This is a genomic window from Actinophytocola sp. (assembly GCF_049647105.1).
Taxonomy (GTDB): domain Bacteria; phylum Actinomycetota; class Actinomycetes; order Mycobacteriales; family Pseudonocardiaceae; genus Actinophytocola.
Map to the genome: position 1 here is coordinate 1 of NZ_JBARWZ010000098.1, position 57671 is coordinate 57671.

The following is a 57671-nucleotide window of genomic DNA, read 5'->3' on the forward strand; positions in this document are numbered from 1 at the left end:
CCAAGAAATCCAACGGGGGCAGGGAAACCAGCGACGGCTACCCGGTCATCCCCCGTGACTGGCTTCCGGAACATGCGGACCGTCGCCCACACCACCATGCGAAGGACGAACTTCCAGTGCAGAAAGAAACTCGCCCGCAACGGAGCACTCACCGGCGAAGGAAAGCCTGTGTCCTGATGCTCGCCGCACTGACAGTGGCCGTCACGGCGGCCTGCGCGGCGCGCACTGGCGATCAGGAGCGTCAGGACGATCAGCGGACTGACGTCGCAGCTTACGACTCGCGTTTCGCGGACATTCTGCCGCCGCGGCCCGGGGAGCTGGACCTGACCGGTGTGGATCCCTGCGCGGACCTGCTCACCGAGCCACAGCTCCGAGAGCTGCGCTACGACCTCGGCTACGCCCGCCCGCCGCTGCCCGACCACAGCGACATCCACGGTGGCGACGACTGCACGTTCTCCTCCACCGGCGGCGCGGGCGGCGTTGACCGCAACTTCGGCACCCTGGTCGGTATCTCCACCACCGAAGGCGCACTGACCTGGGTCACCGACCCGCACCGGGCACCAGACACCCGGCCCGACGTCGTCACCGTCGAAAAGTACTCCGCGATCGTCCTGCCGCACCCCAAGTTGCCCGACGACTGTCTCGTCGTGGTCGACACCGCCGAAGGCCAGTACCTCGAAGTAGCCGTCAGCCCAGCCGTGGGTGAGGACGACAGTGCCGACCCGTACTGCCAGGAAGCCGCCCGGGTCGCAGGTATGGCGATCCAGACCATCTCAGCAGCCCGCCGAGCAGACCCGCCAGGCAATCACCCCCACGACTCGGGGTTCGCGGACACCCTGCCGCCACGGCCCGGCCAGTACAAGCCCGCGACCAAGACGCTCAGCGAACGACACACACCGACCGCAGAACACTGCGCGACCGGCACCGTCGACGCAGGGAGGTCCGAGTGAACATCCGCCACCTCCTGGCCGTCGTCTGCACACTGGCCGTGCTCACCGGCTGCGCTGTCCGCAGCAACATCGGTCCCGCCGCCACCGACACCCGCAAGCCGGACCCATCCGCCGCCGACACATCCGAGCCGCTGCTCCCCCCACGCTCCCGCGAGTTGGACCTGTCCGGGGTGGATCCCTGCACCGACCTGCTCACCGACAAACAGCTCCGCGGACTGGACTACGACCTCGGCTACGCACGTCCGCCGATGCCCGGCCGCAGCTTGGTTCACGGTGGCCCGACGTGCACGTTCTCGTCCAGCGAGCTGGCCGGCGGCCAGGGCACCGACCGGAACATGCTCACCCTCGTCGGGATCTCCACCACCGCCAGCGCGTCATCCGCCGCAGCCGGTACCGAGAACCCCGACGTCGTGACCATTCACGGATTCTCCGCACTAGTGCTTACGAATCCCATGCTTCATTACGCCTGCCTGGTTGTGGTTGACACGGCCGACGGCCAGTACCTCGACGTGTCCTCCAGCCCGGTCAAACCGGCAGGAACAGAAAAGGCGGAACCGTACTGTCACGAAGCCAGGGTTGTCGCTCGCATGGCCCTCGAGACGATCGCGTCATGACGATCTCGGTAGCCCGCCCAGCACGACTCCCGGTACGCGGACACGGTAGATCCCGAGTGAGCATCCGCCACCTCCTAGTCGTCTGCGCGCTGGTTGTGCTCACCGGCTGCGCAGTCAGCAACACGGGTGATCCCGCCACCGACGGACCCCACTCGTCCGACTCGTCCGACTCGCGGTTCGCGGATCTGCTCCCCCCACGCACCCGCGAGCTGGACCTGTCCGGTGTCGATCCCTGCACCGACCTGCTCACCATCCAGCAGCTCCGGGAACTGCGCTACGACCTCGGCTACGCCCGCCCGCCGCTAGCCGACCACAGCGACATCCACGGGGGCGTCGACTGCACGTTCTCCTCCACCGGCAGCGCGGGCGGCGTCGGCCGCAACCTCCGCGTCCTGGTCGGTATCTCCACCACCGAAGGCGCACTGACCTGGGTCACCGACCCCAACCGGACACCGGAGACCCGGCCCGACGTCGTCACCGTCGACCGGTACTCCGCGCTCGTCCTGCCACACCCGCTGCTGCCCGACAACTGTCTCATCGTGGTCGACACCGCCGAAGGCCAATACCTCGAAGTGTGGGTCAGCCCTGCCTTGGGTGAGGACGAAAGTGTCGACCCGTACTGCGCGGAAGCCGCCCGTGTCGCAGGTATGGCGATCCAGACCATCTCGACAACCCTCCCAGCAGACCCGACAAGAGGACCGGCCGGATGACCGCCCAGAACATGGTGACCGACAAAGCCTTCGCGGACATCCTGGGGCAGGAACTGAAGCAGGCCCGCGAATCCAGAGGACTCACCAAGGCGCAAGTCTTCGAGCATATGCCCTCCGGCATTGGCATCTGGGCATTGATGGCCCATGAAAACGGCAGGCGCTATCCGACCGTGGTGCGGTTCGTCGAGATCTGCCACGTTCTCGACGTCGCCGCCGAGTAACGTCGTACCGGCACAGGTTGTGGCACGAGACGGCCCCGCAGATGCACGGCGCCGCGCATTCGACGGCCACTTCTCGCCGGGTGCTGGCCGCCCCCGGAGCAGCGCCTCGCCAGAGGCGGTGGGGCAGCGGGTCCGGTCGTGACAAGCTCGTCGGGTGTTCGATGACATGACCGCCGAGGAGCAGGCGTTGGTCGACGCCACATCTGCTGGGCGGGTGCTGACCTGCGGTGACGGCACGAAGATCCGTGCGGAGTTGATCCGGGAGCTGCTGCTCGGCCGGCGCGGTGAGCCGGATCCCCGCGGTGTCCGCCTCGCGGGCGCCCACGTGGTTGGCACACTGGACCTGGCGCACGTCACCGCGGTGGTGGGTTTGAGCCTGGTCGATTGCGTGGTGACGAACCGGGTGGTGCTCACTGCGGCCACGCTGCCCTGGCTGGTGTTGCAAGGGAGCCGGCTCGATGGTGGTGTTCGCGCGTCCGTTCTCCGTGTCAGCGGCGACGTCGACCTCAGCCGATCGACCATCACCTGCTCGGTCGACGAGGGCGCGGTACGGCTGCGCGACGCGCACCTGGGCGGCATCGTCCTGGATGACGCGGACGTGCGCGGTGGTCCCGGCCCGGCGCTCTCCGCCGATCGGCTGACGGTGAACAGCATCATGCGCCTGTCCAGGACCCGGCTGACCGGCCGTGGTGAGCAGGGTGCGATCCGCATGCACGGTGCGCACATCGCCGGCGAGCTGGACCTGCGGCACGCGACGGTCCACAACGACACCGGCCCGGCCATCAACACCACGAACGTCACCGTCGACACCAACCTGCTGCTGTCCGGGGCCGAGGTGTCGGGCCGCGGCGCCCGAGGCGCTGTCCGCTTGTCCGGCCTGCGCGCCGGTGGGCTGCTCGTTCTCGACGGCGCGGACCTGCGCAACCCGTCCGGTCCCGGTGTCCGCGCCGACGGCGCGCACGTTGGCGGCGAGCTGACCATGCGCAACACGCGGGTATCGGGAGAAGGGGCACTCGGCGCGGTCTTTCTCCGTGTCGCCCGCGTCGCCTACGACCTCCAGCTGGTCGACGCGGTCGTGCGCAATGACTCCGGCCCCGCCCTGTACGCCAACGGCCTCCACGTCGAGGACACCGTCGTCCTGGAGCGGAGCCAGGTGTCCGGTGGCGGTGACGGCGGCGCGATCCGCCTGCGCGGCGCGCAGGCCGGCGGGCTGCGCTGCGTCGACAGCAGAGTCCGTGCCGCGCGGGGGCCCGCGGTGGTCGCCGATCAACTCCAGGCCAGGGGGTCGGTGTCGGTCGAACGCACGCGACTGATCTGCGCCAGCGCGTACGCCGCGGTCACCCTGGCCTCGGCGCGGGTCGGCCAGCAGCTCTCCGTGCTCGACACGACGATCGTCAACCCGTCCGGGTCGCTGCTCGACGTCACGGACTTCGCCTACGGCACCCTCACCGGCATGGACTGGCGGGGCTGGCTGCACCTGATCCGCGACCACACCCCGGCGTACCGGCCGTCGCCGTACCAGCAGCTCGCCGCCGTCGAACGGGCCGCCGGCCACGACGGCAACGCCAGGGACATCCTGATCGCCCAGCAGCACGACCGACGCCGCCGCGCGCCTGCCGCGTTCGGCAGCCCGCTCACCCGGTGGTTCCACTGGCTGTGGGGCGCGCTCGCCGGCTACGGCTACCGGGCCCGCCGGACCGCGCTGGCGCTGCTGGTCGCCCTGGCGGCGGCGAGCGGCGTGAGCCTCCTGGCCGGCCACGTCACCACCGAACCCGGCCGACACGCCGCAGCACACACCACCACCGCCACCACCACCCCGGGCGCGCCCTGCTCCACCATCGAACTCATCGGCCTCGGACTCGACCGCGGCCTCCCACTCGGACCAACCGGCCTCCGCACCCGCTGCGACCTCGACACCGACACCACCGCCGGCCAGGTATTCACCGCATTGCTGTGGCTGGTCCAGGCCGCCGTCTGGGGACTGGCCACCCTCGCCCTCGCCGGCTACACGGGCCTGATCCGCAAGAGCAGCTAGTCGTGCCTTGTTAGGCGCTGTTGAGCTGGGGCTTCTTTGTGGGGGTTTGAGTCGGGCCGGGTTGTCGGCAGGTGTGGCAGAAGCCCGTCCGCGGCGAACTCCTCGATCACCGGCCGAACCCGAGCCATCTCCTCCGGAAGCATCAGCGGACTGGTATGCCCGGCTGTTGGTGGTCCTGCGTGGGCAAACACAGTGGGCATCGATTGGGGCGCGCTGGGACCGCTCTTGGTCTCTCGAAACGTCGCTCCCGACGAGCGGGGGCTGAGCGCCGAGATCCAACTTCGGTGAGTACCAGTTGCCAGTCGGCGGCTGCCGCAGACCGCGATTGAGCCGTGACCGAGTCGTTGCCGCCCGCACGCTTCAGTCGATGGTCGACCTGGCCGCCCACCTGATCCATCGGGTGAGGGTGTTCCCCGAACCCGGCGTGACCTGCGAATACGGCGACGTGGCGTGCCGCAGACCCAGTCCGGACGACGAACGTGTGGACGTACCGCATCACGCCCGACCGGGTCGCTGGCCGCGGCAGGTGCTGGTGTCGCAACCAGCGATAGGCGCAGTCGTCTGTCGACTCCTGGACACGCTCTCACCCCTTGCGGTCACCATGTGGCATCGTGTGACATCGATCTGGCAGACCGTTGGTCGGTCGGCTGTGCGCAGAGTTTGCGGGGCGATCGGGGCGCAGCGCTTCCGGGGGCGGGGAGGTGAGAACGATGACGCGTGCCAACAGACGGGTCACGTTTCTCGAAGTGCTGTCCAACCGGGAGTTCGCCGGGCTGTGGATCGCGTGGGCTCTGTCGGTGCTGGGAGACCAGTTCGCGCGGGTCGCGTTGAGCTTGCTCGTCTTCGACCGTACCGGCTCGCCCGCACTGACCGCGGCGACCTACGCCATCTCGTTCATCCCCGACCTGGTCGGGGGCCCGTTCTTGGCCGGACTTGCCGACCGTTTCCCCCGTCGTCAGGTCATGATCGTCACCGACGTGGCCCGTGGCCTGCTCGTCGCCGTCATGGCGATCTCCGGGCTACCGATCGCGGTACTGCTAGTCCTGCTGTTCGCGGTCCAGCTGCTGGCGGCGCCGTTCACCGCAGCCCGCATCGCGATGACCGAAACCATCACCGAAGACTCCAGGTTCACCGTCGGGTCCGCCCTGATGGATACGACCTACCAGGTCGCGCTCGTCGCCGGATTTCCCTTGGGGGCGGTCGTGGTGACCCTTGTCGGGACATCGGGTGCCCTGGTCGCAGACGCCGCCACCTTCCTCGCATCCGCCGTCCTGCTGCGCATGTGCGTGCGCGACCGGCCGCCAACCACGTCCTCGGACGGCAAGCGGAACAGCGCCTGGTCTGCCATCCGGGGAGGCCTCAAGCTGCTGCGCGGCAGTCCGAAACATCAGGCGTTGCTCGCACTGGCCTGCCTTGCCGGGTTCTACGTCGCACCAGAGGGCCTCGTCGTTCCCTACGCCGACCAGCTTGGCGTAGGTCCCATCGCTGTCGGCCTGCTCCTCGCGGCCAATCCCGTCGGGACAGCCATCGGCATGGTCGTGCTCGCACGCGTCGTGCCCAACGATGCCACTCGGGCTCGATGGCTGGGGGCGCTCGCGATCGTCACCTGCGCAATGCTGCTGCCCATGGTCCTGGTGCCAGGAATCGCCATCTCGCTGGTGCTGTGGACATTGGTCGGGTTCTTTTCCGCGCACGACACGACCACCAAGGTCGAGTACGTCAAGGCCACACCCGACGATCAAAAAGGACAGCTGATCGGGCTGGCTGTAGCCGCGATGCGCGGCGCGCAAGGTATCGGCGTCCTTCTCGCCGGTGTCCTCGCGCAGTTCCTGGACCCCGCTCGTGTGATCGCCTTGATGGCCGTCATCGGGGTCGCGGTGGCTGTGGTGGCGGCGAGGGCGTGGCGGCGCGCGTCCGCAATACCCCCGCCGCCAGGTCCCCTATCCAGCGATCATTAACGGTGGGCACCCCAGTGGTTGTCCCGCCAGTGATTGTCCTCACGGAAGCCACGCCAGTGGTTGTCGCGGCTAGTGCCGGACCAGTGGTTGTCACGCCAGTGGTTGTCACGCATGGGGGTCACACCTCTCCGTGTCCTCCTGGGGACATGTGCTCAAATTCAGGGCTCGGGCCAGGACCCATTACTCATTGTCGCTGGTGAACGGCGTTATCCTGCGGTTCGCAACAAATCAGCTACTGACGGTGACAGCCGATGGGCTCGATCAGCCGAAGTCGTCGACAGTATCCCTCATATTGGGCCATACGGGTGAACAAGGCCAGTATGGCGAGCTTCTTTTCGCGTCGGGATGACCACTTGTGAGTGATTGATTACGCTCAAGGGTCGGCAGTCGAGGAGGCGAACATGGGGGATGCGTCGGCGACGGGATGGCGTCGCCGGACCTCTGGATGTGTCCGGTTAGTCATGGCCCCGGGCCGGTGGATGCGGCGCTGGCGCGTGTGGATGTTGCCGCGTCGCGTCCTGGCACTTGTCCTCGTGGTCCACCTGCTGACTCTTGGCAGTGTTCTGGGCTCGGCGTGGGCGTTCCCGCTGCACGCCGGGCATTGGACAGTCGCGGCGATTCTCGCCGTGGCAGGGGTGCTACATCTGGAGATGGCACGCGGCATCGAGCGGCTCCGGGCGAGGGAAGCCGGCCAGGGGCCATACCATGACCTGAAGACCGTATGGAATGTCGCTGCGTTGCTCTTGCTGCCGCCGCTGTTGGCCACCGTCGTCATCGTCGCCACCCACACCTACGGCTACCTGCGCATCCACCGAGACGACAATAACCCGCACCGATGGGTCTACTCATGTGCGACCGTCGTACTCGCCTCCCAGATCGGTGCCCTGATCCTCACCGCGGGGGTGGACACGTTCCCTGGGTTCCCATCGCCGGACCTCACTGACTGGTTGATTGTCACCGCTGCCACGTTCGTTCGATGGCTGGTGAACTACCTCCTTGTGATCATCGTCGCCGGCCTTATGCGGCCCGAGATGACCTTCAAAGATGCCTTCGTCCAACTCAGCGAACAAGGATCCGAGGCAGCGGCTACCTGCCTCGCGATCGGCGCGGCGATGAGCATCGCCTTCGGATACTACCCGGTCCTGCTAGGTGTCTACGTCATCATCGCCGTGCTGCAGCAGACCTCCTTCTATCACCGCTGGAAACGAGAACGGCCATTCGACCCAGCCACTGCTGTTTACACCCGAACCGCCTTCATCGAGATCGCCCGATCCATACTCGACCGGGCGAATTTCCGCGGCGGTGACCAGGTCGGCTGCCTCCTCCTGGATCTCGACCGCTTCAAGAAGATCAACGATACCCACGGACACCACGTGGGTGACCAAGCACTGGTTCAGCTCGCCAAAGCCATCAAGCACGAGATCCGCGAGGACAAGGATCTGGCCGCACGCTGGGGAGGAGAGGAATTCGTCGTCCTCGTCCCCGAAGTAACCCATGCCCAGTTGTGTGAAGTCGCAGAACGGATCCGCCACCGCGTCAGCATCACGCAGGTCGTGTACACCGTTACGGACGAAGATACCGGTAACGCAGCTACACGCAACGTTGAAATGACCGTCTCCATCGGCGCTGCGATGGGACCCAACCCTGACAACGCCACCGGCCGTGAAGGACTTCTGGAAATCATTAACGAGGCCGACAAGCTGATGTACTCGGCCAAGAACAGTGGGCGAAACAGGGTGTGCTCGACACTTCCCCCACACCCGACCGATACGTCCGATCCTATCCAGCCGTCCGTACAATCAGCAGTCGCCGAAGAGGCCTCGAGATACCTTCAATAGGGATCACTTGGCGCACCTGGAGATCCCAATTGGTTGATCATGAAGGCGTGAGGTGAGCTGCCGCCCTGGATCGTGCCCGCCGACAATGATGCCGCGGTCGAGTACCGACCCCCGAGAAGACGACATGGCCGCGGGCCCTGTCAAGTTGGCGGGGCCGCGGCGGGATTTGACCGCGGAATCGGGCTTCGCTGACACAGGAGGTTCACTGCAAGGTCGGCGGCCGGCAGCGGTTCGCCAAGCAGACACAACTCCCTGGGCGGGACGTGGTGTCTGGGCCGCCGGAAGCGGATACGACGGTGGACACGACGCCTGTCGCGAAGCCAGTGCGATGGAGTTCGAGACTGACGAGTACGTCGACGATCCGCCAGGCCGACCTGTTCTTGATCGGCCGGTGTAGCGCTGCGTGGCGGGACGTCGACGGCTCCATCTCCGACCCCCGTTCCACCGTCCGGCCGAACACACTCTGCGTAACGGCCCCGAAGTAGCTCGTTGAACGTTGATCTGTTCGGGTGACTCACACAAAAATTGGCCAGCATGGGTAGCGGTGACTCTGCGCAACCATGTACTTGTTATCGTCACGCGAAACCCCAGGTAAAGGTGACGGAAAGTGACAAGACGTGTCGATCGCGCTCGGGGGGCGTGATGATCGTTTGCTCGGCGGTCATGACACAACCGCAAGGCGAGTTCCGGGAAGTGGCGACACACGGTGACCACGCATCAACAATGACGTACGCGAGAGGGCCCTGCAGGACCGTTAGCCTCGTGCACCGCGCAGTGAACGTGGGCTCGGATGTCGGGGCGATTATGCGCGGCAGAGTGTTCGGCGGGCACGGTTTGGCCGGACGCGGGCAGGCGAGGCCCTGATGGCTCAAGGGACCAGAGAAGGCGATCGCCGGAACACGCCGTTCGGCGACGCGTTGCGCTACTGGCGGAAGCAGCGGGGCTTGTCACAGCGGGCGCTCGCGCCGAAGATCGAGACGGACCATTCACGGCTATCCCGGATCGAGACCGGCCAGATCGAGGCGAGCCGTGATGAAGTCACGCGAGCCGACCGAATTCTACGGACCGGCGGGGCGTTGGTCGCGGCGTATCAGCGTCAACGTGGGGGGCGCCCCCGCCCGCGCGAGCTCCCGGCTGCTCCCGGGTGGCTGGGCGGACGCGATACGCAGTTAGACGCGCTGGACAAGGCGCTGGCAGGCCGCAACTGCGATGCGCCCCTGCTGGTCGTGATCGACGGACCGGCGGGAGCGGGCAAGACCGCGCTGGCGTTGCGGTGGGCGCACCGCAACGCGCACGAATTCCCTGACGGGCAGATCTACGCCGACCTGAAGGCATTCGCACCCGAAGGACAGCAGATTGACCTGGCGACCGTGTTGTTCGGGTTCTGCCGTGCCCTGGGTGCGTCCGCCGAGGAGATCCCCGACACCCTGAACGACCGTGCATCGTTGTGGCGCTCGCTGATGGCGGGCACCCGTCGCCTGGTCATGCTCGACAACGTCGCTACCGCGGACGACGTGCGTCTCCTGATGCCGGGCGCGGCCGAATGCACGGTGGTGGTGACCAGCCGCCGCGTGCTGTCCGCTCTCGCTGTCACCCACGAAGCACACCGTGTGCCGGTCGGCCCGCTCGAGCCCGACCACTCCGCGAGTCTCATGACCCACTTCATCGGCGAGCGAGCTCTCGGTGAGTTCGCGGCGGTCGCTGAGCTGACTCGCCTGTGTGGACACCTGCCCTTGGCACTGCGGGTCGCGGCTGAACTGGCGGTCGTTCATCCTGCGAGGTCGCTCGCCGATCTTGCTGACGAAATCGGCGCTGAGCGCCTTGAGGCATTGGAAGCCGACGAGTCGACCGCACCTCGCGCAGTCTTCTCCTGGACCTACCGGGACCTGCCGGACGACGCCGCCAGGGTGTTCCGGCTGCTGGGGCTGCAGCGCGGGCGGCGCATCAGTATCCCCGCGATCGCCGCACTCGCGGGGATCAGCGTGCGGCAGGCCCGCTCCGCAGTGCGGCAACTGCGGGCAGTGCACATGCTCGACACCACGTCTAATGACGCCGCCGAGGTAGTCGGTGTGCATGACCTGCTCCACGCCTACGCCATGGAGTTGGTCGAAGCCGCCGAGACACCTGCCGCCCGGGACGCGGCCCGCCATCGCCTGGTCCTGTGGACCTTGCACACTGTGCGTGCCGCTGGCCAGGCCCTCGCTCCAGACGGGACCACGAACCTCGACCTGCCTGACCTGCCCACCGGGCTGGAGCCGTTGACATTCGCCGACCCGGAGATCGCACTATCCTGGTGTGACCGCGAACGAGAGAACCTGCTGGCCGTCAGCAACCTCGCGGCCACCCATGGACCGCCGGGGGCGACATGGCGGCTCGCGATTGCCATGTGGGACTGGCTCTCGATCCGCCGGCCATGGGATCTCTGGCGAGACACTCACCTACTTGGTATCCGCGCCGCGAGCGCCGAACACGACAGCCACGGCGAGGCATGGGTCACCGGCCACTGGGCCGAAGCGCTGCGCCGCCAAGGGCATCTCGACGAAGCCCGCGAACTCAGCGATCGTGTTCTCGAATTCCAGCGCCGCGGAGGCGACAACCACAAGAAGGTCTGGGCCGTGGTCGTCGCCGCGAACATCGCTCTCGACCAAGGTGACCTCGAACGCGCCCACGACCTCGTCGATCAGGTCCTGCGGCATGATCGCGACGAACAGGTCGTTGCCGACAGAGACGCCAATGCCAGCATCCATGTCGTCGCCGCCCGAACCCTGTCTGCCCGCGGCGAACACGACGCCGCACTGACCTATCTGGACCGCGCTGACGACCTTCTCCCGCACGGGAAAGCCGCCCGCCGCCACCACCTGCTGCCCGCACGCGCAGCCGTCCACCTCGCTCGGGGCGACTACACCGCCGCTTTAGAGGCACTCGACCGCGCAGCCGATGGCCACGCGGCCGTCCAGGACTTGTGCTCGGAAGCCGAAGCGCGCACACGCTGCGGCAATCTGCGCGCCGAGCTCCCGGAAGGGGATCCGGACCGTAAACCGGTACCCGACTGGGCACGTGCCCGAGATCTCATGACCCAGCTTGGCGAACATTGCGCCCTGCTCGACGACAAGATCCTTCGCCATCTGGCATCCGCCCAGCAGGACGAACCCCGAGCCTGCTGACTCTCTCCACGCAGGCCGACACCTGCGAACGGGGCCGTTCCCTGCTCCAATGGAATAGCCCCGTTCCTTGCGCAAGTGAGGATCGCGTGTTGGCAACATCGTGCAACACGCCGCAACATCAGCACAGAGGGTCCGCGAAAGGTGCGCTCTTCCTGCGGTGCAGTGTATCCAGACGTCCTGACCTTGGATTGCGGTTTCGCGCAGCACACTCCGTGGTGTTTGGTAATCACGGGTCCATGGTGGACAGTGTGAATCGTGCTCGACGATCCTCCAGGGCTCGGATCGGATGTCGGGCATCGTCATCGGATCGGGGTCGGCGCGCAGACCCCTGTTTCCGGGGGGAACCCGGTGGCGGCCAGCGACTGCTCCGGTCACACCGGATCCCGGTGTCGGAACGCTGGGGTGGACAGTCGCGGCATGAAGCGGTGCTCAGCGGGGCCTCTCCAAGGGAGGAGAGAGGTCCCGCTGAGCACCCAAGTCGGACAACCCTGTCGGTGTCCAGCTGATCGACTGTGTAGCGAACCCAAGGAACTGCAGATCCTCGTCGGTCAGCCGGCTCCGATCGCCGACATACTGGCGCATCTCGTGGACGCGGTCGAGGACCTCGTTGCGACGCTTCTCGCCGGGCTCTGGCGCTGGAGAACCATGTAGCCGGTGTGCAGTGCTTCCAGAGCTGGAATCACAGCCATCAAGCAGGCTCGATCACTGGCGTGGGGATCCGTACGGGCCATGATCAGGTAGTCGTAGAAAGTGCGGTGCTTCCCACGTAGCTCACGCCACCGCGAAGGCAGCATCGCCAGATCGACTCTGGCGGGGCCGAGGGGGATCAGGCTGGAGTGCGTCTCGCTGATCATGCACTCGGGTTGGGCTCAGTGGCGTTGAAGGCAGCTTGAACCTCGACTGCGGGCCCGAACACCTGCCCGACGCGACAGACCGGATACCGATATCGCTGCCACCGTCACCCATGCCACCTGCTGGCGTCGGGCAGGGCCACCCGCGCCGAAGACTTGGAGGCGACGGGATGCCTTCCCTGCAGCTGTGGGCGCAGACTGCGGCTCAGCGCCGGCGAGAACCTGCTTCGACGCCAACCCCGACGCGCGTTCCGCTCGGGTGGGCGATGTCCCCATCGAACCGGTCGCGGCAATCCTCACAGCCAAGCGACATTTCGGTGAACTATTCCCAGTCTCAGCGCTAGAGAGCCCATAGGTAGTCGTCGATGTGCAGCCGCTCGACGATCCTGAGCACCCGCCATTCAGATGCATGGGGGTCAGGAACACCGTTCGGGACAGTCCCGTCCGTAAGAGTAAGCGGTGGCTGCGTCGTCCATATCTACAGGAGCGACAGTTGTTCTTCTTCGGGGAGATCGAAGTAGATGACTCGATCGGAGGTGATCTTTCCGGTGTTGGTGAAGAGGGCGGCTTCGCGGGCGTTGCGGGCAAAGATGGTGATGTGGCGGGAGAGTCGGTGTAGTGAGGCCGGGCTGGGACGTAGCACGCCGCGGATCTCACGACTGTCACGTACAACGACGCCGTAGGCGTCGGCCGGGGTGGTCTTGGTCGAGTCGAACTCGACATGGATGGCTCCTTGTTGCCGCAAGTGATCGATTACTTTGGCTCGGAACTGGTCAAACTGTGCTGCGGACACCGGCTTCCACCATGCCTGAGCGGCAACGTATTCCTCGCGTTCGCGGCGGAGTCGTTCTTGTTCTGCGGCTTCGGCGAGTTCCCGTTGTCGGCGTTCGTCTGCTTCCTGTTGCCGTTGCCGTTCCTCGCGCTCGATCGCCCACTGTCGCTCCTGTTCTTCGCGCAGCGCGGCCAGCCGCACGCGTTCGGCCTCCCGGGCGATCTCGCGTTGGCGTTCCTCTTCCTGTCGCCGATCTTCGGTTTCCTGTTTGCGCTGCTGTTCGGCGCGCTGTTCTTGTTCTGCTTGTTGTTGTCTCCAGATGTCTTGTCGTTGTCGCATGGTTTCGTGACGGGCTTCCGCGTCGAGGCTGCGTTGGCTGGTCCAGACCGCTGCGCGACGTCGGTACCCGCGGTCGAGGTTGGACCAGATACGCCGGTATCGACTTCCGACCGTCCGAAAGAGGGCCTGCCCGCGAAGAGCGCGGGTGACGAACTCGGACAGGAGCAGATCCTCGTAGGCGTTCCAGCGGCCACGGGCGTAATTGAAGGTGGCAACTCCGTCTGCCACCGTCAACTCTGTCCCCTGGCCGGCATCGGCGACCCGGACGGCGGGCACAACATCGATCCAGGGGACTCGGCCGCTGGTACTGACCCAGCACACGTCGACATCGTCATTCCAGTAGCGCTCGGTTCGGGCGCTGATGTCGTCGTCGGTGATCGGGGAGAGCTGAGCTTCCCATGCGAATTGATCGCCTTCATGGAGGTTGCGGGCGAGGACGTCAGCGCGCCATGTGCCGTCCGGGCCGGTGACCTCAAGCTGTGCGTCCCAGCCGGCAGCACGGACCGCGGTGGCCAGGGCGAGCTTGAGCAGGTGGTGGTCGAGCGACTCATTGAGCCAGGCACAGTCATCGGGTCGACCGGGGTCGTGAGCGAAGTAGCGCAGTTTTCTGCTGGAGACCTTGGCGTGGACGCCATGGCCGCACTCGGGGCAGGTCAACGCGATCCGAGGGCGGGTCTTGTGCACGGCGTTCCAGTCCAGGCCGCACCCTAGGTCCGACGCGGTTGCGTCAATCCGGCCGACGACAGGATGAATCGCCGAGAACGCCACTATGCGTCCCTGTGTTGCAGGTGGTTGCCGTCGGGGTGCTGGTTGATCCAGGACAAACCACCGAGGTCGAGTTGGTGCTGGGCGCGGGTGACCGCCACGTAGGCAAGACGGGCATCCTCGGGCTCGATCTCGCAGCGAAGCGCCGCGGCCGCAGCCTCCTGTTCAGGTGTGGGACGACGTGACCGCATCCTGCTTCCTCCTCGCAACATCGGGCAAGAACACGATCACACAGGGATACGACAATTCGATAGGTGGACCAGCTGGATTCACTGAAGCCGTACCAGCGGCTCGAGGTTCTCGCTGACGACCTCGGGGTCCAAAGCCGGCACGACTAGCTGCACAAGGAACGCTGCGGCAGCAGCGGCTGCGCCACACGGCGCGGTGAATCCCCAGACCGCCAAGCCAATTAGGCTATATGCATACAGGCATGCCTGTATGCATATAGCTGTCGCTACGCCAACCACTCGAGGGAGTACGCAACAGACGCTTCCCTCCCCCGCATGAAGTCTGGGAATGTTGAGTTGGTCCCGCCTCGCATCCGGGCCGTCCGGTGGGCGTAGCTTTCAGATCCCCTCTGGATGTCCTCGGTAGACCGGATCAGTCGAGCACCCGGGCCCAGCCAGCTTGAATCACCGGGTGCTGGACAGCACCCGGGTGGTCTTCCGCCTGGACCCCACCGGCGACGAAACAATGTCGACGGTCATCGCTTGATCCACTCAAGCCGGCGACGCAATGGGGAACCCCGTGACGCGCCGGGTCAGTTGGGTCGACCGGCTCGGGACGAGTGCTGGCGAACTCGCCTCTACCAGGTAGCGGGATGCGGCGATCCACTCGGAAGTTGGCCGCGTAGCTGACTCATGGCCCGAGATCGATGTCCGGCCCCGCGCCGAGCCCGGTGTCGACCTCGACGTCCGAGTCGAGATTCGGATCGGTGCGCCGCGCGTCCGGTCCGTGACTCATGCGAGCCTTGAGTGTGTCAAGCTGGCTTCGGACGCGGTTGATGCGTATTTCCTGGCTGTCGTGGTCGACAATGGACTCCGGCAGCGCATGCTGAGCGAGGTAACGGGCCACCCACTCTCGCGCCCGGCCCTGCTCACCCTGGTCGCACGGTGGCAGTGCCTCGGCGATGTCGTCGGTGATGTGCCAGCGTTCGCGGTACGCGGCGACGTGTCCGGCGCGGCGGATCCACACCTCGCGGACGGCCGGATCGTCCGACACGTCGCCCAGCCCGGTCGCCCACGGAGGTCGTAGATCGACAGCGCGCTCGCCGAGGTGCTGCACTCGGTCGGCGATGCGGTGTGCTCGGTGTCTGAGCCAGTCTGCGAGTTCGGCGTACTCCCGGTCGGTGTCGTTCGAGTCGGAGGTGGGTGGGCTCATGACCCAGCCGGGCAGGAGATTGGGGCGGTCGGCGCCGGCCTGGGGATAGGGCAAGTCGTCGATGAGGCGGTAGTGGAGCACCTTGGCCGCGGAGCGGGCTGGGTTGCTGGGGTCGGAGCTGAACGCGCGTTCGTCGGCGCGGTCGCGCAGAAGGTTGACGGGATCGACGCCTGTGGCGGCGATTCTGTGGAGCATGGCGCGTAGAGCAGGCCAGGCGTCGTCGGCGAGCACGTCCTCAGCGTCGACTTCGCCGCTTGGGTCGGGGAAGGCGTAGCGAATCCACCGTTCGGCGTATTCGACGGCGAGTGGGCCGCAGTGAACGTCGAGTCCGTAATCGTACTCCGGCACGATCGTGGAGAGGGTGTCGAATTCGGTGAGCGCTTTGCGGAGGGTCTCGGTCGCGGACGGTTCGGCGCCTTCGCGGGCGAGGATGGCGCCCAGGGCGCGTACGGCTGGGGTGGCTTCGCGGTAGCGGTAGAACAGGTCGCCGGGCAGGATCGTGGGTTCGTCGGGGTGGAGCACGGTTTCGGAGTCGAGGTAGGCGTAGTTGCCGTGGACGCCGCGGGAGAGGGCGACGAGGGCGGCTTCGCGGGTGGCTGCGGTGGTGAGGAAGGCGCGGGCGGTGTCGACGGTCATGCCCTGGCTGCGGTGGACTGTGGCGGCATACCCGAGTTCGACCCACTCGGCCACGTACCAGGCAGGCAGGGTGCGCCGGCCGCGGTGTTGGACGTGGTGGACGGTGAGCCGGCCGTCGGCGTGGCGTTTCTCGACTTCCCACAGGTCGCCGTTCTTGACGTAGTCCCGGCCGCCGAGCACGGTGAGTTGGCGGCGGTTCTTGCGGGTGACGATCCGATCGCCGACCCCGGCGTGCGTACCGTCGTGCAGGTCGACTCCACCGAGTTCAGCTGCGCCGGTGGCGCGACGCTCGGACTGCGCGCGGGCGGAGAGTTCGCGGGCGACGTCGGTCGAGTCGGACATCATGATCGACGTGCGCCCGGCGGCGACGTCGGCTTTCCAGTCCGCGTAGAGCCGGTCCAAGGCGACCGCGCGGACACCGCCGACCAGGCGGCCATTGTCGGCGTAGAACTGCAACGCCTGCTTGTCACCCACCCGGAATTGCAGGACGGCGGCGGCTTCGGCGGGATCGGCGAAGCGGCGGACGTCGGTCAGCTCGACCCCGCCGGTGTCGTGGTAGATCAACCGCAGCGCGCCACCTGCTTCGACGGCGGAGAGCTGACGATGGTCACCGAGCAGGCGGACGACCGCGCCGTGTTCGGCGGCGATGGCGCGGACGCCGTCCAGGGAGCGGGTGTCGGCCATGCCGGCTTCGTCGATCAGGAGCATGTCGCCGGGCTGGATGTCGAGGTCAACGCCGAGGGTGTGGGCGAGCAGCAGGCTGTGGATGGTGTTGGCGCGGACGCCGAGCTCGTCACCGAGGACGCTCGCGGCGACGGCAGACGGGGCGAAGCCCAGCACGCGGCCGCCGGTGGACTGCCATGCCTCGCGGACCGCTCGCATCGCGGTGCTCTTGCCGGTGCCGGGTGGTCCGATGCCGACGGCGAGGAACAGGCCGCTGGAGACGAAGTGCTCGACGAGCGCACGTTGGCCGGGGTTGAGCCGGACCTTCTTGCGGCTGGTGGTCTCGAACCGGCGGATCGCGAGGTCATGCGCGAACCGGGTCACCACGGGGCCGACCATCGTGTGCGCGGCGTCGACCAGGCGTCGTTCGGCGGCGAGTATCTGTTCGCTCGTGTAGCGCTGGGAGCCATGCCGGATGAACACCGACTCCCCATCCGGCCGCTGGAGCAGGCTCGGCGCGGGCTCGACCTCGACGTCGAGCAGCACGGAGTCGCGGTCGAGCGCGAGCTGGGCGACCGTCTCCACCGCGGCCATCCGCTCCTCGGCGCCGGCGAAGTCGACTGGCCGTAGCTGGCGGTGGGCCTCGGCCCGGATGTGGAAGACGTTCCAGGTCGCCCGGTTGGCCGACACCACGTCGACCACCGCGGCGGCTACGCGCTCGGGGTCGTACTCGACAGACGTGGTCTGCCGGTGCAGACACTCGGCGATGACGTCGGGGATGGAGGCGCCGGGGAGCAGGTCGTGGGCGTGGCGGGTCCAGTCGGCGATCTGGTCGGCCAGGGTACGAAGCGCGGACTTGGTCGGGCGGGTAGCGAGCGTGGCCTGCTGCGCGAGCTGGATCTGCACCGTGCGCGGTGGGGTGTGGCCATGGCGGCGGACGTAGTCGCGGACCAGCTCGTCGAAGCTGGCCTCGACCTGAGTACGGCGGCGGCTGAACCCGCGGATCCACTCCCCCGGCATACCCGCGATCTCCCGAACCGGACGCTTACCGGCCCCCTTCGACACCTCGACAAAGTCCGCGCCGAAACGGTCGACAATTCCCTGTTCGATCGCGGAATTGTAGACTTCGCTCATACTGACGGCAGCGGCATGCAATTGTTTGCTGTCCAGCGTGCGCCATCGACCGTCCTCCCCCATCACCCGATTCGCCACGGTCACGTGGGTGTGCAAATCCGGGTCACCCGCACGCGAATCACGATGCACAAACGCGACCGCGACAAAGCCGTGCGACGGGACTTGAGCGATACCACCCGCGCCCATTCTGGTGAACGCTGCGACCTGTTCGCCGTAGGCCAGCGCGCGATGCCAGGCGGCCTCGTGGATCTCCTCCACCGCAGTCCGGATCTCATGGCCACCCAGCGCCCACAACAGCGACACGGACTTGACCGGCGAGAAGACCAGGTCGAACCCAGCTACGGCGTGCCGGGCGCGGCCCAACTCGTCGGCTATGTACTTCTTGACGTCTTCGGGAGCGATGACCTCGCCCGGCCGCCGATCGGCAAGCAGCGCCTGCGCGATCCCTTCCTTGAGCCGCCGACGCTCCTGCACAGTCGGCCGACGGTGGTGCTCGCGCTCGAACTGCCCGTACGCTGCGGCCGCCTTCTTGACCAGGGGGATCTCGTTGTCGTACTGCGCGAACCGGCGCCCCAGCCGGGCCTGCGCACGGGCCTTCTCGAACGACATGCCACCGGCGACCCGCCCGGCGATGAACGCGTTCGCGTCCGGCCGCAGTCCTTCACCGAACAGGGCGAGCATCTGCTCTTCGGAGACGGTCCCGGCCACGTCGAGATCGGCGATCCCGGACCCGGCCCACTGGCCGGGCGGGTTGCCTTCAACGGTGTAGTACGCGACGAGAGGATCGTGGGCGGAGCGCTGCACATCCCCACTGGCCACCTGACGCGTCAGGTACTGATAGCCATCCCCGGCGTGCAGCACGTGACACGTCATGGTCACCGTGCGGGCCTGTGGCCCCTTCCCCCCAGGACACCAAGTCTACGCGACATCGCGAGTGAATTTGCTTCCGCTACCGGTACCGTCCCGAATTCGATTGTCCCGGGTTCTCTTCCGTGTGAACGGTGCAGTGACGGCGTCCCGAGCTGGCGAAGCGAATCCCTCGGCTCTTTTTGGCGCTGAGCTACTGACGGAGGTCATACCCCACGGAGGACCATCCCGGCGTTGAAAGCGGGCCTGCCGGTGAGGTTCAGTCCTCCAGCCAGCCGCGCGTCAACGGTTCCGGAGTTGAGCGCGATCGGTACTTCCCCTTTGAACGTCGACACCCTGGGTCACCGGTGACGCAGTGGTGACGTCGTGGTCGCGGCACCGTGACGCGCGGCTGCAACCCTCGTGCCACCAGCACATCCGGGGGGATCAGCGCCGCATGACGCCACCCGTCAAGATCCGTACGTCGCGCCCGGCGAAGGCGGTGTCGCCCGCACCGGACGTCGCGACACTCACCGACGTGCGCGGCCCGCAGGGCGGTACGGCGATGGAGTCCGGTCCGGCCGCTGTGGTGGCGGCACGGGCGCAGGCGGGCAACGCGGCGGTGACGGCCGCGATGGGTGGCCTGCCGCGCGGTGCGAAGCCCGACGCGTCCGGGTGGGCCGGGCAGATGCTGCTGGCCGGGCAGGACCTGGTCGGCAACCAGGCCGTGGCGGCCCAGGCCACCGCGGCGCCGGAGCAGCGGCAGCAACCGGCGAAGCAGCAGCCGCCGAAGCCCGTGCAGAAGGCCAAGGCGCCACCCGCGCCGGCGCCCGGCAAGAAGGACACGGGTGAGGTCTCGGCACGCGGCGACAAGGAGACGAAGGAGGATGCGGCCGGCCCTCGGTCGCCGGGCGCGGACCCGAAGTTCCAGGCGTTGAAGAAGGACGTCGGGGCCAAGAAGCGCCGCGTCGGCACGAGCCACCCGCCTGCGGCGACGGAGGCGGACGCGGCGCAGGGCGCGGCGGCGGCGCCCGACGACGACCAGGAGGCCCGCGGCAAGGCGGCCCACGCCGAGGACATGGACGCCGCGCAGCCGAAGGAGTTCGACAAGGCGTCGTTCATCGCCGCGGTGGAGAAGGCGATCAAGGACCGGGCCCCGAAGAACCTCGACGAGGCCGACAACTTCGGCGACTCGGGCAAGGCGGAGGAGGTCAAGACCGAGGTCCAGGACAAGGTCGGCGAGGGCAAGGACGCCGCGGCCTGCGAGATCGCGGACACCACCGCCGCGACGCCGCAGCCGGCGCCGGATGCCAAGGCGGTCGTGCCGCTGGCGGCCGACAAGGTGCCGGGTAAGCCGGGTGCCCCGAACCCGACCCAGGCCGCGCCCGACGTGCTGCCGCCGTCGGCGACGGACATGTCGGCGGGCCCGAAGAAGGTCGACGACCAGATGGCGGCCGCGGGCGTCACCGAGGAGCAGCTGTCGTTCAAGAAGTCGAAGGAGAAGTCCTTCGACAAGGCCGTGGGCGACAAGAAGGAGCTGGAGGCCCACTCGGAGGCCGCGCCCAAGGAGCTGCGTGCCGGTGAGTCCCGCGAACTGAAGAAGGTCAAGGGCGCCGCCGCGCAGAACGGCACGGCGGCGATGGGCGGCATGCACGCCACCCGCGTGAACTGCGGCAAGCAGGTCACCACGGGCAAGGAGGGCACGAAGGGCCGCGACGAGGACAGGCGAACCCAGGTCACCGCGCTGCTGCAGAAGGTCTTCGACGACACCAAGTGCGACGTCGAGAAGATCCTGTCCGACCTGGACAAGAAGGTCGACGACCAGTTCACCAAGGGGGAGAAACGGGCACGGGACCGGTTCACCGACGAGCACACCCGCGGCATGGACGAGTACAAGGACCGCCGGTACTCGGGGCTTACCGGCAAGGCCCGGTGGGTCAAGGACCTGTTCGCGGACCTGCCGGAGGAGGCCAACCGGATCTACGAACGCGCCCGCGACAACTACCTGACCGCGATGCGCCAGGTCATCTCCGACGTCGCCGACACCGTCGTCGGTGAGCTGAAGAAGGCCAAGGACCGCATCGCCAAGGGCCGCAAGGAGCTCAAGGACGCGGTCGACAGACTCCCCAAGGACCTCAAGGCCATCGGCAAGGATGCGGCCGCCGACTTCGAGGGCCAGTTCGACTCACTGCAGGACTCGGTCAACGACAAGGGCACCCAGCTCGTCGACACGCTAGCCACCAGGTACACGGATGCGGTCAAGGCCGTCGACGAGGAGATCGCGGCGGAGAAGGAGAAGAACAAGGGCCTGGTCTCCAAGGCCGCGGCCGCGATCGGCGGCGTCATCAACACGATCAAGGAACTGGGCCGCCTGCTGATGGGCGTGCTCCGCAAGGCCGCCTCGGCGGTCGGCCTGATCCTGCGCGACCCGATCGGCTTCCTCGGCAGGCTCGTCTCCGGCGTCGGCGGCGGCCTGCGGCTGTTCATGAAGGACGCAGGCCGCTACCTGCAGCAGGGTGTGCTGGCCTGGCTGCTGGGCTCGGGCGTCGGCGGTGGCCTCCAACTGCCCGCCACGTTCGACATCCTCGGCATCCTGGTGATGATCGCCGGGCTGCTCGGCCTGAACTGGCCCGCGATCCGCGCCCGCCTGTCCCGCAAGGTCTCCCCGAAGACCATGGCCGCGGCGGAGACCGGCAAGGACGCCATCCCGATCGTCGTCGAGGTGAAGAAACGCGGCGTGGCCGGCATGTGGCCGGACCTGAGGTCGCGGGTCGGCGACCTGAAGAAGGACCTGATCGGCAAGCTGGTCCAGTACCTGTTGCCGACGATCATCATCGCGGGGGTCACCTGGATCGTGTCGCTGTTCAACCCGGCCTCGGCGTTCATCCGCGCCTGCAAGATGATCATCGACATCGTCCGCTTCATCGTGACGCAGGCACGCCAGATCATCGAGTTCGTCAACGCGGTCCTGGACGCGGTGATCGCCATCGCCCGCGGCGCCGCGAACGTCGCGGTACTCGTCGTCCAGGCCCTCGCCCGCTCGATCCCGGTGCTGATCGGCGCACTGGCCGCGCTCCTCGGCATCGGCGGCATCGGCGGCCGGGTCAAGCAGATCTTCCACCAGATCGCACGACCAGTGAAGCGCGCCATCGACTGGGTCATCGACAAGATCGGTGGCCTGCTGAAGAAACTGGGCGTCAAGCTCAAGCCCAAGGCGAAGCCGAAGAAGAAGCGCCCGGACAAGCCGCGCCGTCCCGCCCGGGACCGGGCACGCAGGCGGCGCCGCCGCGACGACGACCGGCGCGGGCCGAGGAAGAGGGGCCCGGACCGCCGCAGGGACCGCCGCCGCGACAAACGCGACGACAAGCGTGACAAGCGCGACGCGCGCGACAAGAAAAAGAAGAAGCGCTCCCTGGACGCTGCGCTGCGCGAGGCCACCCGCCTGCTGAAGGACAACGAGGCGACGCCGGAGAGCATCAAGCGCAAGCTCCCCGCCATCAAACGGCGGCACAAGCTCAAGTCGATCCAGCTGAAGAAGATCGGCAAGGACTCCTACGCGATCCGGCTCTCCATCAACCCGGAGGCGGAGACCCGGCCGGAGGAGCTGTTCCCCTACGAGATCGCCAGGGCCAAGGGCGAGTTCACCATCAGCAGGCGCGAAGGCGCCTTCGAACAGCTCAGCCCGCACCACATCCCGATGGAAGGGCTCGACCGCCGGACCGGCTTCGTCATCACCATCGCGGCCATCCCCGACGAGGTGACCAAGAAGCCGGACATGGCCACGCGGTACCTCACCGCGGGCTGGGAGGGCGGCACCAAGGACATCGCGGCGGCACGGACCGCGGTCGTCATCGGTGTCAACGGGCTCGAACACCTGGACCCGGCGAAGGGCAAGGAAGAGATCAGCACTGCCGTCGGGGACGTGAAGAAGACGCCTGAGCTCCTCCTGGCCGTGTTCGGGTTCGTCTGGACACCGAGGTGGGTCAAACGCGGCACGCAGGACACGGTCCCCTTCTCCGAGGTCCGCTCGGCCTACAACGACCTGCAGGACGCGGACCTGCGGAAGTTCGCCGAGAACAACGAGAAGGGCCTGCGGGACAAGAAGGCGCTGCCGTACGGCCTCTTCCGCCAGGAGGTGCTCAACTCGTCCTACACCGACCAGGCGGTGAGCGTGCTCAAGGACATGAACGACGCGGTGTACATCGTGGGCCAGGACGCCGACACAGAGGTCGCCGCCAAGAACGCGATGGGTGTGCTCGCCGCGTACAAGAAGGTGCTCGACGAGATGGCGGAGGACCCGCTGCTCGTCGTCGGCGGCTACCACTTCGCCGGGTACGAGTGGAAAGGGCAGGGAGCCAAGCGCAAGGAACAGCTGACCGTCCAGTTCAACGAGATCGACCGGGCCGCCCGGGTTGCGATCAACGAGAAGTACCCGCAGATGCTCTACCCGACCGAGCCCAACATGCTGATCAAGGCGTTCGAGAACCGCGCTGGCCGCCTGCGCGGCATCTTCCAGGACACCAGGGCCAGGGCGCTGATGGCGGCACAGGGCGAGATCTACGGCATCGGCGCCGCCGAGGGCCGCTTCCTGCGCAACCGGCTGATGGAGGTCTTCGGCCCCGACTTCAAGATCGTCTTCGTGCCGGAGGTGAGCACGGTGACGAGCCCGGCACCCGGCGACGTCGCGCGCCGCCTGGAACAGACCCCCGCCCACGTCCGCGCCGCGCAACGAGGCAAGGAGCTCACCCCCGACGCCGCGGGCAAGCCCGAGGAGACCGACACCATCCGCCGCGCACACAGCGCCTACGCGATGATCATGCAGTCGCAGACCATGCTCAGCGCTGTTAACCTCGCCAGGGAGTTCACCATGGCCACGCCGGGACTGGCCGGGCTGTCCAGGAGCGGGCAGGAGAAGTTCAGGGGCGATCTCCAGGACAAGATCTTCGTCCACGTCGAGGACGTCGTGCTGCTGATGGCGGACAAACCGAAGCTGACCGCGAGCAGCCCCGAGATCCAAGCTCTGCTGGGCAGGCTCGGCGACGGCGTCCGTACCATGGCGCTCGAGCTGCCTGAGCGAGGAAGAGAACAGGCACAAGAGGCGCTCGCCGCGGCGAACGAGTTGGCCAAGGAGATCATCGACGCAATGACGGCCGACGAACTCAAGAAAGTCTGGCGCCCACTGAGCAGTCTGCTGAAGACGATCGACCGCGAACGGCGCAGGCGCGAAAGAGGGTAGTGGTGAGCATCGAAGACCTTCGCGCGGCGGCGTCGCGGGACGACTACCCCTCGATGGCACGCCTGGCGCGGGCGCTGTACGAGACCGGACTCGGTCCCCGCGAGGTGCTGCGCGAGTGCTACGGCGTCGAGCTTCCCGACGAGTTCTTCCTGCTGCACGAGGTCGACCCCGAGCTCATGTTCCACTTCACCAACCAGCCGGCGAAGCTGGCCGTGTCGCTCGACCGCGGCGGTCCGCCGGAGGCAAGCCCGATGAGCAAGAACGAGCGGGACGTCTTCGTCCGCGATCCTGACCTCCTGCCGGTTGTGCTGTGCGTCAACAACTACGCCGGCTTCGGCGGCAAGTTCCTCTGCTATCGCCTCAGTGAGCTCGGGGCGGGTAGGCCGACCGTCTTCGTGGTCGAGTACTACCCGACGGCGGGCAGCCCGGTCACGCGCGCCGGGGACTCGCTGCTCGCGGGCCTGCACGCGCACCACACCGCGCACCTCGCCTGGCTCGAGAAGGAAGAACGCGCCACGGCGAGCCACAGCGGCGGCGGCACGGTGACCGAGGAGTCACTCACGGTAGCGCAGGAGTTCCTCCTGGAGATCGAAGACCTGCGACGGCGGCTCAGCCGACCTCACTGACAGTAGTTTGGATGCCGGAAACGGGCGGATGCGGTCGACGTTCTGCGCGAGGCCATCGACACCGCGCTGCCGCCACTTCAGCTCGTAGACGAGGACCATTAGAGCAAGCTGCCATGCTGAGCACCCTCGCGCGTTTCACCTCGCCGATACTGGACGACCTTGCCCGCCCATGGCCACGGCGGAGCCGGACGGGTTGGTCGCCGTGGCTCTCCGCCGCCTTCGTCGGGCGTTCAACCACTGCAGGGAGCCCGGGCGAACAGCTGCACGAACAGGGAGTGACGTCGATGGACACGAACAGCGTGGGCTCGTCTGGGAAGTTACCGCAGATCATGTCGGCGATTCGTACAGACTCCGTCGTTTTGGACTTCGTACCGGTCCGCTCAGCGCCCCTTCCGACGTTCATCTTGCCTTGCTCGGCTGACGGCGTAGCGCTGCCAGTGAGCGCTGGCAGCTGCGGCGATGTTCTCGGCCGAGGTCTGCTGGTAACCGAGCATGCTCGCGATGACCGAGGCGGGTGCTTCCTGGAGCATGTGCCGGATCGCGGCGGTGCGGCTGTTGAGGATGGGGACGCCGAGAGTGTGCATGCGCAGCCGCAGGGAACCAGGGTGGATGGGCTGGTCGGCGCGGCGCCCGGGGAACAGCCACGCGCTGGCTGGGTTGGTGGCGGTGGTGCGATTCGGTCGGTCGGCGAGGTGGTCGGTGAGCACGTGGTCGAACGGCGAGGGGATGGGGACGGCCGGCTCGCCGAGGCGCAGCAGGACCTGCCCGTTGTTAATCACGACGTCGGCGATGGTGAGGCGCACGATCCGGGACAGGGGTTGGGCGTAGAGCAGGATCAGCAGCGCGACGAGCCGGTCGACTAGGTCGATGGTGTGGTCATCGTGGATCCGGCGGATGAGGGCGAGCCGCTGCTGCTGGTCCAGCGGCGTTGCGACTGTTTGCGGAACGGGCGGTAGGCGCAGCTTGTGGCTTCGGCGGCGGCAGATCCAGGTCAGGAACGGGCGCAGCATCTGTTGTTCAGTTCGGGTGGCTTTGGCGTGCCAGTGGTCGAGTTCGGCCTGGTTGAGGTCGTCGAGAACGAGTCGGCGGGCGGTCAGCTCGGCGAGGAAGGTGGCGGCTTGGCGTAGCTGACCGCGGCTGTTGATGTTGCGGTATGGCCCGATCGGCGCGGTCTCGGCGACGGCACGGAGGTGCCGCACGGTGTGCCAGGTGGCGAAGCGTCGGAGGATCTTGCGGTGCTCCTGGTCGGGGATCGTGTCGAGCCATTGGTTGAGCCATTGTTCGAACAGGAGCAGGAACCGATCGACGGGCGGGAGCACTCCGCTGCTGATCAGCAGGTCACGGATGTAGATCACGGATCGCCACGGGATGAGCGTGGCCAGTCCGTCGTGTGTGAGGGGAACGTCGCCGTGGGCCAGGGCGCGCAGGATCGGTGGGACGTGGGGTTTATTCAGCCAGACGATGCCGCTGCGCGGGCGGGGCATCGCGCAGAGCTTGTCCCGCAGCCGCACCAACTCGGGCCGAACACGCCCGGTTCCATCGTCGAGGGCCTCGTCGAGTCGGTCGGCCAGCACGCACCTGCCGCAGGTGTCGCGTTTCTCGAGCCAGCCTTCCTGGCCGCAGCGGCGGCAACGGAAGTTCGTGGCCAGTCCGGCGCAATCGGCGCATGCCGGCGTGCCGTGTTCGGTCAGGCCGGGCAGGAGCCGGTCGACGCCGCAGCCGGGGCAGCGGCCGTAGGTCTCGCACGCTTTCGCGTGGCATCCAGAGCAGATGTAGCCCTCCGGCCAGCGCCTCGTGGCAGCGACCACGGTGCCGCGCCAGCGCCGTTGATGCCCGTCCGGGCGGCTCCGGCGCAACCAGACCGGGCGTCGGCAACGGGCACAGAACAGCTGCTCGTCGGTCAACTCGTTCCTGTGTTCGCTCATGGAAAGGCACCGGCTATCGGTCGGTGATCCGGGCGCGCTTGGGACGTAGTCCGGCGAGTGATGCCGGTGAGGGCACGTCACCGTCGGCGGTGAGGCGAACGCCGGCGGTGGCCGCGGTGGTGGTGATCAGCGCGGCCGGATCGGTCTCGAAGATGTCGCAGAGCGCGGCGAGGACGGTCAGGGAGAGCCGTTCCGGCTTGCCGGTGACCATGCGGTGCACCTGGGAGGTGGACAGGTCGATGCCGCGCTCACGCAGCAGCGGCACCAGCTCGGTGGTGGCGTACATGCCGTGCTCTGCCATGACCTCCCGCAGCCGCCAGCGGTAGCCGACTTTGCGCTTCACCGACTGCCTCCTGGAACGGTCGTGATGGCGCTGGCGAGGATGTTGTCCAACGCCGTGCGCAGCGTGCGGGTCCGGTAGTCGGAGGACACGCAGGTGTAGATCGAGGTCGTGCTGGCATGGTTGTGGCCGACCTGTTCCTGCACGAACCGCGGGTCCCAGCCGTCCTCGATCAGGTGCGTGACATACGAGCGGCGCAGCGAGTGGAAGTCCAGCGCCGGGTCCAGGCCCAGCTCATCGCGGTAGGCGGCGAGCCGGTTGTCCAGGGTCTTGCCGGCGATCCGGGAATTGCGTTCCGAGGGCCACGCCGCCCGGCTGTCCCAACGGAACAAAGGTCGGGCCTCGGTGAACCACTGCTCGAGCACATCGACCGACCACGTCCAGACGGTCAGCACGCTGCGCCGCTTCGGCGGGGAGCCACGTTGTGCCTTGCCGTAGCGGACGTAGCAGACGCCGAAATCGCCGAACTCCGGTCCACGTGGATTGCGGCCGAAATCGACCGCGTCGAGCATGCGGGTCTCGTTGCGGCGCAGGCCGTAGGCGTAGGCCGTCTTGAGCAGCGTGGCGTCGCGGAACGCCGACAACCACCCTTTCTTGCCCAGCGCGCGCTTGCGAGCGACCTGGTCGTCGACGTGGTCGAACAGCGTCTGCAGCTCCTCGCGGGTGAACGCACGCTTGGCCGCGTCGGCCTCCGAGTCAGCGACGTGCGCCGCGCTGTTGATGTCGTAGATGATCTGGATCGGGTGCGTGCCGAATCGCTGCTCACACAGCTCCGGCCACCCGTACGCCGGGTCGGTGATGTAGCTGCAGAACCCGCGGATCGCTACCTGGTACCCGCGGACCGTTGACTTCACGCAGTGCCGGATCGCCCTCAGATCGGTGAACCACTCGTCGGCCAGCTGCGGCATCCAGGCCCAAGGATATGCCTCGGTGTGAGCGGTGAAGACACGCACGGTGCGCTCGCGTTCCTCCACCGTCGTGTACGCCAGGTTCCGCGCCAACTGCTGACTGCGCCACCCGTCCAGCATCGCCTCGAACACCTGGTCCTCCGGGTGCAGCAACGGCAGGTTGCCCACCACATGAAGGTGCGCAGCACCCGGAATGTCGCCATATCGGCCCACGGAACCCTCGCTTCTCGGCTCGCATCTGACGCGAGCTTGTCGCATCAGATGCGCGGCCGCCGGGGCAAGCAGGTCAGTCCAGCCGATCGAGTGACGCGACGGTCGGCTCCGTGGCGGTCGGTTCGGCTACGGTCGCCTCAGCGCCTCCCAGGCATTCGTTTCGCCAGTTCAGGCCGGCCCACGCAAACCGTCCCGGGTTCGCATCTGACGCAACACGGGACCGTGACACTGCAAGTGCCAGAGGTGTGTGATCTTTTGATCTTGAGCGAGTGAGAGGTGCTGAATGATCTTGAGGTGAGCGGGTGTGGTCAGTTGGGAGTGCGAGGGGTGACGGCTGGCGTGAGGTGCTGGGGATGGTCGTTGGATGGTGCGTGGCCCCAACGGGTTGGGGCCACGCACCACGCGCGGTCAGGCGACGATGGTCGCCATGGCTGCAAGGGGCTGGAGGGCTCCGCGACCTCGGTTGGAGTTCACGCGCGGGCCAGCGATCGACCTGGGGGCGAGTTCTCGGCAGTCGGCGCACAACCCGTCGCGCACTCGCTTCGTGCTGGTGCACGCGCAAGCGGCCGTGACGGGGTCGTCCTTGGGCGGTTCGGCGTTGACCAGCTCCGCGTTCGCCGCGCACCATGCCCTGATGAGCGCCTTGGCCTCGATGCCGACGGCGTGCCACTCGCTGTTGAGCAAGGTTCGTGCGGTGGCGGGGCGGTGGCGGGCTGCGATGTAGGTGCAGCGGGCGGCTACGGCGTCGGCGGCGGTGAAGTCGGCGGGCAGGCTGGGGATGCCTTCGCGGCCCTTGTCGCGGCATTCGGAGCACAGTCCGTCGTCGGACAGGTCGCCTTCGCGGACCCGGGGGGCGTGGTCGGCGCGGGTGCGCTCGGTCCAGCACGTCACGCAGTCCAGTCCGCGCAGGGCGTAGAGGGCGGCGTTGTCGTAGTCGATGGCGTAGGCGTCGGACCGTGGGCCGTATGCGGGCTGGTCGTCGACGCCTGCACGGTGCTCGGTGTAGGCGGCGGCGTGCTGGTCGGCGCGGCCACGGATGCGGCGGGCGCGGAGATCGCTACGACTTGCCGGGGCGCTGCGGCGGGTGCCAACTGGACTACTGGGCCGCGTACTGTCCCGGCAGGCGGAGGTGACCTGCGGGAGGTCCACCACGCGGGTCTCCCATTCGTCGCGCGCGGGCGCGCACGCTGCGATGATCTTCAGGGCGACGGGGTGTGCCTGGTGCTCGCCCCAGAGGGCGAGCAGCTTAGGACGGGCAACGACGTTCGGGCATGACAGGATGTCCGCACACTCGGCGAGCAGGGCGAGAACGTGCGGCTCGACGTTGTCGAGCAACCGGGCCATGAGGTGCTTGGCGTCCCGAAGCTTCCCATTCTTAATCATTACGGCAACGTCGGTGATTGCATCAGAAACACAAGGTGACTGAGTCATTTCGAGTAATTCCTTTAATCAACTTTGGCGACCGCCGAGCTTGGTCGTTCTCGGCGTTTCTTTCAGTCTCGATTCTATCGGTCTACATCGCAATTAGCAATGTTTACATGCATTAAATGCAGCCTATTGTAACGGGGTAGGTGTGCGCAGCTCAAAATGAGGGAACAAAATACTTACATTTGTTTGTTTTACCCTCTTTTTCCTGCCGTCCCTTCGCGCTTTTCGGCACTGGTGGCGGGGTGGTCGGGTCAAGGGTCGAGCTTGCTCGATCGGCGAAGCCGACGCCGTCAGGCGCCCTTGAGGCGACCACCCCGCCATGAGACGCTCAAAAGCGAAGGGTGCTTGGTGACGCGCGGCTGCGACCCATTCGGGGACGGACACGACACGAGCCCTGGCGCGTCGGCTGAGACTGGCTGTCTGGATAGACTGATCGAGCCTGTCGTCCAGGGTGTCAATCAGCCCGGTGACGCGGCAGGCATCGTGCCAGCGCAGCTTGGTCGGCCGACCCTACGGGATCGGTAAGCCCTCGGGCTTCTGCGCTGGCACACCCCATCTCGCCTCTCTTGGGCTTACCGATCGCCGCGTAACCCGGCGTAAGACGATCCAGTGGCCTGCCGTCGGAGCGGTTCTGACCGCCCGGCTGAGGACGCAAAACCACTTCGCTTGCAGCGCCCGCGATACCGCTCACAGCGCATTCGTACAGGGGAAATGCGTCAGTCGTGTCACGTCATGCGCTGCCCTACTGTCCGTCGGCTGCGCCGTTCCGGCGAGGATCGAGGTGACAGTGGTCCACCGGCTCCCTGCGCCCGCGCACCGGGTCGGCGACGGGCAGGTGACCGGATCGCCGGGCGCGATGTCGTGGCCGAGGTAGAAGGTGTGACAGCCGCAGGCCAAGAGAGCGAAGGTAGCTGGACCTCCACTGGGGATGCTGTGCTCGTGCACCATGAGGATCTTTCGTGGGGTCGGGATGGGTGTTGGGATGCCAGGCTCGGGCGAGGACGGGGGTCAGGTCCCAGCTCGAGTTGCTGCGGCGCGGAGGCCCGCAGTGACGTAGCCTTCGCAGCCGACGACGACCCAGCCGCCGACGACGCCGTGGATGGCGAGGTCCTCCGCGGTCATGGCCATTACTGCGGTGTCGCACTCTGGGCAGTAATCGATGAGCAGTGCGCAGGTCCAGCAGCGACGTGGTCGGTAGCCGTCGATGCGGAGGTGGGCATCGAGCTGTCCGATGGCGTGGTTGACATCGGCGGGCGTGGGCAGCCCGACACGCGGGCCGTCGCCCTCGTCGCAGCAACGACGGACGCAGCCTGAACACCAACCGTGGTAGGTCAGACGCGCGGGTGCACTGCAGTGCTGGCAGCGTCGGCGGAGAGGCCAAAGCCGGAGCGACACGTCAGCTCCTCCCCCGTGGCGGTTGGGTGGAGACGGCCTGGTCCGGCGATTCGCCGAGGGCGAGATAGAACCAGGTCACGGCCTGGTTCTAGTCAGTCACGCAGAGCAGACAGTCGAACAAGGTGCGGCGCACCCTGCCGGGCTGGCGGCGGATGTGAGTGCGGGTGCCGTGGCAAACCTCGCAGTCGCTGCGCCAGAACCGGCAGGCTGGTGAGACGTCGTAGTAGCGGCCGCTTAGGCAGGCGGGGCAGCCGCACAAGTCGGTCTTCGGGTCGCCTGCCGGTGGTGGGGTGCTCGGGAGCGGCTGGTGGTAGGGCGGCCTGGGGATGAGTGAGTCGTGGACGGCGTAGCCGAAATCGAACCGGCCGACGGGCTCGGCAGTCGATGGGAGGAGAGTTCGCACGGGAAGGGCTCCTGGAACGGCCTCGGCCGGGCCCCTCGTGAGGGGCCCGGCCGAGGGTGAGCAGGCGGCATCCCGTGGGGTCTCGGGCGCCACCCTGCTCGGTTAGTTGGTCAGGATTTGGTCAGGCTGCGATCAGAACGGCGGCTTGTCGCCACCGCCAGCGGCCGCGCCGACCAGTTCGCGCTCCGCCTCGGGCTTGCTCCACGGGTCCTCGGTGGTGGACGACGCCTCGGCGCGGGTCGGAGCGGAGCCGCGGCCGGCCTTCGCGACCGTGGCGACCTGCCACCGCAGGTCCGGGCCGATCGCATCGACCTCCAGCTCGATCACCGAACGCTTCTGGCCCTCGCGGGTCTCGAAGTTCCGCTGCTTGAGGCGCCCCTGGACAATGACACCCATCCCCCGCCGAAGGCTTTCAGTGACGTTCTCGGCCATGTCCCGCCAGACGGTGCACCGCATGAACAGGGCGTCGCCGTCCTTCCATCCCGCGCCCTGGACGAACTGGCGGGGCGTCTCCGCGACGGTGAAGTTGGCGACGGCGTGCCCGTTCTGGGTGAACCGCAGCTCGGGGTCGGCGGTGAGGTTCCCGACGATGGTGACGATCGGCTCGTTAGCCATTGTTCTGTCTCCTTCTCAGTTCGACCCGCACACTTGGTGCGGGATCGTGGTGCTGTCGATCTGCCGCATGCGTGATCAGGTCGGGCTGGGGCCCCGAAGGGGGTGGCGGGGGTTCTGGGTCGGCCGGTCGGGGAAGATCGCCGGAGGCGACCGAGCGAAGCTCGGCTTGTCTTCTCCGGGCGGGTGGCCCAGGTTCATCGCCACGGACCCCAGCACGACCTGAGAGCATCTGGGCAGATCGACAGGACCACGATCACGGGCCTGAACCTCTCCCCCGCCGCATGCCTGGCCACGCTCCGCAGCCGTCCAACGGGTACTGGACATTAATTGGGAGCGAAGTTGGGCGTCCGGTTTCGGCTGTTTGAGAATCAGGTCGCTGAGCGGCGACGCGCCAGCCCTCGAGTTCGAGGTCGTAGACGAAGCGGAAGAAGTCTACCGGTCTGGCATGACGGCGCACGCGCGCAAGAACGCGGACGCGGCAGCCAGCACGTTGTCGTCGAAGGCTGTCGCAAGGTCTTCCATGGTGAGGTCCGTCTCCTCCAGGTCCTCGGGATAGACGAACCAAGCCACATACAGGTCGGTCTCAATCCCATACCGTGCACCGGTCTCGACGCATTCGATGACACCATGCGCGAGGCCGTGGATGCTGCCGATACCGATCCCCCACTCCTCGGCGTTCAGAGTCCAACGGAAGCCAGACGCCTCATGCTCCTCGTCGATGACGTGACCGACAGCAGCCGGAACTCGCCTCCAGTCGTCCGCATCCGCGACGACGGCAACAGCCCGTTGATCAGTCCTTCGGCGTAGAGCCGAGCGGTCTGCAACGGCGCGGCCAGCCAGGTGTTCAGTTGACGGGCAATGACAAGCTCAACGGGTGCGGCCGATGAGGACATAGTTCCTCGCAGACGTCGTTAGATTCCAGGTGCAACAGAGAGGGCGGATTTCGAAGCGAATACCCTTCCTCGTGACACGTCACATGGCCAATAAGCGGTGTGGCACCTCCGCCGTGGACTGGCTGAGTCCGGTTGTCGATGCTCACCGCTACCTTCCGCAAGCATGACTGCATACCTCGGGCTCATCACCTCCCTCGTCTCGTCCACCGTTGCTCTCGGGATCGCCATCGTGGGCTGGCGAAGATCCGATCAGCGGGCTACCAAGGACAAGCTCACCGCCGAGGCGCGTCACCGGGCGGAACTGCTTGCGCAGCTGCTCGAACTGCACCTTGAGGCCGAACCTGCGGGGCCGTTGACGATCCACCCAGCCGCGACCAAGAACGACGTCAAGATGAAGGCGATCCTGCTGCAACTGCCGGGTCACCTGGCCACGGTGCTGCGTGTCCGACTGAGGCTGGAACACACGATGAAGGGCGTCCGGCTCGACCGGGCAACCGCCGCCCGGCTGCGATCAAACGACAAGCACGACGCGGGCCACAAATGGCTGATCTTCGACCGCAACTCGGTTCTGATCAACCGTGGGTTCCTGCCCTACGGGGAGTGGGTCGAGACCGAGCTCGTCTACGACATCGCCGGCGAGCTCCACGGCGACCAGGACGCCGTGCTCCAGGCCCTATCCAAAGACGTCCGCGACCCGAAGGACGCGGAGGTCGCCGGGCTGAGGGACGCCAAGGAGCAGCGGGAGCTGGAGGCCGGTGACCAGAAGGACGCGGCTTCCTAGAGCGCCGGGCCGTCCCGACGACCGCCCCGGCGTCACCCAGCGCACCGCCGCACGACTGAGCACACTGGGGTCGCGCGTTCGCCGACGCCGCCGCGACCAGCCGGAACGCGCTGCGATCAGCGGCGGTCGATGCCTTTCTCACCGTGGTCAAGCCGTCCGGCGCGGTGGACCTCACCGCCACCTGGCTGGCACGTCACATCATGGCGGTCAACTGCTGGTGGCCGGGCTCGACACGAACCTGGCCGACCGTCAACCCCGTGAGGGAATGGTCGCCCAAGTCATCCACACGAATACTGGCTCCGAACGAGAGCGGTGGATGTCGGAGAACTTGGGCGACCATCGGGATCCAATTAGGACACGGACCACAGGCTGTCCGCCCCGTTACCCCGAGCAATGCGGCCGCGAGAACGTGCCCTCGTAGACGATTTCTTGCGTAGTGGCGGTGATGCGGATGTCAGGTTGTCGGCTCGGAAGTCCAGCCGGGCGCCGCCTCGAGTTGAGCGCGGAGGCGGTGGTGAGGGTTAGGTATTTCAGAATTCGTCTGGCTCAGTTCCAGTGAACGGTGCCCAGCTTGACAGGAGCGTGCTGAAGGCGAGCCTGCGGGAACGGGGGAATAGGCGCTGTGCTCGGTCGAGTACTGCGGTCCACTCGTCGCGCGAGACCCAGTCCGGTTGGGGCGGCGGCCAGTCCGCCGGGTCGACACGCCGTCCTCTGTCGGCGGATTTGGATCCGACGGATCTGGACGGGAAGTCACTCTCCGGGATGAGCACGCCGTTGGCGGGACGGCTCTCGACTCCCGCAGTGGTGAGCGCCCAGTTCGAGCCGACCATCTCGTAGAGAGGCTCCTGAAGCTCCCATGTCGCTCCTTCGCGTCGACGGGATGTAGTGGCCAGTCGGAGGCTGTCCTGCAGGTTCCGCAGGGCCAGTGTCCAGTCCACGGTGTCAGACCCATCCCACAGTCCCTGGCGCATGAGCTCGGCGTTCATGCGCTCCGCGAACACGTCGATCGGCTCGTCCGGCTTCCATTCAAGCTTGATCACCGGTTGGCCACCTGGACCGGGCAGAAGGCGACGAGCCTCGACATCGAGACGAAGGCCAGGAGGATCGAACGAGCCGTCGGCATAGGTTCCCCACCAGAACTTCAAACTCAAGCCGACAGGGTCCGCGCTTGCCTCGACGGTCGCGGTGCCACCAGCGAGAGCACCCAGGCGATTGGCTTCGGTCAACGCGTTGGTCACCGTCGTGAACGTGGGCGTGACGAGGTCCTCGACAAAGCTGTCCTGGGCTCGTGCGCGAGCATCCATCCGTCGATCGACCTGGGTCTGCAACTCGTCGATGCGCGCAGACAATTCGTCAGCCCGACGCTGCAGGTGCACCTCCACCTCCGCAGCAGCCTCCCGAACAGCCTCCCGGCCAGCTCGGACGACGCGCCCCGTGAACAACGGTTCGAGCAGCACAAGGACACCGGCGAGACTGAGGGTAGTACCGACGTTGACCAGCACAGATGGCATCGTTCCTTGCCAGACCCATCGGTCTTCGAGGAACAGGGCAAGCCCGACGAGACCGGCTCCAAGCACAAAACAAATCACGACCCAGCCCCACCGCGGGCGGCGCGCGTCTTCACTCACGGTGCCACCTTATTTGACTGACCGCCCGCGGCCACGGTAAACAGTGTCAGGGGCACAGTCAGCTGCTCAGCCCTCTATCCGAGGCGTCGCCCGTGTGGCACCTGGGTCAGACAGGAAGCGCGCCCGATCATTGACCGAACGTGCACAAATCTGGGTATCTGCGAAGAGAAGCACGAGATCCTTGGTTCCGTTCGCTCGGGCGACCCGGCGGGCGACCGCCCAGCTGGTGATGCCGCCGCTGAACTGAACGACCCTCATCACCCGCACGGCAGACCGTCGCCGCCGACGCCGACATCATGGTGCGACGACGGCACGTCTTCATCACCTCCGCAGTGGCCTACCGAGTCGATGATGTCGTCGACCGAGGCCACCGACACTGCGGATCGGTCGCGCAGCAAGTTGTGCGTCCCGAGCGACAGTGTTGAGGTGATCGGTCCTGGCACTGCCATCACCGCACGACCGAGCGCATGCGCGGTCTGTGCGATTCGGAGGCTTCCGCTCCGCAGCCCTGCCTCGACGATCACGACGCCGACCGAGAAGAGTGCGAGGCGGTCGGCGCGCGTGAGGAACCGGCTCCGTGAAGGAACGCAACCAGGCGGGTACTCACTGATCAGCACCCCATGATCCGGCACCCGGGACAGGAGGTTGGTGTGCCCGACAGGGTACGCGATGTCGACGCCGTTGGCCGCGATGACGACGGCCGGACCACCGCCGCCCAGTGCTCCGCGCAGGACTGCCCCGCCGATGCCGTAGGCACCGTTAGAAACGACTGTGACGCCGCGCGCTACAAGCCCGTACCCGAAGTCGGACGCCACTGTTTCTCCGTACACCGTCGAAGAACGTGCTCCTGCCACGACGACGGCCGATGACAGCGATGCCGTGAGCGATCGAGTACCACGGATCCACAGCGCGATCGGAGGAGCTGAACTGCCAGCAGCCGTCTGGGCATCCGTGTGCCCGGGCGGGTGCAGGCGCGCCGATGGCCAGTCCTCGTCCTCGGGAGTCAGCAGGCGAGCACCGACGGCCGCCGCCTGTGCGAAATCGTCGTCGACGAGGTCGGCGTGCCGACGAGCATCAGTCTCTGCGGCGACTTCCGGCGCAACCCTGCCGCTACGGACCCGGGCCGCTGCGGCGACGGGGCCCTCCGCAGCAACGAGGGCAGCCAGGGCCGGAGCGGGAGGCTCGGCCACACGTAGCAGATACGCGCGGGCGCGAAGAACAGGATCAGTCACATGAGAAACCACGGGTATAGACCTCCGTGTTCAGGCGGAAGGAGCACGATGGGTCGACAGGTGCCACATGGAAGGTGGATCTGGGTGACGGCTACGTGGCCTTCACCGAAGCCGCGCTCGTTGCTGTGGCGAGAAGTTCTTCGATCTGCTGGGGTGCGACGCCTTGGTTGAGGCACGTGCGGATCAATGCCGCCAGCATGTTGGACGGGTCGGCGTCCAGCGCGATGTCCAGCGCCACACCGGCGAGGACGCCGTTGCCGCGGAGGTAGGTGACGATGGCGAGCAGCGTGGCCGGGTGGGTGACGTGCGGGCGCGGCGTGGCTCGCGTGAGGCGGGACCACAGCAGCTCGGACGCACCAGCCGCACCCGTCACCGCGAAGGCCACCGCGACGTCACGTACCCGTGGGTGTGTGAGCGCCTGACCGACACGAGCGATCCGCTCGTCGTCCATGCTGAAGTCAGGTTCGGTCACGTGGCCGAGCGCCTCACGTACGAGCGCGGCCGCATCTGCCACGATGACACGGGGCAGATGCCGGATGATCTTTGCCCGTCGATGTAAGTCGTCCACCGGGTCCGGGCTCAGCTGTGCTGCGAAGGCGTCGCGGCTGTTGTAGGTGACAGCACCGCCGACGACCGCCTCGAGACCGACGGCTGAGGTTCGGGGGTCGGGCAGGGTGCCGAATCGGCCGGGATCTGCGTAGGAGAACCAGGCCTGGCAGGCCTCGATCACAGCTACCCACAGCGATGATAAGAGGGGCATCCCGAGGTCCTCGGCAAGGGCAGTGCAACCACGTACCAACTCTCGATGAGGCAGATCGTCCTCATCGGCGTCACGGTGATCACCTCCCACCACGATGACTGCCACTGCGTCGGGTGCCTGGCGGCTGATGGCGCCACGGAGTACGCCGAGCACGGCGGAATAGTCACTCGGCGCGGGAAGGTCGACCCGCATCCCGAGCGTGGCACGGAAAGGGCCCGTTCCACCGAATCCGACAATGAACGGTTTTCATCCTGGTCTGGATGTGTTGGTGGGTAGGGGTTGTAGGTCCGGGGTTGCTGGTCAGACCAGTTGATCTTCGGCGTGTCGGTGCTGGATACGTAGTGAAGCCCTTGGTAGGACAGAAATCGACCAAGATCCATGTCCGCACAACCAAGGGCTTCGTATGCTGTTCTACCGTGCCGCGCTGCCGTTGTCACGTCAGACTCTGACCTTTGTGTCTGGTCTGGTCCGCAGGAACTGTCGGGAGATCGGCTCACCATGGCGGGCGCTCAACCCTGGTCAGCAGGCTCTGCTGGTGTTGGTGCACTTGCGCAAGGGTGAGCCGTTCGCGCAGGTCGGGGCCGGTTTCGGGGTGTCGACCACGACGTGCTGGCGGTATGTGAACGAAACCGTCGAGTTGCTCGCGAAACGGGCGCCGAAGCTGCGGGCCGCGTTGCGTGGGGCCAAGCGGGCGGGGATGGCCTACGTGATCATCGATGGCACGCTGGTCCCGATCGACCGGATCGCCGTGGACCGGCCGTTCTACTCGGGGAAGCATAAGCGTCATGGGGTGAACTTGCAGGTGATCGCGTCTCCGGACGGGACGATCCTGTGGGTGTCTGGCGAGTTGCCGGGCAGCACACACGACACCGCCGCCGCCCGCATCTGGCAGATCTTGGCCGCTCTCGAAGAGGCCGGGTTGATCGCGTTGGGTGACAAGGGCTATCACGGCTACGACCAGACCCGCCAACGAGTGATCACCCCGTACAAGGGCAAGAACAAACCCGAATCGCAGACCGACGCCAACCGGGCCCACGCCCGGCTCCGCGGACCTGGTGAACGGGCGAACGCCCAGCTCAAGTACTGGTGCGTCCTGCACAAAGTCCGCGTCAGCCCACGCCGCATCGGCAGACTCGCCAAAGCCATCCACGTACTACAGAACTACGAGATCGCCGCTGGATGAAAAAGGCTCAATGATCAGCGAACCAGTCGGCACGAAACCCAACATGATGGGCACGGCAGCGATCAACGTACCACAATCTGCATGGCGAATGACCAAAGAACGCGATGTCACGACATACCCTCCTATTCAAACTGTCAGACAGGAAAGAGGCGAAACAGCCCCCGAATAACAATCGATGAGATCACGAAAATGAGCCACGCTAGAAACAGGACGATCATTATTGTGGTGACCGCTGCGCGGATGGCCACACGCACCACGAGCGCAATGATCACACAACGATGAGAACGGGCAGGAGGCATGACATTCCTCATTTTGAGATCCCGCGAACACGCGTGTCAGCGGAGCAAGTCACATTCCGTTGCGAAAATGTCAGCTCGCGAGTTTCCGAGGGTGACGGATCCCTGCGGTGAGGCCGTCGTCGATTGTGCGAATGTCCTTGCGCGAGGGCGATCCCGGCCATCGGCTCGTGGCACCCAAGAGCGAGTTTCGTGCCTCGTCCTCGGCGAGGTCTCCCCCGCCGACGAGCCGGCCGAGCGAGTACGCGCTGCGCAGTAGGACGTCGTGGCGTGTGCCCGGCTCAGCTGCGGTCACCCGTGCCTCAACTGTTGTGAGGTAGGCGCGGCGCCGGCTCAGGCTCGGTCGTGCCCCGTGGACGATGCTCGTTGACGCCGGCGGGAACGCCGGGGGTCGGAGTCGGGGAATCAGCCACAACGGCATCGGCCGGACCGGCGCGTCGACGGCAAGTTCGTACCATCCCTCTTCCCGCCAGGACCCCGCAGCGACGACGAACCCACCGTCGCCGCGGCTGTCGACTCGCCATCCAACGCGCGCCACGGTATTCCGGAGGGAGATGGACGGTGGCGCTTGGAAGTAGAGGTGGGATCCCCCGGTCGGTGTCCGGACGGTTCTGGTGTCGGTTGGAGGCCGCGCCCCGGCGCGTGCGGCGACCCGTGCGAGGACGTCGGTCCCGTCTCGGCAACCGTGCCACTGCGCGGGTGCCTGCTCGCCGTGCGCTGCATCCAGGTCCAGTACGTGAAGCCCGGATCTACCAGCGGCGATACCCACGTTCAGTGGTGCGGCATCCCACCATCGGCAGATGGTCTCGAGGTCACGCGTCGCCCGCGCTTCCCATCCTCGGTGACCGTGCGCACAGTCACCGCGACCTGGACATCGTGTCTCGCGATGCATGGCGGGCACCTTGCTCTCAGGCCACAGCGGTATCACGAAGTAGCCCAACGAGGCGGCCTCCAGTGCTGCATCGCGAAGCTGGTGAAGCCGATGAGCACGGGGCCTCTGCCGGGCCACGTGAGCGTGCGCAAAGCCGTGAGCATCGAATTTCTGAGGGGTGCTCATGCCGTGGGTCCGGGCTCAGGGAGGACGAGCTGATGGCCGTTGCGGCGAGCGTTCTGCAGCAGACGGAGGGCCCTGTCGTTACCCACCCCGAACTCGCCCATCACCCGCCGTTTGGACATCTGGTCCCCGTGGGACTCGCGGTCACGGATTGTGGCTATCAGCTCCTCGTCCGGCCGTTCGGGCGACGGTCCCTGAGCGGGCCTGGTACGGGGCAGCGGTTCCAGTTCCTCGCTCGACCGGCCCCGGAATAGAGACGGTTCCGGAACCGATGTAGTGCGTTGGTCCTGCTCGACGGGAGGTGGTACCGCATCGGCTTCGGTGGACGCGCGCTCGTCGCGCGCCGCCGTGCCGGCTGAATGAACGTGCATGGTGAGCAGGAGCGCCGCCAGCATGAGCGGCGGCACAGCGCCGAGGGCTGCCGCACCTATCCCTACGTAGAGCCAGTCGGCGATGTTGGCCGCCAGGGACAGCCCTACGGCGGCAAGAGTGAGTCGCGCGGCTGCCCGCTTGGCTGGCGACCCCGACATCCACAAGTCCATACCGACAGCGGCCACGGCGTCTAGACACAGCGGATACAGCCAGGATAGTGAGCCGAACCCCCACCGTTCGGCAAGATTACGAGTGCTGACATAGGAGATCAGTCCCGTGTCGGCGATAGTGATGAACGCCATCAAACGAAGTCGTGCGTTCTGACTGATTCGGAACACAGCAAGAAGGTTGCGCACTATACCTCCAGTATTAGGATCGAGAAGCTGCCAGTCAACGGATCTCGTTAACATGCGAATGCGAACGCCGACTTCGTCGATCCATGCCTTCTGGCGATACTGATTGCGATGACGCGGCCGTCTCCGTATCGGAGGACGTATCCAGAATTGGTTCGCTCGACGCGAACTTTCTCGCCGTTCTTGTCGCAGTAAAGGCCGCTGTCCATAGCGCTGCTCCGGCTCGATTGGAGTTGGAAGTTGCCGGCGGACGATCCGATGTGGTTCCGACGTCTGCCCCGGGTGTGGGGCGCGGTCGCCCAGGCCACGTAAGCCGGGGTGGGTCAAGCCGCCGTCCTGCTTACGTGATGTCGGTTGTGAACTGCGGCTTGACCCACCCCGGTGTCGTGGCAGCGTTCGCGCGCTCCACACCGGAGGCGACGGAGATCCGTATGGGTCGAGACTGCCTACTTGCCACGGATCTCGTAGCCGAAGAGGCAACGGGACCGATGCCTGAACGCCTCAGCGGGCAGGAGTGAACACCGCGGTGCCGGACGTGGTGCTGATGAACTCGTACCCGTCCATTTCGTGTGCACGGACGTAGGCCTCGGGGTCGAACCGAACCCAGTCGCATGCTCCCGTGTGCTGGTACGCCTCGGGGAAGAGCTCCTCGAACTCGGCCCACGCGAAGTCCTGTTCGTCCTGCCAGATGCCGCAGAGCCGGTCGTTGAAGTCGGCAAGTGCGTCGTCCACGGAGTCATCGCCGCAGCCATTGAGGAACACCGCGAAGGCTTCACCGTGCTCGGCGATCGCAGCGGCTACGCTGACGGCACGGGACAGGGGCGTGTACTCGTGGAGCGCGTAGCCATCAAACCCTTCGTAGTCGTGGATCGCGTAGTCTTCTGCTACACAGGACAGTCCACTTTCGACAGCGGGAGAGGCTTCCAGCATGAGAGTCACCTGAGCGGTGACGTCGTCGAGATCTGTCGACTCGTCCAGTGCGATGGAGGTGCCGTGAAGGATGCCGCAGTTGTAGTCCGCGAGTGATGCGACATAGATGCTCGGCATGTCACCTGCCTTTCATCGATGATGGGCGACGGCGTGTTCGCGGCGCCAGTAGATCCAGGTAGTTGCCTGGACTTCCGCAGGAGTGATGTGCCGATCGAACTCGCGCGAGAGGCGTCGGGCTGCACGCCGGTACCTCTCAGCGACTTCGTCGTAGGCACCTGCACGGCGCAGGTGGCTGCCGCGAAGTTTGTCGCCGAGCACGCGGCCTGCCGCGATGTCGATCGCGTGCCGGTCGATCACGACCGCCGACGGCTCAGCTGGGTCAGCGATCGTTCTCCAGAACGCATGGACCTTGCGACCGCTGACGATCTGCTCGGGGTCGGCTCCGGCGAGAATCATGCGCGCTTTCCGCGCGCTCGACCCGAGCGCGCGGACCGGCTGACCGGAGTAGACGTTGCGCGCTTCGACAACGTTGCGTGGCCAGGAAAGCATCGGGGACAGGACCGCGATCACCGCTGCGGCACGGATAGGATCAGCAGGATCGAGTGATAGTGCGATCCGATGCGCCGCCATGTACCAGTCCTGCCCTCCGGCTCGATCAGCGGGGGTTGCCGCACGAAACACACGAGTGATGTTCCGAGTGGAGACGGCGAGCGGAGTCATAAGCAGACGCCACCATCCCGGCCGGGATGCCAGGGCTGTTCGATCCATCCGCCCGACCCGAGCGACTTCCGTACGAAGTGGATCTCGTAGGTGTACAACCCAATGTCGTCGTTGCACGGCGACAGCTCGGGCTCCGTCGCGACGTAGGTACCGTCCCCGTGATCTTCGTACCCTCGCGGCAGCTCGCTCAGCGCGGCGAGCACATAATCCCGAACCATCTCGTCATAGGAGTCGTAGTACGACGCCACAACAGCTTCCGACCATTCGACGATCGGATGAACGTCGTTGCGGGACTCCCAGAACGAGGTGCGGCCCTGAACGGGGTCCACCCAACCGTGGCTGTCTCGATGCTCGCCGGTGAAGTCTGACCGTGTTCCGGTCATGAAGGCATAGATGTGACTCATGTGGCCCTCCAGTGGCGATGTCGCACGACGTTGTCGGCGACGGATCGACTGAGTGAGGAGGTGGAATAGCGACGGCTGGTGCGCACACCGAAACTCGAGATGTGCGCACCAGCCGTCTGCTGCTGGTGTGAGACTGCGCCGTCAGACAGCGACCGAGTCGTCCGCCAGCTCGGCGCCGGTCAACTCGGCGTCGTCCACGTCCTCAGCGAACGACTCGTCCTCGTCGTGGACAGCGTCCGTGGCACTGGAAGCGAGGAAATCGTCCTGGCTGTCGTTCTCGGTGTCCGCGGCAGCGTCCGGTTCGGGGGCGGCCGGCGCGGCGGCGGCCTGGAGGTGAGGCCAGTCCTTCTTGTCCGCATCGGGTTCGAGCACCAGCTGCTCGGCGACGTTCTTCGGCAGCTTGGTGCCCCACAGGTCGTCGAGCAGCTGGAAGTAGATCCGGTCGTTGTCCGTCGGTCGACGCCAGGTGTTCTTCGCGTACGCGAGGTCGTAGGTGACCTCGAACGCGGCGAGCAGGAACGCGAGATTGACCATCGTCGCGCGGTCGGCGGTGGCGCGTCGCAGCTTCGTGGCGAGCTTGACCTGCTTGCCCCGCTTGGTCGTAAATCCGAGGAACTCGTAGGCGAGCGCCTTGCTCTTCGGAGTGTGCTCGATCGCGCCGTCGTAGGTGGCGAGAGCGACGTGGTGTTGGACGCGCGCCGGCAGCTCGTCCGCCGCGAGCAGCTCGGCGAGCTTCTTGCGCCGGACCGGGATCGCGGCGAGCCACCTCTTGTTGTTCCGGACGACCCGGTTGTGTTCGGCCTTCTCGACCGCGCTCCGCTTGCCCTTGCGTGCTCCCGAACCATACGAACTGCTGCTCGCCGCGGAACGGACGTGGCCACGGATCTCCCAGTGGCGGCACCAGTACTGGATGTGGGGCTCGCTGTCGAAGTAGCCCTGGACGACGCGGGCCGCGTGTCCCGAGCACGCCTTGTGCGCGTCGATGTCGTTGGAAAGCCGGTTCTTCCGTTCCTGGTCCTGGAACAGGTCCGTGAGCCGCTGGGAGGATGCGACTTCGTGGTCCTCGAGAATGTGCACGTTGTCCGCACGGAGTTTCTCGATCAGCTCGTCGCGTGCGATGCGCGTGGCACGTTCCTGCTGCAGCTCCGAGACGGTGTGGTCGAACGTGTCCGGGTCCTCGTTGAGGGTGGCGTTGAGCCGGTCGCACGCGTCGGTGTCGTCGGCGAACTCGGCGAACGCGTCGGCCTGCTCGAAGGACAGCTGGCGGTTCTCGGTGAGGGCACTTCGGGCCATCGCGTTCGCGTGCACACGACGGCCCGCCCTGACCATTTCCGTCGGGATGCTGAGCTGGGTCGCGATCTCCTCGTCACCGAGGCCGTCAAGGGCCATCTGCTCGAGGATCTCGACCTTCTCGATCGCCGAGAACCCCTTGCGCTGCTCGTTGAAGATCCACATCTCGCGCAACCACGCGTGATCGGACTCGTCGGTCAGGTCGGTGATGATCACCGGCATGACCAGCGCCTCGTCGGCGTCCTCGTCGACATCGAGGCCGATGTGCTCGATGAGCGCGAGGGCGCGCTGGTGCCCATCGTGCATGCGCACGCCGCCGTCCGTGGTCGGGTGCACGATGGCTGGCTGAAGCACCCCGTGCTTGCCGACGCTGTCGACGAGGTCGGGGTTCTCGCGTTTGATGTCCTCGATGGTGCGCGCGTTCTTGTCCAGCAGAATCTTGCGGGGATCCATCAGCTCGAACCGGGTGTTGAACCAGCGCGAGGGAGTCAACGTCGTGGTCATCGGTGGCATGTCCTTCCACTGAGCTTGGAGGAATGCCCATCCCGGTCTTGTGGCCTCGTTCCGGCCGTTCACATCCCAGCAGCGACGCCGTGAGCGTGGCTGCTGGTCGAGTGTGGGAGGGCGCACCGGCGAGGGACGACAGCGCAGCGGGTGTCAACCCCCGCTTTTTGGGGGTTGACACCCGCGAAGGTGTCGTCCACGCTGCGGCGCCCCTCCCACACGGGCAGCAGCCGCGCGTCGTTCCCCACCTACCGCCCACACCTCAGTGCCAAGCAGGGTGCGTTGTCAGGCCCGGCTGCCTGGAGATGCCTCGTCGAGGTTCGTCACGGGTCGGCTCCCGGTTCCGATCGCACTGAGATACAGCACGCCAGCGTCCACGGTCATGGTGTGTTGAATTGACCAGACCCCGTCGCAGCCACGGCGCGATGCCTGCTGACCCAACTCCTGCAGGACCTCGTTCAGCACCGCACCAGGCGTCGGACCATCCTGCCTGAGGGGCTCGACGGCGGTGGCGTGCACGATGACCGGTTCATGCGTGCTCTCGACGTCATAGGGCATCGGCGTGGTGGACAGCCGTGCGTATTGGTCGACGTCGTGCTCGGTATAGGACGAGTGCGCGGGGACCTCAGGCTGACCTCCGACGAGGTGACCTCCCGGCGAGTGCCCTCCGGCGCGGGTGGGACTGGGATCGGTCGGTCCCGTGGGCTGGTGTCCTTCTCCGGCTGGGTCGGCGCCTCTGCGCAACCAGCTCACGTCAGTCTCCGCGGTGTTCGTTGTGCGTGGCCACCAACCGCTCCACCAGCGACCTCACGATGCCCAAGTCATCCGGGCTGAGTTCATGGAGCTGCCGAAGGTTCAATCCGTGCGCACCGAGGTCTTCGGCCATCTCGGCGATCTCGCGCCACTCGTCGACCTTCTTCTCGCGCTCGCCGTCGTGGTCGACTGCGTCCGGATCTCTCGCCCGCAAGTAGCTCGCGGTCTTCCCGAAGTACTGGGCGACCGCATCGAGCCGCGCCGGGTCAGGTGCGGTGACTTCGCCGTTGAGGAGTCTGCTCACCCACCATCGCGTGACGGACTCGCCGACGATCTTCGACGCGTATTCGGCGACGTCTTCCCTCGGAACTTTGCGCCCCATCTGGGTGCGACGCTCCTTGAACAGCCGGGCGAGGTTTCGGGCGATGATGTCGGCTTCGGACAACGCAGCCTCCGCCGTCGGCGGCGACGTAGCCGTCGGTTCCTGCTGGTCCACAGCCCCCTCCAGAGACGTCAGGTGGGAGGAGACGCAGACAAAATGTGGTGAACCCTTGACATTCTGGCTGCGTCACCTAGTCTCGGTCATGTCGAATGGTACCGGGTCAACACATTCCACGGAAGGTGACTCGCCGTACCCGGTGCTGCGGTCCGTACGGGAGGACGGCCGCAGTACTGCGACTCCATGCATGCACGTAACGAGGGGGAAGACGATGATCACGACCTGGCCGCCTGAGGTCGGAACAGATGATGTCGTCGCCTTGAGCGTGCGAGCCCGCGTGGTTGGGGAGGCCGCGTCGTGGTGAGTCGATTCGACACCGGCGCTGGGCGGTCGGACTGGGAGGATCCGGCCGCCCAGCCCCGACAACTCTCTTCCCCGACCACTGAAGTCGAGCGCACCCCAACCGCGCCGGACTCCGCCGACACCCATCAGCAGGACGCTGCAGGTTCCGCGAAAGCACACCGCGAAGCACCGGACATGACCACGCCGTCCGCAGTCCGCGTAAGCCGGCGCCCACGTCCCCGAGGCTGGCCGACCAAGCAAGCCGAGGCGATCTGGTCGTTCATGGAACAGCCACTGCCGCCCCTGCGGATCATGGTCGGCGGTGCCGAAGGCGGCGCTGGCACCAGCATTGTGACCGCGCTGCTCGGCGAACTGATCGCCGCCGCGTCGCCGGGACCGACTCTCGTCGTCGACCAGAGCGGTTCCGCGTGGAACAGCCTGGCCCGCCGACTTAGCGGCGACCAGGGCGGAATGCCAACCGCGCAGGCCGTGAACATGCTGAAACTCGGCGCCACGAGCGAACAGGTCGTCGGGATCGCGCCCAGGACCTCGGCAGGTGCCGCGCTCGTCGAGGACGCCTGCGGCTACACCCCACTCCACGAGATCACCAGACTGGGCCATTCGAGGAACGGGACGATCGTCGTCGACAGCGGGCGGATCGACCACGTCTTCGCGGCTCGCCTCGACATCCATCCCGCGGTAATCGTGGTCGGCAGAGCCGATGTGGTCGGTGCAGAGGCCGTGTGCGCAGCGCTGGATCTCCTTCGGCAATCACACCAGCCACCGCCCATCGTTGTGCTCTCGTCCTCCACATCATTGTCTTCGGCGGCAACACGTCGCCGAGTGCAGGCAGCCGCCAAGTTGGTTGCTGCCGCTGGAATCACTCACCTGGTGCACCTCCCCCACGACGCGCGACTGGCCTCTGGTCGGCCGATGCGCCTGGACCAGGTGAGTAAGCAATCCGCGACTGCGGCCATGCGATTGCTGGCCCGCGTCGTGAACCTTCAGGGGGAGAACGATGCTCACCGACGTCCTGCACCACCTGGTCCCGCTGCTGGACCAGCATCAACCTGACGCCACGCATCAGCTCGTGGATCTGCTGGCACCTCACCGGCAACCGACACCACCGCCACCCACGCCGGGCGGCCCCGACTTCTCGAAGATCACACCCGACGCTCGCGGTGTCCCGAAGTCCGGTGTCATGTTCACCATCGGCCAGGTGATCCTGTACTTCGGCCTGGGAGTCAGCTTCATCGTCCTCCTGTGCGGCCTCGTCACCTGGGCCAGTGGCCATCTGGTCAGCGGCATTCACCTGTCCCAGAACGCCAAGAGCCACATGCTGCGGGCCGGCTTCACCGGGATCGCACTCACCACCGCGGGTGGTTTGTGGACCTGGATCACCTCGGTTTCCTGACCAGCACCTCGTCTCTCCGTTCCCGTGATCACAGGGGGTTTGTTCGTGGTACGCAAAAACAAGACGGTCGGCTATAGCCCGACCGGATCGCATCGGCGTCTCCGATGGCTAGTCGTGGCAGCGAGCTTGATTGTCGCGATAGGACTGACCGCGACGAGCTTCGCTGTCGGTCGCAGCAGTGTCGCCACTCCCGCAGCGGTGCCGCAGGCGACCGCCGCCCCGCTTCGGGATGGCATCCCGATTTCGAATCGGCACTCGCCCGCCGGTGCGGCGACCGCGGCAGCCAACTTCCAGACCGCTGGCTTTCTGGTCTCCTCAGGTTCGTTACCTCCAGATACCGCAGCAGACGTATTCCTCGCCAGCAACGCCGACACCGCCGCCCGGTCCGTGCTCACCGCACCGAGCGCGACCACAGAGCAACTGTCGCAGGAACGAACAAGCTACGCACCGCTGTCACTGGTAGTCGAGGACTACCGGGGCACCGAAGCGACGGTCCTGGTGTGGGGTGTGTCGGCCACGTCGTCGCGTGTCGTGCCGGAGCCCGGTGGCACGCAGACGTGGGGACGCGTCTCCGTCCGGCTCATCTGGACAGAAGCGCAATGGCAGGTCGTGAGCCAGGAATACGAGCGGGGCCCGTGGCCGGTGCGATCCGATGAGCGACTCGCCGAGACGCAAGACGACTTCGGATTCCGCTTTGGTGAGCTGTCCGCACACAGGTGGACCTATGTGCCCGAACAGTAACCTCACCACACTAACCGCGTCGACCACATCCAACGACTCGTCGAAGGACGTGCCATCGCACCGTAATCGGCTGCCACGCCGACGTCACCTGCGTGCGCTGGCGTTCTCGCTCATCGTGCTGATCCTCACTCTGCTGGGAGGTGGCCCTGCGGCCGCTGCCCCGGTCGACCCGGCCGACGTGCCGGCGAACCTTCGGCAGTACGTTCCGGACAGTGCCGAGTGGACGGCCTCGCCGTGGATGACTGCCGAGTCCTGCCGCGACCACGGCGGCGACTGGGGAACCTACGCGGCATATCTGATCCAGGACTTCCCCGCGTTGCTCGAATTCTTCCAGCCCAGGTTCGCAAACGACGACGGCAACGCCCCCAAACGCAAAACGCTCCTGATACGGGGATACCAGGATCTGGCAGCCAACCTGACCGTTCCCAACGGCTACTGCGTCGACCAGGTCAAGTCCTGGGCGAAGACGAATCCGAGCTACCAGCCTTTCGGCTTCGAGTGGGGCAACGTCGACAACATGGGCGACCACGGCGTCCGCCCCTGGTCCAACTGCAGCACCACCAATCCCGAAGACCTGGCGCCGTGCCGCGGGTTCTACATCGCTTGCGATGGCGCGATCACCCAGCAGGAAGACCAGCGCTGCCAAGCCTGGAACAGCTTCTCTGACGACTACGTCGAGCGGATGAACACTGTGCTCCGTAAGGCATATACGCAGTACGGAATTCTGGTGGACGGTAGTGACCAGACGATCAACGTAATCAAGAGTCCTGGCGAGGTGGCGCAGGAGTTCCTGAACTGGATCACTAAGAAGGGCATGGAGCAGGTCGTCAGCTTCATCGTCTCCGGCGTGACGAAGCTGTGGACCGTGTTCATGCGGATCGCGACGGACTTCTCGTCACCACAGGTCACGGGAGTCGCGTTCGCATCGGTCTACAACCTGGTCGCCGGCGTCGCACTAGCATTAGCTTTCCTCGGCTGGCTGATCACGCTGTCCAGCTCCTGGCGGCGCGGCCATCTCCAGTTCTCCCTGTTCGGCGGCATCAAGGCAGCAGTCGGCGTGACGTTGGCCGGTGTCGGGGCCATCCTGATGCTTCAGTTGGCCCACGACTGCACGAAGTCGCTCATCTCGGCGGGTGGAGACATCGCGCAGCAAGCGGACTTCACCACGAGCCTGGCCAAGGCCAACCCTTTGGTCGCGATCATCGCTGGCGCGTTGATCGGAGTGTCACTGATCTTCGCGATCATCTTCATGGTCGTCGACGCTGCACTGGTTCTGATGTGGACACTGTTCGGATCGTTCGCCGCCGCGGGACAAGTCCATCAGGCAACCTCGGGCTGGCTGTGGAAGTGGGCAGCCCGAGCGACAGCGATGGCATGGGCCCCGTTCTTCATGGTCGCCGTCATGCTGCTGTCCCAGGCACTGCTACTGCCCCTCGATCCCGGCGAAGACCCAGTCCAACAAGTAGTCGACGTCGTGCAGGGCCTCGCCCTGTGTCTGCTGCTTGTGCTGTGCCCGTGGCTGCTGTGGGAGCTGGTCGACTTCGTCGGCGACCGTATCGGCGGCCCCGCCGCCAGCGGCGGTGTGGCTGGCCGGGTCGCGAGTACCGGCAGCCAGCGCGGCGCCGCGGCTACCGGCGGTGCTGCCGGTGCGGCCGTCCGCACGATGGTGGCGAACGCGCGCGAGTTCGGCCGCGGCTTCGCCGAGGGACCACAGGGCAGAGCTGCTGGCGGCGGACAGAGTGGCGGGGGCGCCGCCGTGCCCCGTCCTGAGCCGGGAAATCACGGTGCGCGCGGTGCCGAGGAACGCACTGGCGACAACGGCCAGCGGAATGCGGACTACGCAGCCCAGTCTCTGGGAAGCATGCGAGACGGCGGCGGAGGCAGCGACGGGATACCCGGCGTCCCGCCACCGGCAAACCTGGGTCGGGTGGTGGCCAATGCGGGCCCCCGCCCGTCCCCGTCCTTGTCGGAGGCTAGCGCGTCGGCCGAACCGAACGCGTCGTCGACTTCGGGGGAACGGCACGAGCCACGTATGCCACCACCCGCCTACTAGAACCCGGGAACGGCTCATCCACAGGGAATTCACCAAGGGGGAAGTATGGAAGAGGAGTATGTCTTTCCGCCACGCCGGACAAACGGCGTGATCGGGCGGATCAGCCTCGGGCAACTCGTCGCGATCGTCGTCGCGATTGGCCTGCCGTGGCTGGGAATCCAACTGGGCTCGGTCATCGTGTTCGCGGTGTTACTCGCTGCCGGTGGCGTGCTGGTGTGGCTGACGTTCATGCGGGTCGGCGGACGCTATTTGACCGAGTGGCTCAGGCCGGCGTGGGGCGCCGCATGGTCCCGAGTGCGGGGCACCCATGTGTACCGGGGCGCGGTGTTCGGTCCGGACAGCCTCGCGCAGGGCCTCGATCTACCCGGGGATCTCGCGTCCATGCGCATGATCTCCGCGCCCAATCCGAACGGCCGGGACCGGATTGGGCTGATGCTCGACGAACAGGCCAACAGCGTGACCGCAGCCCTGCTCACCGAGGGCACGCCGATCATCCTGGAGGAGTCAAGCGAGCAAGCCGCGCGCCTGTCCGACTGGGAAGCTGTCATGGAGTCCACCTGCGATGAGGACAGCGCGATCAGCCGCTGGCAGTTGCTGTTCCGCTCCATGCCCGACAGCACGAACCTCGCGCAGAAGTACTACCTCGATCGAGTAGAAGACCGCGACAGCCGACCCGCGCAAGCCTTGCGAGAACTCGTCGCGCAGGCAGCCCCAGCCGCACAGCGACACGAGGTATTCGTGGCGGTCACCTTCGACCGTGACCGTCTGGGCGCGGACGTCAAGGCCGCGGGCGGCGACGACGAGGCGATCGGCGTGGTCGTGGTCGAGCGGCTGGCCGAGCTGCAACGCCAGATTCTTGACGCGCGGATACCCGTTCGCGGCTGGCTGTCCCCCGCGCACTACGCCGCGGTGATCCACAGCGCGTTCGACCCGGAATCTCTGCCGCTGTATGACCTCCAAGCCGCCGATGACCACGTGCTCGATCCCCGCACCGCCGGGCCGAGCGCGACCGAGCGGCGCTGGCGCTGGTACCTGCATGACTCGGCGGTGTCCAGCACCATCTGGGTGCACGAGCTACCACGACGGCCCGTGCACGCGAACTGGCTGACACCGCTGCTGCAGCAGACCGATGTGCGCCGAACCGTGTCGTTGGTCGTCGAGCCCCTGTCTCCCGCCCGCGCCGAACGCTCGATCAACAACCAACGGCTCGCGGCGGCCGGCTCCATCTACATGAAACAGCGGCACGGCCTCGTGGTCGACGCCCGCACCCAGAAAGAACTCGAGGCCGCCCAACGCCTGGACGACGAGTTGGCCGAAGGCTCCGGCTACTTCCGATACACGATGCTCGTCTGCTGCACGGCAACCGACGCCGAGCAGCTGCGCCGTGCCGTGGCGTCGGTCCGGCGGCGGCTCACCCGCATCCGCTGCTCGACGATGGTGCTCTACGGCGAGCAGGACCAGGGCTTCTTCGCCAGCGCGCTGCCGTTGGGACGCGGGCTCACCCCGATGCGGGGGCTGACCGGGTCATGACCAAGCAGACTCCACCGACGCGGGCGACTGGTCTGCGCGCCGAGATCCAGCGCCGGGCTCAGGAACAGGCTGCCGGACGTGAACTTGCACGGGGAAGCCACGACGCAGGTCATCGAGGTCGACGTGATGGGGACGGTCTGCGCCGGGATCGATTCGGCGCACACGGCGCTGGCGCGGGGCGACTGGCGCATCGCATGCGGCTCCCGGCGCACACAGCGAGCAGCGGCGTGCTTCGGACCTGGTATCCGTGGATCATGGACCCGGGGCTGGGTGTCCCCGGCGCGTACGTCGGTGTCGACCTGTACAGCCGCGCGAGCTTCCTGTTCGACCCGTGGGAGCTGTACCGCGCGCAGGTGATCAGCTCACCGAACGGGTTGATCATCGGCGAGATCGGCTCCGGCAAGAGCGCGCTGATGAAGTCACTGATCGTCCGGTTCCTCGCCACCGGCGTGCCGTTCAGCTGGGTGGACATCAAGGACGAGTACACCGACCTCGCCCGCGAACTCGGCGTCGAGCCTCTGCGGCTCGGACCAGGACTGGGTGTCCGGCTCAACCCGCTGACCGCGCACCGCCGCCATCACAGCCAGACCGAGGCCGAGTGGCGCGGCGCGGTCAAAGCCCGCCGCCTGTCCCTGCTGGAGGGCCTGATCCACGTCCGGCTCGACCGCCCGTTGTCGATGACGGAACGCACCGCGATCGAACTCGCCCTCGACACCTGCACAGGCCAGCTCCGCGGCAGCGCCCGCAGCGACCTCGCTCCGGCGTCCCTGCCTGGGGTGGTCGCGAACCTCACCGCCACCGAGCGGTGGCGAGACGAACTCACCGACCGCGGTATCACCGCCACGCAACTACTTGACGAGTCCCGTGACGCGCGCCTGGCGCTGCACGGACTGGTCGGCGGGGCGCTGGCCGGAATGTTCGACTCCACCGAGGACAACACCCGGTTCCTCGACTTCGACGCGCCAGGCACCGTGCTCAACCTGCACGCTGTCCGCGCCGACCAGGCCGTCACCGTCATGTCGATGGTGTGCGCCCAGTCGGCCATGGAAGCCGAACTGATGCGCCCCGACGCCCGCCCTCGGCTCGTTGGCTACGACGAGGCGTGGCTGGCCATGCGCTACGTCCCGCTCCTACGCAGGTTTCAGGAGCAGTTCAAGTTGGCGCGGATGTTCGGCATCTGCAATTTACTCGCCGCGCACCGGCTCACCGACTGGAGCGCGGTCGGCGCCGACGGATCCGAGGCCGCACGCCTGGCGCGCGGGCTCCTCGAGGACACCGGGTTCAAAATCGTCTACCGGCAGGTCGAGGCCGCGCTGCCCCTGACCCGCGATCTCCTCGGACTGACCGACGTGCAAACCACACTGCTGCGTTACCTCCGCAAGGGAACCGGGATGTGGCTGCTCGATCAGCGGGCCTTCGTGGTGCAGCACTGGCTGTCCAGCATCGAAGCGCCGTGGGTGCAGACCGACTCCCGCATGCGTCCGGTCGGCGGTGTCGACGACATCTCCGACGACGAATGGGACGAGCTGCTCGACGACCAAGCCTCCCCGAAGGCGGCACGCAGCGAGGGAGAGTTGTCGTGAGTCGCCGCGGAGCTTCCCGCCGCGAGGTAGTGCGACACCTGCGACGCGAAGAGGTCGCCGGGCTCGCGCTCATCGCGGTCGCGACCGTCCTCGCCGCGCTCGGGCTGGCCGGGCAGCTGACCGCCTGGGTGACCGGGTACGGCTGGCCGAGCTGGCGTGGCGTCGGCATGAACCCGGTCCTGGATGTCCTCGCCGACCCCGCCGAGCCGATGCGACGCTGGCCTGACATCAGTAGCGCGCAGCGACCCGCCGCCGGCCTGTACTGGTCGGTCTCCGGCGCGCTCCTGATCGCGGCGACCGTCGGCGCCATCGCCGTGGTCCGCATTTTCCGGCCGCGCTCCAGGCCGGGGTTCGCCAGCCGCCGCGAGGTCGCCAGCCGGCTCGGTGAAGCCGCACTGCTCAAGCAGGCTCCTCGGCTCCGCCCGAGCCTGACACGCACGTCACCCCGGCCGTCAGCCTTACAGGTCGGCACGTGGCGGGGACGCGATGTCAATACCGGCTTGGACTGCTACTCCTCGATTCGCCAGTCCACCTACGTGGTCGGTCCCTCGGAGTCCGGCAAGACCTCCTGTGTCGTCATCCCGGAGGCACTCGATCACGACGGTCCTCTGCTGGCCACATCCAGCCGCGCCGACGTCATGGCCGCGACCTGGCAAGCCCGAGCGGACCGCGGCCGGGCCCTGCTGTTCGACCCACTCCGCCAGGCCACCGCGCTGCCACTCTTGCGGTGGGACCCGGTCCGAGACTGCGCAGACCCGACCGTGGCGATGCGTCGCGCCCAAGCCCTCATGTCTTCGGTCGACATGAACGGGGTCGAGAACGGCAACGCCTGGAAGTCCAGAGGCCAAGCCATCCTGCGGAACCTGCTGCACGCAGCCGCTATGTCCGGCGGCGACATCCGCACGGTGCTCAAGTGGACCTTCGATCAGACAGCAGTGGAACCGGCAGCCATCCTCCAGCGCAGTGCGCTCGCGCCCGAGAGTTGGGCCACCCTCCAATTCCAGGCGATCCAGACACCTGAGCGGCAGCGTGCGGGCTACTACATGCCGATCGAGGGCGCGATGGACTGCTTCATGCACCCCGCCGTGCTCGACACCTGCACCCCCTCACCCGACGAGCAGTTCGACACCATGAGCTTCTTCTTCGACTCAGCGCGGCAGTCCACGGTCTACCTGCTGGCGCAACGCAGCCAGGCGGTAGGCGTACTGGACCTGCTCGCGGCGTTGATGGAAGACATCCTCCATCACGCACGGGACCTCGGGCAGTTCAGCGAGAACAACCGCCTCGACCCGGCACTGAAGCTCCTCGTCGACGAAGCCCCCTCCACCGCGACCCTCACCCAGCTGCCGGACCTGGTCGCCGACGGCGGCGGACGCGGGATCCCGACCACCATGGTCGTACAGGACCGCGCGCAGGCCATCGACCGCTGGGGCATGCACCCGGCACAAAGCATGTGGGGCGCCGCCACTCTGCGCATGGTCCTGCCCGGCGTCACCGGCCACGACGAGCTCCGCGAGATCGCCAGCTACGTCGATGAGTTCGACGAGGAAATCCCCTCCTTCACCCGGCACGCCGGAACCGGATCCTCCGAACAGTTCTCGCTCCGGACCCGCCCTGGTATGACCCCCGCCGACGCCCGCGCGCTGCCCAGTTGCCACTCGCTGCTCATCGCTGCCGGCGGACTGCGTCCCGTGCTCAGCGAACTGACCCCGTACTGGCAACGCCCCGACCACACCGCCACGGCAGCGGCCGAACGGCGGTTCTACGAGGCGCTCAACGAGGGACGGACCCTGACATGACCACACCACCCAGCAAGGATTCGCCGGAACCGAATGGCCAGGATGCTCCCCCTGCCTCCGTCGCCGAACAGGCCGCCGCCGCGCTCGACGTCTCCGAAGACGTACTGGAAGTACTCGAGGAGGTCGTGCAGCGCCTCACCACCCTCGAAGGCGCCGTAGCGGGAACGCACCGCGGTGGCAGTACACCGGAGAACCGCACGGACTTCCGGTTCGAGTCCTACCCCGCAGCCGAGACGGACAAGGAACAAGCCGCGCAGGTTTCGCGGGCACGGGCAGCGTGGGAACGGCTCGACGCTTGGGTGACCTGGCTGACCGCGACCTACCGACTGACCAACGTCATCCCACCCTGTTGGCCCGACCACACCGCACTCCGCGAGGAACTGATCGGTCTACGCGTGGCGTGGACCGGCGCCTGGTCCCCGCGCGCCAGCAACGAGGCCATCGTCATCTGGCACGACAAGCTCTGGAGCGCCCGCGCCCGCCTGCTCGACGGCAACTGGGGCCGCCCGCGCTGCGACGGCCGACACGACGACAGCGGCCTCGACCTCGTCGAATCCCACCGCGCCTGGGTCGCCGATCAACGCCGCGACCACGCGCTCATCGCCGCTCGCGACCGCGCGCTCCACACCGTCCGCACGAACTGGCACACCGGAGATGACCCATCATGACCGCCTGGACCCTCGCCCGCCTCATGGATCTCTTGCGCCGTGCAGCCGACCTCCGCTCGATGCTCGGTGAACCAGACCCCAACGCAGACCCCCAGCTCATTGCCGAGCTGCACCGACGAGAATCCGCTGCCCAACACCAGGGCCGCGACGCCGGCTACGACCCCACTTACGACCCGGACCACGACCCATATCAGCCGGCCCATGGCGCGGAGGTGTGAGCGCCGTGGCCACACGTTCCCATCGCGCACCACGGGTGCTGACGCTCATGGTTGGGTTACCGGCTGCGTTCGCCCTCGCACTGGTGGCGTTCTGCGTCGTCGTGGTTGTCACCGACGACGAAGCATCCGCCGACGGCGGCGTCCAGGGAGTGGTGTGCGCCCCCGCAGATGCCACGACAGAGTCCGTCGGGCCGTACGGCCCCGACCAGATGACGAATGCCGCGCTGATCGTCCGCATCGGCACGCAGCGCGGCATCGCTGACCACGGGATCGTCACCGCGCTCATGGCCGCCATGACCGAGTCCAGTCTGCGCAACCTCAACCACGGCGACCGCGACAGCCTCGGCCTGTTCCAGATGCGCCCATCCCAAGGCTGGGGAACTCCCGCGCAACTCACCGATCCGCACTACGCGGTGAACAAGTTCTACGACGTACTGCTCAAGGTTCCGAACTGGCAGAGCCTCGCGCCCGGAGCCGCCGCGCAAGCAGTCGAACGATCGGCGTTCCCCGACCGGTACAACAAACACGAGCAGACCGCACGCGAGATGCTCGGCGCCGTACGAGGTGTCGACTGCCCGCTCAGGCCGGGATCCTCGACCGGCGACCACCTGGTCGACCTGCCCGACAACCCTCGCGCGGAAACCGTCGTCAACACCGCACTCTCGCAAATCGGCATCCGCTACGCGTGGGCCGGCGGTACCGCGAACGGCCCATCCGCGGGCACTGGAGTCGACAAGGGCATCGTCGGGTTCGACTGCAGCGGCCTCGCCCTCTACGCCTATGCACAGATCGGCGTCGCGGTCCCACACCAAACCCAAGCGATATGGCGCACCTTCCAACCGGCCATCCGCGATCCCACCCAGGTTTTGCCCGGCGATCTCATCCTCCTCTCCAACAACGGACTGCCAGGAGGCATCCATCACGTCGGGATTTACATGGGCAACGCTCAGGTAGTCCACGCACCCCAGAGCGGCGATGCCGTCAAAGTGACTGCCAACATCTGGACCTCATCATATTGGTCCAAAGAATTCATCGGAGCAGTCAGGCCAGGAGTTCAATGAAATGACCGAACCACAACATCCAGGCAATCTGGAGCCCATTTACCCGCCAGCCGACCCACGCGACATCATCATCGGAATACAGCACAGTCCGGCCGCATCCAACCCGTGGGCCTGGGGGAACACCGCGCTGCAGTTCGCTCCTGGTCCCGACGACACAGCACCCGGACACGAGGCCGACATGGAACCAGAACCGGGTTCATAAGCACGAAATACCAACAAGGCCGGACGGATGACGCACCTCTGGCCTTATTTGCCATGCCCGAAAAAAGACAACCAACGAGACTCAGATAATCCACCCAGATGACTTGACAGCCAGTCGATAAGTCAGGCATCGTCGAAGTAGCTCGAACGACGCGCTAATGTCGAGACATTCAACGAAGCGTCAATCACGATAAGAGCACCGAAAGAAATCACCTTTCGGAAGTCATTTCTCATTCTGCGATCACGCAGTCGTACGAGTCGCTATTCGACCGTTCATAACGTGATTAAGAAATGGGAATCATCACGAATGGGGAGGTTCGTGTGACGATCAATCTCAGGAGGAGCATCCCGCTCCTCGGAGTCACCGCGGCAGGGGTGGCGCTCGCCGTGGGTGCCGCAGCAGGGGGTGCCGGTAGCCCGGTGGCTGCCCGCGACCAGGCGCCACCGGTGGAGCACGTGGCCGTCGCGAAGACGGCTACCGACGCCGTGACGCGGCACAACACC

Annotated in this window: 42 protein-coding genes (1 of these 42 running past the window's edge); 23 read left to right on the top strand and 19 right to left on the bottom strand. The window is 66.6% G+C overall.

Translation table 11 applies throughout. The features are described 5' to 3' along the window. Positions 1 to 176: 176 nt before the first annotated feature. The 8 genes from WBA97_RS12035 (at position 177) to WBA97_RS12070 (ending at position 11490) form a co-directional block, all read left to right on the top strand. Positions 177 to 950 carry a DUF3558 domain-containing protein gene (locus tag WBA97_RS12035; protein WP_424230842.1) on the top strand — a complete coding sequence of 258 codons (774 nt, stop codon included), beginning with the start codon at positions 177 to 179 and terminating at the stop codon, positions 948 to 950. Positions 951 to 988: 38 nt separating this feature from the next. Beyond that, complete coding sequence (locus tag WBA97_RS12040; RefSeq protein ID WP_424230843.1) at positions 989 to 1564, top strand: DUF3558 domain-containing protein; 576 nt, start codon at positions 989 to 991, stop codon at positions 1562 to 1564. 56 nt (positions 1565 to 1620) lie between these two features. After that, on the top strand, positions 1621 to 2274 hold the full coding sequence (locus tag WBA97_RS12045) for a DUF3558 domain-containing protein (RefSeq protein WP_424230844.1): 654 nt from the start codon (positions 1621 to 1623) through the stop codon (positions 2272 to 2274). After that, entirely contained in the window at positions 2271 to 2495 is a 225-nt protein-coding gene (locus tag WBA97_RS12050; protein WP_424230845.1) for a helix-turn-helix domain-containing protein, read from the top strand. Before WBA97_RS12045 ends, WBA97_RS12050 begins: the two co-directional genes overlap by 4 nt. A gap of 154 nt (positions 2496 to 2649) precedes the next feature. Next, a complete protein-coding gene (locus WBA97_RS12055) occupies positions 2650 to 4530 on the top strand; it encodes a hypothetical protein (RefSeq protein WP_424230846.1) in 1881 nt (626 codons plus the stop codon). Between the two features lie 710 nt (positions 4531 to 5240). Continuing rightward, positions 5241 to 6488 carry an MFS transporter gene (locus tag WBA97_RS12060; protein ID WP_424230847.1) on the top strand — a complete coding sequence of 416 codons (1248 nt, stop codon included), beginning with the start codon at positions 5241 to 5243 and terminating at the stop codon, positions 6486 to 6488. Positions 6489 to 7021: 533 nt separating this feature from the next. Next, the gene (locus tag WBA97_RS12065) at positions 7022 to 8326 is read left to right on the top strand and encodes a diguanylate cyclase (protein WP_424230848.1); all 1305 of its coding nucleotides are present in this window, start codon (positions 7022 to 7024) and stop codon (positions 8324 to 8326) included. Positions 8327 to 9189: 863 nt separating this feature from the next. Then, positions 9190 to 11490 (top strand): helix-turn-helix domain-containing protein, encoded by a 2301-nt coding sequence (locus WBA97_RS12070; RefSeq protein ID WP_424230849.1) that lies wholly within the window; start codon positions 9190 to 9192, stop codon positions 11488 to 11490. Positions 11491 to 12819: 1329 nt separating this feature from the next. Here WBA97_RS12070 and WBA97_RS12075 read toward each other — a convergent pair. From WBA97_RS12075 to mobF, 3 genes are all read right to left on the bottom strand, one after another. Next, on the bottom strand, positions 12820 to 14220 hold the full coding sequence (locus WBA97_RS12075) for a competence protein CoiA (RefSeq protein WP_424230850.1): 1401 nt from the start codon (positions 14218 to 14220) through the stop codon (positions 12820 to 12822). Next, positions 14220 to 14408: a hypothetical protein gene (locus WBA97_RS12080; protein ID WP_424230851.1), complete on the bottom strand. Its 189-nt coding sequence runs from the start codon at positions 14406 to 14408 to the stop codon at positions 14220 to 14222. The genes WBA97_RS12075 and WBA97_RS12080 overlap by 1 nt, the downstream gene beginning before the upstream one ends. 667 nt (positions 14409 to 15075) lie before the next feature. Continuing rightward, positions 15076 to 18903: a MobF family relaxase gene (gene mobF / locus WBA97_RS12085; RefSeq protein ID WP_424230852.1), complete on the bottom strand. Its 3828-nt coding sequence runs from the start codon at positions 18901 to 18903 to the stop codon at positions 15076 to 15078. 430 nt (positions 18904 to 19333) lie between these two features. Here mobF and WBA97_RS12090 point away from each other — a divergent pair, with 430 nt between their 5' ends. Both WBA97_RS12090 and WBA97_RS12095 read left to right on the top strand, forming a co-directional pair. Then, positions 19334 to 24112 (top strand): hypothetical protein, encoded by a 4779-nt coding sequence (locus WBA97_RS12090; RefSeq protein WP_424230853.1) that lies wholly within the window; start codon positions 19334 to 19336, stop codon positions 24110 to 24112. 2 nt (positions 24113 to 24114) lie between these two features. Continuing rightward, positions 24115 to 24738 (top strand): hypothetical protein, encoded by a 624-nt coding sequence (locus WBA97_RS12095; protein ID WP_424230854.1) that lies wholly within the window; start codon positions 24115 to 24117, stop codon positions 24736 to 24738. A gap of 380 nt (positions 24739 to 25118) precedes the next feature. Here WBA97_RS12095 and WBA97_RS12100 read toward each other — a convergent pair whose 3' ends face one another. The 5 genes from WBA97_RS12100 to WBA97_RS12120 all read right to left on the bottom strand — a co-directional run bounded on the left by WBA97_RS12100 (position 25119) and on the right by WBA97_RS12120 (position 31965). Then, positions 25119 to 26642 (bottom strand): hypothetical protein, encoded by a 1524-nt coding sequence (locus WBA97_RS12100; RefSeq protein WP_424230855.1) that lies wholly within the window; start codon positions 26640 to 26642, stop codon positions 25119 to 25121. Between the two features lie 34 nt (positions 26643 to 26676). Next, positions 26677 to 27006, bottom strand: coding sequence for a helix-turn-helix domain-containing protein (locus tag WBA97_RS12105; RefSeq protein WP_424230856.1), 330 nt, complete (start codon positions 27004 to 27006; stop codon positions 26677 to 26679). Continuing rightward, entirely contained in the window at positions 27003 to 28079 is a 1077-nt protein-coding gene (locus WBA97_RS12110) for a tyrosine-type recombinase/integrase (RefSeq protein WP_424230857.1), read from the bottom strand. The genes WBA97_RS12105 and WBA97_RS12110 overlap by 4 nt, the downstream gene beginning before the upstream one ends. A gap of 453 nt (positions 28080 to 28532) precedes the next feature. Then, on the bottom strand, positions 28533 to 29507 hold the full coding sequence (locus tag WBA97_RS12115) for a hypothetical protein (protein WP_424230858.1): 975 nt from the start codon (positions 29505 to 29507) through the stop codon (positions 28533 to 28535). A gap of 1975 nt (positions 29508 to 31482) precedes the next feature. Further along, entirely contained in the window at positions 31483 to 31965 is a 483-nt protein-coding gene (locus tag WBA97_RS12120; protein WP_424230859.1) for a single-stranded DNA-binding protein, read from the bottom strand. A 1056-nt stretch (positions 31966 to 33021) separates the two neighbouring features. On the opposite strand from WBA97_RS12120, the gene WBA97_RS12125 reads away from it, so the two are divergent. Continuing rightward, positions 33022 to 33639 (top strand): hypothetical protein, encoded by a 618-nt coding sequence (locus WBA97_RS12125; protein WP_424230860.1) that lies wholly within the window; start codon positions 33022 to 33024, stop codon positions 33637 to 33639. Between the two features lie 530 nt (positions 33640 to 34169). Here the strand turns inward: WBA97_RS12125 and WBA97_RS12130 are convergent. The 3 genes from WBA97_RS12130 to WBA97_RS12140 form a co-directional block, all read right to left on the bottom strand. Next, positions 34170 to 35267, bottom strand: a complete 1098-nt coding sequence (locus WBA97_RS12130) for a hypothetical protein (protein WP_424230861.1) — start codon at positions 35265 to 35267, stop codon at positions 34170 to 34172. Positions 35268 to 35524: 257 nt separating this feature from the next. Then, positions 35525 to 36499 carry a DNA-processing protein DprA gene (locus WBA97_RS12135; protein WP_424230862.1) on the bottom strand — a complete coding sequence of 325 codons (975 nt, stop codon included), beginning with the start codon at positions 36497 to 36499 and terminating at the stop codon, positions 35525 to 35527. A 91-nt stretch (positions 36500 to 36590) separates the two neighbouring features. Further along, the gene (locus tag WBA97_RS12140; protein ID WP_424230883.1) at positions 36591 to 37496 is read right to left on the bottom strand and encodes a DUF4192 domain-containing protein; all 906 of its coding nucleotides are present in this window, start codon (positions 37494 to 37496) and stop codon (positions 36591 to 36593) included. Between the two features lie 166 nt (positions 37497 to 37662). On the opposite strand from WBA97_RS12140, the gene WBA97_RS12145 reads away from it, so the two are divergent. Then, entirely contained in the window at positions 37663 to 38442 is a 780-nt protein-coding gene (locus tag WBA97_RS12145) for a transposase family protein (protein ID WP_424230863.1), read from the top strand. A 369-nt stretch (positions 38443 to 38811) separates the two neighbouring features. Here the strand turns inward: WBA97_RS12145 and WBA97_RS12150 are convergent, their stop codons facing one another. The 8 genes from WBA97_RS12150 to WBA97_RS12185 all read right to left on the bottom strand — a co-directional run bounded on the left by WBA97_RS12150 (position 38812) and on the right by WBA97_RS12185 (position 45614). Further along, positions 38812 to 39795 carry a bifunctional DNA primase/polymerase gene (locus WBA97_RS12150; RefSeq protein ID WP_424230864.1) on the bottom strand — a complete coding sequence of 328 codons (984 nt, stop codon included), beginning with the start codon at positions 39793 to 39795 and terminating at the stop codon, positions 38812 to 38814. Beyond that, the gene (locus WBA97_RS12155; protein WP_424230865.1) at positions 39792 to 40520 is read right to left on the bottom strand and encodes a DUF2637 domain-containing protein; all 729 of its coding nucleotides are present in this window, start codon (positions 40518 to 40520) and stop codon (positions 39792 to 39794) included. The genes WBA97_RS12150 and WBA97_RS12155 overlap by 4 nt, the downstream gene beginning before the upstream one ends. Before the next feature lie 498 nt (positions 40521 to 41018). Beyond that, positions 41019 to 41564, bottom strand: a complete 546-nt coding sequence (locus WBA97_RS12160; protein WP_424230866.1) for an antirestriction protein ArdA — start codon at positions 41562 to 41564, stop codon at positions 41019 to 41021. 12 nt (positions 41565 to 41576) lie between these two features. Next, positions 41577 to 42215: a DUF7178 family protein gene (locus WBA97_RS12165; protein WP_424230867.1), complete on the bottom strand. Its 639-nt coding sequence runs from the start codon at positions 42213 to 42215 to the stop codon at positions 41577 to 41579. Next, positions 42164 to 42571, bottom strand: a complete 408-nt coding sequence (locus WBA97_RS12170; protein ID WP_424230868.1) for a hypothetical protein — start codon at positions 42569 to 42571, stop codon at positions 42164 to 42166. Before WBA97_RS12170 ends, WBA97_RS12165 begins: the two co-directional genes overlap by 52 nt. Before the next feature lie 141 nt (positions 42572 to 42712). Then, positions 42713 to 44365, bottom strand: a complete 1653-nt coding sequence (locus tag WBA97_RS12175) for a ParB/RepB/Spo0J family partition protein (protein ID WP_424230869.1) — start codon at positions 44363 to 44365, stop codon at positions 42713 to 42715. Between the two features lie 285 nt (positions 44366 to 44650). Next, a complete protein-coding gene (locus tag WBA97_RS12180; protein ID WP_424230870.1) occupies positions 44651 to 44923 on the bottom strand; it encodes a hypothetical protein in 273 nt (90 codons plus the stop codon). Between the two features lie 196 nt (positions 44924 to 45119). After that, positions 45120 to 45614 carry a hypothetical protein gene (locus tag WBA97_RS12185; protein ID WP_424230871.1) on the bottom strand — a complete coding sequence of 165 codons (495 nt, stop codon included), beginning with the start codon at positions 45612 to 45614 and terminating at the stop codon, positions 45120 to 45122. A gap of 303 nt (positions 45615 to 45917) precedes the next feature. Here WBA97_RS12185 and WBA97_RS12190 point away from each other — a divergent pair, with 303 nt between their 5' ends. The 11 genes from WBA97_RS12190 to WBA97_RS12240 all read left to right on the top strand — a co-directional run. Continuing rightward, on the top strand, positions 45918 to 46973 hold the full coding sequence (locus WBA97_RS12190) for a hypothetical protein (protein WP_424230872.1): 1056 nt from the start codon (positions 45918 to 45920) through the stop codon (positions 46971 to 46973). Then, positions 46918 to 47313 (top strand): hypothetical protein, encoded by a 396-nt coding sequence (locus WBA97_RS12195; protein ID WP_424230873.1) that lies wholly within the window; start codon positions 46918 to 46920, stop codon positions 47311 to 47313. Before WBA97_RS12190 ends, WBA97_RS12195 begins: the two co-directional genes overlap by 56 nt. A 114-nt stretch (positions 47314 to 47427) precedes the next feature. Next, complete coding sequence (locus tag WBA97_RS12200) at positions 47428 to 48054, top strand: hypothetical protein (protein ID WP_424230874.1); 627 nt, start codon at positions 47428 to 47430, stop codon at positions 48052 to 48054. Further along, positions 48038 to 50107, top strand: a complete 2070-nt coding sequence (locus WBA97_RS12205; protein WP_424230875.1) for a hypothetical protein — start codon at positions 48038 to 48040, stop codon at positions 50105 to 50107. Before WBA97_RS12200 ends, WBA97_RS12205 begins: the two co-directional genes overlap by 17 nt. A gap of 45 nt (positions 50108 to 50152) precedes the next feature. After that, positions 50153 to 51637 carry an SCO6880 family protein gene (locus WBA97_RS12210; protein WP_424230876.1) on the top strand — a complete coding sequence of 495 codons (1485 nt, stop codon included), beginning with the start codon at positions 50153 to 50155 and terminating at the stop codon, positions 51635 to 51637. 254 nt (positions 51638 to 51891) lie between these two features. Then, positions 51892 to 53220 carry a hypothetical protein gene (locus tag WBA97_RS12215; RefSeq protein ID WP_424230877.1) on the top strand — a complete coding sequence of 443 codons (1329 nt, stop codon included), beginning with the start codon at positions 51892 to 51894 and terminating at the stop codon, positions 53218 to 53220. Then, complete coding sequence (locus tag WBA97_RS12220; RefSeq protein ID WP_424230878.1) at positions 53217 to 55019, top strand: type IV secretory system conjugative DNA transfer family protein; 1803 nt, start codon at positions 53217 to 53219, stop codon at positions 55017 to 55019. The genes WBA97_RS12215 and WBA97_RS12220 overlap by 4 nt, the downstream gene beginning before the upstream one ends. After that, the gene (locus tag WBA97_RS12225; protein ID WP_424230879.1) at positions 55016 to 55687 is read left to right on the top strand and encodes a hypothetical protein; all 672 of its coding nucleotides are present in this window, start codon (positions 55016 to 55018) and stop codon (positions 55685 to 55687) included. Before WBA97_RS12220 ends, WBA97_RS12225 begins: the two co-directional genes overlap by 4 nt. Further along, positions 55684 to 55905, top strand: a complete 222-nt coding sequence (locus WBA97_RS12230; RefSeq protein WP_424230880.1) for a hypothetical protein — start codon at positions 55684 to 55686, stop codon at positions 55903 to 55905. Before WBA97_RS12225 ends, WBA97_RS12230 begins: the two co-directional genes overlap by 4 nt. 5 nt (positions 55906 to 55910) lie before the next feature. Then, positions 55911 to 56966, top strand: a complete 1056-nt coding sequence (locus WBA97_RS12235; RefSeq protein WP_424230881.1) for an NlpC/P60 family protein — start codon at positions 55911 to 55913, stop codon at positions 56964 to 56966. Between the two features lie 522 nt (positions 56967 to 57488). Further along, positions 57489 to 57671, top strand: the 5' end (the start) of a protein-coding gene (locus WBA97_RS12240; RefSeq protein WP_424230882.1) for a hypothetical protein. 279 nt of this gene lie beyond the right edge of the window; only the first 183 of its 462 coding nucleotides appear in the window; it begins with the start codon at positions 57489 to 57491; the stop codon falls past the right edge of the window.

What these genes read in the sequence shown, in the direction of transcription:
- mobF (WP_424230852.1), bottom strand. Translation starts at nt 18,903, where the DNA reads ATGACGTGTCACGTGCTGCACGCCGGGGATGGCTATCAGTACCTGACG.
- WBA97_RS12195 (WP_424230873.1), top strand. Translation starts at nt 46,918, where the DNA reads ATGCTCACCGACGTCCTGCACCACCTGGTCCCGCTGCTGGACCAGCAT.
- WBA97_RS12170 (WP_424230868.1), bottom strand. Translation starts at nt 42,571, where the DNA reads ATGAGTCACATCTATGCCTTCATGACCGGAACACGGTCAGACTTCACC.
- WBA97_RS12215 (WP_424230877.1), top strand. Translation starts at nt 51,892, where the DNA reads ATGGACCCGGGGCTGGGTGTCCCCGGCGCGTACGTCGGTGTCGACCTG.
- WBA97_RS12050 (WP_424230845.1), top strand. Translation starts at nt 2,271, where the DNA reads ATGACCGCCCAGAACATGGTGACCGACAAAGCCTTCGCGGACATCCTG.
- WBA97_RS12080 (WP_424230851.1), bottom strand. Translation starts at nt 14,408, where the DNA reads ATGCGGTCACGTCGTCCCACACCTGAACAGGAGGCTGCGGCCGCGGCG.
- WBA97_RS12210 (WP_424230876.1), top strand. Translation starts at nt 50,153, where the DNA reads ATGGAAGAGGAGTATGTCTTTCCGCCACGCCGGACAAACGGCGTGATC.
- WBA97_RS12145 (WP_424230863.1), top strand. Translation starts at nt 37,663, where the DNA reads ATGCTGTTCTACCGTGCCGCGCTGCCGTTGTCACGTCAGACTCTGACC.
- WBA97_RS12035 (WP_424230842.1), top strand. Translation starts at nt 177, where the DNA reads ATGCTCGCCGCACTGACAGTGGCCGTCACGGCGGCCTGCGCGGCGCGC.
- WBA97_RS12070 (WP_424230849.1), top strand. Translation starts at nt 9,190, where the DNA reads ATGGCTCAAGGGACCAGAGAAGGCGATCGCCGGAACACGCCGTTCGGC.
- WBA97_RS12205 (WP_424230875.1), top strand. Translation starts at nt 48,038, where the DNA reads ATGTGCCCGAACAGTAACCTCACCACACTAACCGCGTCGACCACATCC.
- WBA97_RS12125 (WP_424230860.1), top strand. Translation starts at nt 33,022, where the DNA reads ATGACTGCATACCTCGGGCTCATCACCTCCCTCGTCTCGTCCACCGTT.
- WBA97_RS12160 (WP_424230866.1), bottom strand. Translation starts at nt 41,564, where the DNA reads ATGCCGAGCATCTATGTCGCATCACTCGCGGACTACAACTGCGGCATC.
- WBA97_RS12090 (WP_424230853.1), top strand. Translation starts at nt 19,334, where the DNA reads ATGACGCCACCCGTCAAGATCCGTACGTCGCGCCCGGCGAAGGCGGTG.
- WBA97_RS12115 (WP_424230858.1), bottom strand. Translation starts at nt 29,507, where the DNA reads ATGATTAAGAATGGGAAGCTTCGGGACGCCAAGCACCTCATGGCCCGG.
- WBA97_RS12150 (WP_424230864.1), bottom strand. Translation starts at nt 39,795, where the DNA reads ATGAGCACCCCTCAGAAATTCGATGCTCACGGCTTTGCGCACGCTCAC.
- WBA97_RS12060 (WP_424230847.1), top strand. Translation starts at nt 5,241, where the DNA reads ATGACGCGTGCCAACAGACGGGTCACGTTTCTCGAAGTGCTGTCCAAC.
- WBA97_RS12180 (WP_424230870.1), bottom strand. Translation starts at nt 44,923, where the DNA reads ATGCCCTATGACGTCGAGAGCACGCATGAACCGGTCATCGTGCACGCC.
- WBA97_RS12175 (WP_424230869.1), bottom strand. Translation starts at nt 44,365, where the DNA reads ATGACCACGACGTTGACTCCCTCGCGCTGGTTCAACACCCGGTTCGAG.
- WBA97_RS12225 (WP_424230879.1), top strand. Translation starts at nt 55,016, where the DNA reads ATGACCACACCACCCAGCAAGGATTCGCCGGAACCGAATGGCCAGGAT.
- WBA97_RS12230 (WP_424230880.1), top strand. Translation starts at nt 55,684, where the DNA reads ATGACCGCCTGGACCCTCGCCCGCCTCATGGATCTCTTGCGCCGTGCA.
- WBA97_RS12120 (WP_424230859.1), bottom strand. Translation starts at nt 31,965, where the DNA reads ATGGCTAACGAGCCGATCGTCACCATCGTCGGGAACCTCACCGCCGAC.
- WBA97_RS12165 (WP_424230867.1), bottom strand. Translation starts at nt 42,215, where the DNA reads ATGGATCGAACAGCCCTGGCATCCCGGCCGGGATGGTGGCGTCTGCTT.